This window comes from Clostridium senegalense (assembly GCF_018916625.1).
GTDB classification, from domain to species: Bacteria; Bacillota; Clostridia; order Clostridiales; family Clostridiaceae; genus Clostridium_J; species Clostridium_J senegalense.
On the sequence record NZ_JAHLNC010000002.1, the window covers coordinates 230,687 to 288,357 of the forward strand.

Here is a 57,671-nt window from a genome sequence, read left to right on the forward strand (position 1 = left end):
ACTTTACCTAGTGACTTTTGTCTATTACTATCATCTGAATTTTCTCCAACTAGAGCCATTGTCACAGGAAAAATTCCAGCCCCAAATGCTCCATTCATAGCTCTTAAGAAAATAAGTGAAGGTAAACTAAAAGCAAATGCACCTAACATACTAAATATTGCTGTACCAAAAGATGCAATATTTATTACTCTAGTTTTGCCATACTTATCTCCTAAGGGCCCAATAATTATTGTAAAAACTCCGAATGTCAACATATATGCTGTAACAGACATTGCAGCTTGGCTTAACGATATATTTAAATCAGTAGCTATACTTCCTAACAATGGTGATACTGCATAGTTATCACCATTTGCAAAAAAAGCCATAATTCCTAATATTAAAATCATTTTGTTTCTTTCTTTTTTATCCATACCATTCATCCTTTGTTAAAATTAATTTTTATAAATCTTCTATTTTAAATACTTTTTAATTTCTTCTGAATCTAAAACTCTTCCATAAAATTTAACTTTTTCATTTACAACTAAAGCTGGTGTCTTCATAATACCATATTTCATAAATTCTTTTATATCAGTTACTTTTATAATTTCTGTCTCTATTCCTAGTTCTTCTACTGCTTTTTTTGTATTAGCCTCTAACTTTTTACAATTCATACATCCTGGTCCTAAAACTTTAATTATCATAATATAACAACTCCTTTAATTTAAATTATTTATATGAATAAATATCCAAATGCATTAAATGAATATCCTATTATCAGTATTCCAACTGCTACAATGCCTATAAATATAGCTAATAGCTTTGGTTTTACTACTTTACTTAGCATTATCATAGATGGTAATGAAAGTGCTGTAACTGCCATCATAAATGATAAGATAGTTCCAACGCCTACACCTTTTAAGAATAATGCTTCTGCTATTGGTAACGTTCCAAATATATCTGCATACATTGGTATTCCAACACCTGTTGCCATTAATACAGCAAATGGATTATTATCCCCTAAAATATTTTCTATTATATTTTGTGGTATCCAATTGTGTATTACTGCCCCAATTCCAACTCCAACTAATATATATATCCATACTTTTTTTACTATATCTAAAACTTGTCCTTTAGAATAAAGTATTCTATCTCTTCTAGTCATTTCTTCTAGCTCTATATCCGTATCTTCTATTTCTCTTACATAATCTTGAATATGACTTTCTAATCCTAATTTGTCTATAAGAGTACCTCCAATTACAGCTAAAATTAATCCTACAACGACATATGATGTTGCAATTTTCCATCCAAAGAATGACATAAGCATTAAAAATGATGCTAAATCAACCATAGGTGAAGATATCAAGAATGAAAATGTAACTCCAAGTGGTAATCCTGCTGATGTAAATCCAATAAATATTGGAATACTAGAACAACTACAAAATGGTGTTATTGTTCCAAGTAATGCCCCTAAGATATTACCCTTCACCCCTTTAATTCTACCAAGTATCTTTTTAGTTCTTTCTGGGGGAAAATAACTTTGAATATATGAAATCATAAAAATAAGTATAGATAATAATATAAATATTTTTATAGTATCATATATAAAGAAATGAATGCTTCCACCTAACTGTTCATCAATAGATAATCCAAATATATTATCAACTATATATTTTATAATATCAGATAGCCAATTCATCTTTAGTATTTGATTATTTAAAAATTCAAAAAAACTAGAAATAATATTCATTTTCTATTCCTCCTCTCAATTCATTTCTACTTATAACATATCAACTTTTTTTGATATGTTGCGTAAAATTTTTTCTTGTTATCTAACATAAAAAATAGTATAAATTTATACTTTCTAAACCTATTATATACTAATTCAAACAACATATCAACTTTTTTTGATATGTTGTTTGAACTTTATTCTATTATCTATTGATGTTCTTAATTTACAATTAAATTAAGAACATCAATAGATACATATTCTTTTAATTTGTCTTTATTAATACTATAATGATTCCATTTTCCACATCTCTCCATGGTAATAAGGTTAGAATCTAGTAACATCTTCAAATGATATGATAATTTTGATTGTGATATATCAAAATGTTCAACAAGAGAACATACACACATACTATCTTTTTTACTTAATTCTTTTAATATATTCAATCTTGTTATATCAGACAAGGCCTTAAAAACACTTTCACAATTACTCATTTGTATTTTCACTTTATTACACCTCACAAATATTATATAATTTATATTATATTGTAATAGCTCTATGATATAAAGTAAATACTATTTATATATTATGACTTCTTAACTACTAAATATTTACTTATTTGTACTTTGATATTTTTTCAACTTATTATTTAAATCATTTGTATCTACTAAATTCATAACATAAATACTATATCTCATAGCTATAATTGCACATTGAAGTATAATAAATAGTAGAACACCTAACCAAGGTTCTATTATAGGAAACCATTTAAATATTACTGCTGCTCCAACTATTAATATATTAGTTACTACAGTCCATAAAATTGTATTTTTTCTTTTCTTATCTTTTGAAAGAATATCATAATTTTTAAAAGAAAAATGTTCTATTAATGCAACTATAAAGGCTACAATACAAGTTTCCAGTAGAGTAAATATACTAATTGTAGTTACTCCTTTAATTAAATTTACTACTGAAATAAAAAATACTATACCTAACGAATATAAAGCCATTTTGGGTTTTACTTGTGATCCAAATTTATAAAATTTATTAAAAGCATTCATTATTAACTACCTCACTTAAATTATTTTCTTTCAAGTTTTTGTCTTAAAATAGGTGCATAATGCCTTGATACAATTACTTTTTCATTACTTTTCAAATAAACTTCAATTCTTCCTGAAGTGTAACTTTTAAGACTTTTTATTTTATGAAGATTTATTATAATAGATTTACTTATCCTTAAAAATCCAACATCTGAATAGCTACTTTCTATTTCAGCTAAATTTAATCCAGTTTGAAATACATCTTCCTTTGTATATACAAATACTTTTTCATCTACAGATTCACAATAAAAAACTGAATCTGGTGATAATAGTATTAATTCACTTTTTTCTTTAAACACACATAACTTTTGTGTTCGTGATTTTAATAAAGATAATATATGAAGCATTTCTTCATCTATGCTTTTGCATCTTAATATAATTTCATTTTCTTCTACATCTGTATGCTCAACAGTAATTTTCATTATTACCTCCAAAAACTTTAATAAGAATTCTTATATTTTTAGTATATATAGATTAATTTTAATTGGCAATTTTATGTTTCTAAGTTGTATTAAATATCCGGTAAGATACATTTCCACTATCAATTATTACTTTCTTAAGAATAAGAAAAACTACTAGAATTTAATATATCCTAGTAATTTTTTATACTGTTTATTAATGACTTGTAACAATATCAAATCCACTTTATTTATTGTGTACTGCTATTCTAAATTGTTATTATAATAATTGCTACTCTTTCACGGATTAAATTTAAAAGCAATTTTCAAAAATTCTCTTAAAAAAAATAAGGAATTCCTTTATACTAAATAATATAAAAATATTGACGCGTATAATTGTTCAGCGTGAAATCAAGTAATTGGTTTCACGCTTTATTTTTTGCGTAAAATATTTTAATTCACATATCATTATAAATATTTTATGTACGGTATTTTTAATGTCAATATTTTTGACTGTAATTGGTACATGGATAGGAAATAGGCAAGTGAGGTTTTTTATTTCTTCTTAAAAGTTTTCCAATATAAAATTACTATTATTAAAATAGCACTTATACCACTAATACAAATCTCTTCCCATCCATACTTTTGATATATCTTATATATAATTGGTGAAATACTAATCACCCCAATTATAGGAGCTACGATATTAATTATAAATAGATTTTTATTTAATCTACTTACATTATTCTCTTTCCTAGTAGAACCAATAGCTTCTACGATTTGAATAGTATAGTCATAGTGATTTTGAACTTGTTCTATTAGTCTATTAATTGTATATATTCTATCAACCTTTTTTATTATTTCCTAAAGTTAGATTTCCATATTTATTAACAATCTTTCTGAAATCCTTAATACTATCCTTACTTGTATTACTACATATAATTTCATAATTTATTATTTTATCTTCATCTATACTTCTTATCAAAGATTGTTTAATATTATCTTTATCTCTCATAATAACATAACTAAAGTTATCTAGTTTATAAACTTTAATTAGATTTTCATTGAATTCCCTTCTTTTAGTTCTTATAAATTTAAGTAATTCCACAATCAACTCTTGAATTTCACCACTTAACTTTATACTTTCTACTATAACCCTATATAATACTTCAAATCTTTCACTAAACTAATTAATAGATAATTTATTTCATAGAGTGCTAATTGCAATTTTAATTTATTAAGAATAAAACACTATTAATCGTGTGGTTTTTTATGATGAAAGTGAAGTTTACCTTAACATTATATCTTAATTAAATCTTAGTAAAAACTTTATTTACTTATGGTATAGTTCTCCTTGCATTACTTTAAATATATTAATTTTAAACTATTAAAAATGTAATATTATTTAATGTTGTTAAATTTTAATAATAACAAGAAAAAAATTAATCATATATTTCCTTTACTAATCAATTCTCTATTATAATAAAGTAGTTAAGCAAAGTCATATAAAAGTACGCTTGGTTCATTTACATATATTTTTTCTTTCATAGTATATCTCCTTGCAATGTCTAATACTACAACTAAGTAATGACTAGAATACTACCCTTTAATTCACCTAAACTTTTCTATTAATATTTAATTTTTAAGTATAACTCCATACATATCTCTTATAATCCTTACAGAATCTTGATTAATTTGTGATTTTATCTCAGTACCGGAAGAATATAAATCAAATATATCTAATGCAAACATTCTCCCTATTGCTTCTGCCATTTGTGACCTACAAGAATTATGTACACATATAAATGCTACCTTTGGTTTCATAAAATGTTCCTCCATATAAATTATTTTAAATATCTAAAAATCCACTACAAAAATCTATTATTCTGTAGTGGATTTTCTTTAGTTAATCAAATCATTAAGCTTTTCACCTTTAACTTCTTCTGGTATCCATTCTATAACTACAAAATTTTCATTAGATATTTCATTTACTTTATTGATCCATTGAATTTCATTACTTGCTTTTACTCTTAATATTTCATTAGTTGTATTTGTTGCATAAAAACTTGAGTTAATAACCCACCACTTGCTATGAATACCAGCCCTGTTTAGGTCGCATTGAAGTCTCATAGCTTCATATACTGGCGTAGTTTCAGCAAGCGTTATTATTATAACTTCTGTATGATTTTTATCTTTAAGCTTAGGTAAAAGTTTTTTAACAGACTCTGGAACATCACCCTGTGAGCGTTCAATTTCTTTATTATAACTTTGAGTTGATTCTAAAAGAAGTAAAGTATGACCTGTTGGTGCAGTATCAATAACTACAACTTCATTTTCTGATTTTTCAACAATGTCAGCAAAAGCTCTAAACACAGCTATTTCTTGAGTACAAGGAGATCTTAAATCCTCCTCAACATAAGCAATATCATCTTCACTCATAGTCTCTCTAGCTTTAGTCAATACCTCTTCTTTGTATTTTTCAAGCTCTTCCTTTTCATCTATATGACTTAATGTAATTCCATATCTTTCATCTAATACAAATTTTAAATGTGCTGCTGGGTCAGTAGTAGTCAAATGTACTTTTTTTCCTTTTTGGGCTAATCCTACTGCTATTGCAGCTGCTACTGTAGTTTTACCTACTCCACCTTTTCCCATTGTAAATATTACTTTCTTATTAGTACTATATAAATCTTCTATTATAGTGTTTAATCTATTCATATTATTAACATTTAACTTTTCATCATTATATTTAATGTTATTATTTTTTAAAAATGCTCTTACATTTTCTAGTCCTGTTACATTATAAGGCCTTAGTGGAATTTGAAATGTTTCAATATTTTTGAGATCTTCTGGCGCATCCATTATTGCCTTTTGTTGTTTTTCATAAATAGCATTAGAAAGGTAGTCATTATGACCCTCAAGTACACCATTTATGACTAAAATTTGATTGTTTATTCCTAGATCTTTAAGTTCTTTGCATGCTCTTTCAGCTTCCTTTAAAGGAGATGCCTCTGGACGTGATACAACTATAAGCGTAGTTTTTTCTTTATCAGCTAATGTTTTTACTGCTTTTTTATAAACTTCCCTTTTGCTTTCAAGTCCTGAAAGCTGACCTAAACATGATGCTCCATGAGTGCTTTCACTAATAAAATTGCTCCATGCTGATGGAAGTTGTAACATTCTTAATGTATGACCTGTTGGTGCTGTATCAAATATAATGTAATCATAAAATTTCGATGTTTCTTTATCAGTTATAAAAGTAGTAAATTCATTAAATGCAGCAATCTCAACCGTACATGATCCCGATAATTGCTCCTCCATATTTTTCAAAACTTCTTCTGGAAGTTTACCTCTATAAGGAGCTAATACACTTTCTCTATATTCAGCAGCAGCTTTTTCTGGTTCAAAATTTGCCACAGTAAGATTTGGAACCGATTTTATTTCAGTTCCTTTATTATTTAATTTTGTATTAAAAACATCTTGAAGATTTGAAGCAGGATCTGTACTTACTAAAATTACTTTCTTACCACTATCAGCTAAAGATATAGCTGTTGCACAAGCTGTTGAAGTTTTTCCAACACCTCCTTTTCCTGTAAAAAACAAATATTTAGTTAAATTTAGCTCTTCCGGATTGAAAAGTTTATTCATCTTAAATTCCTTCTTTCTAAAAAGTTTTATATACAATTACTTAACAACATCCACCCTTGCAGCAACATCCGCCTTCCTTTTTATCCTTGTTTAAAACTATTTCAGATATAACCTCCTTTGAAAGCCCTGAATATTTCGCAAATTCAGCATTAGTTAAATAATCATTAGTCTTAATTATTTCTCCATCAACAAGCGTTATTGGTAGTACATCCGTTCCCTTTGAATTTAAAAGTTTATTTACCTTTTGATTATCAATAAAAGCTTGAGGGTCTGAAGTTAAATTATGCCTAACTATATCTGCACCTTTTTTAGTAAGACTATTTATAGTTGTAGCAACTCTTAAAAGTTCCTTATTAACTGATGGACCACACACACCTGTTGAACAGCACATTGCTGGGTCAAAAATTTCAATTTTACTCATACACATTCACTCCTAATCATTTTTTTTACAATTACATTTTGATTTATCTTTACAAATACAATTATCTGTATCTGTTGTAAGATTCATAAGAAATAAAACAAGCTTATTACAATTAGAATTGTTAAGAGAATAGTAGTTCCATAATCCCTCTTTTTTACATTCTACTAAACCACACTCTATTAACACTTTCATATGATGCGATAATGTTGGTTGACTAAAATCAAAATGCTCCAATATATCACATGCACATCTCTCACCACAAGATAATATATCTATTATTTTTAATCTACTTGCATCAGATAATGCTTTAATAATTTTAGCATTTTCATCATAATTTAACTTCATATAGCCCCCTCCTTATATAGATATTCATCTATATAAACAATATAGAACTTTATCTATACATTGTCAATAAAAATATATATTTTACACATATTTAATACAAATAATATATATAATCATCTATATATACATATAAATTATGCAATTAAACTTAAATATGTGAATAAAAAAATAATTAATGAGAAATATATAAAATATACAACTTATGACGTAAAAAATAAATTTGAATTTATGCTAGCAACAGTTATTATATTCACAAGAATAATTTATATTCAAGTTTTAATTATTTTTTATAAACTTTACAAATCAGTACTTTTAGATAATTATAAAATCATATAACTGATCATTTTCTTTGTAAATATATTGATATAAATACACTAAAATATTTTTATATAAATAATAATAAATATTAAAACTTGTCACACATTAATTAGAAAATTATACATTGACATTATATAGATAATAGTCTATATGTATAATATAAGCTATTATTTATATAAAAATACTATTATAAATTTTAATTTTCTTGCCACATAATATTTTACATATGTTTTATCTATGATTTTGACATATGAATTATTTAATAATAAGGAGTGATAAATATGAGCAAAGAAAAAGCATCTGGCATAGGATTTTTTGAGAGATATTTAACAATTTGGGTTATAATATGTATGGTAGTAGGGGTATTAATTGGTAAGTTTATTCCATCTATTCCTAATTTTTTAGAAAGATTTCAATATGCAAATGTTTCTATTCCAATAGCAATACTTATTTGGTTAATGATTTACCCTATGATGATGAAGGTAGATTTTCAAAGTATTAAAAATGTTGGAAAAAACCCCAAAGGGCTTTTTGTTACATGGATTACTAATTGGCTTATTAAACCCTTCACTATGTTTGGTATAGCAACATTATTTTTTTATGTTATTTTTAAGGGGTTAATTCCAACAGATTTAGCAAAAGATTATCTTGCAGGAGCAGTATTGCTTGGAGCAGCACCCTGCACTGCTATGGTTTTTGTATGGAGTCATCTTACTAAAGGAGACCCTGCATACACAGTTGTTCAAGTTGCAACAAATGACCTTATCATTCTGGTTGCATTTATACCTATTGTTAAATTTTTATTAGGTGTAAGTAATGTTTCTGTTCCTTGGGATACACTTATTTTATCTGTTGTTTTATTTGTAGTAATACCATTAGTTGGTGGAATTTTAACAAGAATATTTATTATTAAAAACAAAGGGCAAGAATACTTTGAAAAAAAATTCATTTCAAAATTTAATAATGTAACAATTATAGGATTGCTAGTAACTTTAATAATTATATTTTCGTTCCAAGGTGATGTAATTATTGAAAATCCACTACACATTATTTTAATTGCTATACCATTAATTATACAAACTTTTTTAATTTTCTTTATTGCATATATAACAAGTAAAGTGTTAAAGTTACCTCATAATGTTGCTGCACCCGCAGGTATGATTGGAGCATCTAACTTTTTCGAACTATCTGTAGCGGTAGCAATTGCTTTATTTGGTACTTCTTCTCCCGTTGCACTTGCAACTATTGTAGGAGTTCTTGTTGAAGTACCTGTTATGCTAATACTTGTTAAAATTGCAAACAATACAACTCACTGGTTTTCAAAATAGAAACTAGGATAATTTAATAGACCCCACTATAAGTAATTAGTGGGGTCCTTTCCTTAATATATATAATTCTATTTTTTTAATTACTTTTCTTAATGTATCAAATCTATCTGAACCCTTTAAATACATATTAATCCTTATATCATCTACTTCTTCATCGACCTCATAAATACTCCTATCCATTCCAGTTTTATAATCTTTTCTATGGACTAAAATAGCATCTTTATTCTTTATATTTAACCAATCAAGAATTTAATATTACACAATCATTTATCAAAAAAAGATGTCCTTATGATAAGGTTTATATAGAGTGCTCCCATTATTCAATAAAAAAGCAATTTGTAGAAATACACACCGTACCTTCGAAGAAGCTAATATTACCATACTTAAATATATTGAAGGTTAGTACAACAGAAAAAAAAGCACACTCCGCTCTTAATTATATAACTCTAGCTCAGTGTGAATTATTAGCTAGAAGTGTATCTTAAAAAATTCTGACTCTTTATATCCAAGATATCAATATAATACCATGTTTTGATATTATTTTTCATAAAATAAATCACACTATAAAATACAGGTTTCGGGTAATCTGTCTCTTATTATTAAAAAGCATTATTAATATTTCTGAATTCAAAATATGGTAAGAAAATTACATGTAAAAAAGGAGCTATTGCTCCTCTAACCTTTAGTCAGTTTTGCAATATCCCCTTCTTAATGTATCATTATATTAATTTTAATTTTGTAATTTAATTATATCATTATAGTTGAATCCAGTATCTTTGTTTAACTTTTCCATCATCAATAACTTCATTTTCTAAGACTCCACCATTTTTTATAATGGTATTCGCTGATGCATGATTATTTTTAAAACAAGTAATTAAAACCTTTTGCATTTTTCTTTTTTTGCACTCTTCTAACGCCAAAGCTAACATTTCTGTTGCGTATCCTTTTTGACGTTCACTTGGTCTTATTCCATAACCAATATTGCCACCATATTGTAATAAGTATTCATTTAAATAATGTCTAATATCTATTGCACCTAACAAATATTTTGAATTATTATCAACTAAGAAATAAACATCCGAAGGAACAAACCCATATGGCAACTTTATACCTTTTGAGTTGTTATCAGATTCAATTAAAAATTCCTCAAAAGTATTAGAATTCCCTTTCATAGCTAGTGGAGTTAACTTTTCCTTATTATCTTTAAATTCATTAATCAAATCTTCCCATTCACATTTATACTCCTTTGTTAATTTAATAAGCTTCATTTCTTTCACCCCTCGCACTTATACTCTGCTTTATAAATTCCTATTTATTTGTCTTTTATTTTAAATCCATTTTCTTTTTTATTGTAACATATTCTGTAAATACGTTATTGCTTATGATACATTATTTTCAAATATAAAAACAACTTTAGATAACTTTTAACTTTAAGCATTCTCAAATTTTTAACATGTTAAAACAATAATAAAATAAAACTTAAAGAAACTAATCTTTAAGTTTTATTTTAGGTTCAACAGGTATTTCTATATTAATTGTAATAATTCTATTTGTATACTCAGCCCATATTTTCCCATTATGTAATTCAATAATTTTTTTAGCAATAGCAAGTCCAAGACCTGAACCTCCATCTTCTGTTCTTGCTTTATCAATTCTATAAAACTTATCAAAAATTTTATTTAAATCATCAAGAGGCATAACCTCAGTCTCATTTGATATAGAAACCGCTACTTTTCTATTATCTATATTAAGTTTTACATATATATTAGACGGTTTAGTACTGTATTTTTTTGCATTAATTAAAATATTATCAAATACCCTAACTATTCTTTCTATATCAATAGAAACAGTAGCATCCTTATCCGGAATGTCCAGTTTAATTATCATGCCTTCCTTTTCAAAGATAGGTATATATTCTCCTATTAACTGTTCCAGTAAACTACCTAAATCAACTTTATTGTAATTTAAGTCTATTTTAGGACTTGATAGTTTAGTGTATTCAAATAGTTCATTTATTAATTTCTTTAGGTTTTGAGATTTATTATAAATTATTTCAATATAATTATCGAACTGCTCTTTATTCTTATAATTTCCCATTCTTAGTAAATCAATATATCCAACTATAGAGGTTAATGGCGTTCTAAGGTCATGAGAAACACTTGAAACAAGTTCATTTTTTATATTTTCACTTTCTCTTTCAACATCAAACTTATGTTTTAGTTCTAATGACATAGAATTTATGTTTACAAAAAGTTCAGCCAACTCATCATTTCCTTTAATTTTAATACGCTCGTCTAAATTTCCACTTGCAATATTCTTAACCTTTTCTGACGCATACTTTATGTATTTTATTTTCTTATTAATAAGCAATAAAAAAGTAATAATAAATACACAAATGGTAATAAAAAATATCAATAAGTAAGAAATATTAAAGTATAATACATTTATATTTTCAGGATTAGCCATATAAAAGAGAATAACATATTGTGAAATAACTATAAATATTATTAAAGATATAATAAAGCTTATTGCTACTGCTAATATTAACTGAGTACCTATTCTACCGGTAATTTTATTTTTAATCATATCTTATAACCTACTCCCCATATAGTCTTTATATAAATAGGATTTTTAGGATCATCTTCAATCTTTTCTCTTATATTTGTTATATGCACCATTACAGTATTGTTAGATTTCAAAAAATCCTCTTTCCATACTGCCTCGTATATTTTACTAATACTTAAAACTATACCCTTATTTCTTCCAAGGAGTTCAAGTATATCAAATTCTTTAGGTGTAAGTCTTATATCCTTATTTCTAACTAAAACCTGTCTTGTATCTGTATTTATTATTAAATCTCCTACCTCTATTATATTAGCATTGATATTTTCTTCTTTGTTGTATTTTTTATACCTTCTTAGTTGAGATTTTACTCTTGCCATTAGTTCCATTGGATTAAATGGCTTTATCATATAGTCATCAGCACCGGCAGCTAAACCATGGATTTTATTCATGTCTTCTGATTTTGCTGAAAGCATAATTATAGGCATATTTTCTAAATTCCTTATCTTAATACAAGCTTCTATTCCATCCATTTCAGGCATCATTATATCTAATAAAATTAAAGATATAGTCTCTGTTTTGAGGATACTCAATGCTTCTATAGCATTTCCTACTCTTACCGTTTGATAACCTTCATTTTCTAAATATACAGAAATAAGATTTCTGATTTCTTCATCATCATCCACAATTAATATTTTATCATTCATAATTTAATTCACTCCTCTTATCATAAAAATTTATGTTATTATTCTTGCTACAACACAAAATATATGCAGGTGGAATATTTATAAATTCTTTTTGTATGCTGATTAATTCAAAGTATTTATTTATAAACTCTTTCTTTAATAAAGTATATTGAAATGTAATAAAATTGCCCTCTTCTTTTAAAATATTTCTTGTTTTATTTAATATATTTGAGGATACATTCTTAGGTAAACTCGCAAAAGGAAGACCTGATACAACATAATCAACATAAGGTATGTTATATTTTTTTAAGTATTTATCTACATATTCAGCAGAATCATTAATAATGTATAAGTTTATTTCTTTTTTATATTTCTCCTTTAATAAATTATAAAATTCATAATTATGCTCTATAATCAGGATTATGGTATCTTTATTTCTATACTTTAATAATTTATCAGTAAACACACCAGTACCAGGTCCATACTCAACAATGTATTGTGCTTTTGAAAAATCTATATTATCAATCATTTTTTCTGCAAGGTTATGTGAACTTGGAAAAACAGCTCCAACAGTTCTGGGATTTAATATATATTGCATTATAAACTTTAGTCTTCTCATAAATACTACCTCCTATTAATTAAGTTCTTCAATGATAATAATTATAGTAAAAAAATCTAAAGAAAAAGTTATGAAAAACCTTAAGATTTCTTAATTTTTATTATAAATGATTTATAAATTTTTGATACAACATAAACTCATACCTTAATTAAAGAATAGGTATGGTTTCAAAGTTCAAAATGCAAAAATCTTAATCTGCTATAAAGTTAACTAAGATAGCTTTTAAATATTGTAACTATATTCCTATAAAGAAATTTCAATCTATAATTTTAAATTCAACTTCTTAAATTTGAAAAGTTATTTTATAATTAATATAAAAAAGAATCTAATTCTAAATATTTAATAACACTAAATACTTGAAAATAGATTCTTTTACACATTTTTATTCTAAATTAATGACTATATATGAACCATATCATCCATAATAAATTAACCTATACATCACAAAATACGGTTACTTCTAACCTAAAACAACTATTTTTGTATATTATCTACTTTATTCGCCTATGGAATTTAATTCATTGCATATATCATCTATTTCGTTATAACTACTTGTTACATCTGTTATGCTACTATTAAGCTCATCAATAGCCGCAAAAATTTCTTCCATAGCAGTTGCAGTGGATTCTACAGCTTCACTAATATCATTTACTAAATTTAATGTATTTTTCATAGTACTTTCAAGCAATATAGACTGCGATCCAACACTTCCTGAATAGCTTAATACATTAGAAGTATTCTTATTAACATCTTTAAATAGTTTTTTAACATCATTTGTATGTTCATTACATAATTCAATTGACTTTCCTTCTTTTAATATTTCTTGTGCAACTACCTTTGTTTTATTAGATATATTATTCAATATTACTTCTATTTGATTTGTAGATATTTTCGAATCCTTAGCAAGTTTTCTTACTTCTTCTGCAACCACAGCAAAACCTTTTCCATATTCTCCAGCTCTAGCTGCTTCTATTGATGCATTAAGAGCTAATAGATTGGTTTGCTCTGATATTTCTGTAATACTGTTAATAATATTAACTATTTTTAAGTTTTCATCACTTAACTCATTTATCATGGATACAACACTTAGAACATTTGTATTTACCTTATTCATTTCCAAGGATAATATATCTACTTTATTATTGCCTTCTAATACAACATTTTCAGTTGATTTAGATAATTCCTCCATGGTTTTAATAGCATTCGTAACTTCTTCTACTTTTTTTACTCCACCCTCTATTGAGGACTTCATTCCACTCATTACATCCACTTCTTTAGTTGCACTATTAGCAACGTCACTTGTAGAGCTGGTTATTTCTTCTGCTATTTGTCCTGCTACAGAAATTCCACTTTTTATTTTTTCATTAGTTGTTGTTAAAACTTTTATAGTATTATATATTTTTTCTAACAATAACTCTGCTTTAGATTTAGCTTCTTTAGTAGCTTTATGAGTTTCTTCTAAATCTTTATAAATACTTTTAGTAGTAATGGCATTAATTGATAATATAGCTGATCCTGCTATTATGTATGCTATATAAAATACTAATTCATGGTATTCCACTGAAGCAAATAAGGTTGTCTTATAACCTAAGAAGAAATATACCACAAGTATTATAGCCAAAACTGCCTCAATAATTAATATTCTTAAATCTTGATATACACTCATTAATATAACACCATAATAGATCAAAATAAAGTTAGCCCAATTTGGGTCTGATATAAACATTACACATATGACAGCAGTGTACATCATTACTGTATAATACATTGTTTGAATAATGTATTTCTTTTTTATTAATATGAAATCGATTATAACTAAAGGTATAGATATTCCAACTAATATTAGTATGGCATTCCTATCTACATTTAAAATTTTATCAACAATTGCCCTCAATACTACAGATGCTATAAATCCCACCAACATAATTTTATTCTTTAATTCTGCGTTTTTTTTATAATCCACTAATACGCCTCCTTACTCAATATACCCTTATTATTATTCGTAATATTGTTATATAGCTTTACCTTATACAATACTTTTCTGCATAATTTTGTTAATTTACACAAATATTCTTCGATAATTATAAGTGAACATATTTAACAATAAAGATAAGGCGGAGATAAAATGAATATAAAAATTAAAAACATAGAATATTATCATCCTAAAACAAGTTATTCTAATGAATACTTTTTAAATCATTTTTCAAAACAGGATGTTGATATTTCTGGATTATTAAATGTTACTGGAAGAAATCAGAGATATGTTTCTGAAGATTTTCACGAAAATTCTTTAACTATGGCTATAGAAGCTTGCAATAAAGTAATAAGTACTGTGAATATAGATGTACAAGATATAGGTTTAGTTGTATTTGTATCCTCTACGCCAGAATATCTATCTCCTACAAATGCTGTTAAAATTCATGAAGCTTTAGGTTTATCTAGAAGTTCAAATGCATATGATATGAATGGTAATTGTTGCGGAATGATTATTGCAATGGATCAAGTCTGTAGAACAATGAAGAGCAATAATAGAATTAAATATAGCTTACTTGTAGGCTCTGACTTAGTAATTAGATATTCAAGAAAATCAGAACCTATTACTTATGCTAATTTTGGAGAATCTGCATGTGCTGTATTACTAGAAAACACAGAAGATAGCATATCAGATTTCATAGATAGTTCATCTTACGTAGATAGTTCATTAAGCGGCTATATAAAATTTCCTCCTGTGGGCTTTTCCAATGTATTGCCAGTAGATGGAAATATATCAAAAGATAATAGAATCATAGAATGGGCAGATTTTAATACAGATGAGGCCTTTGCAAGTTCTGTTGACTCAATAAATGAAATATTAAATCGAAATAATTTAACTAAAGATGATGTGAAATTATATTGTCTATCTCAATTTTCAAAGAAAAATATTGATATAATAAGAGATACTTTAGAAGAGCCAGAGAAAAAATTTCCATTCGTAGGTGACAGATTTGGATATACAGGTGTTACAAGCCCATTTATGGCCTTATCCGACTCTGTTTCAAATGGTAACATTAAACCTGGAGATCATGTTATTTTATGGACGGTTGGAGCTGGTGTAGTTGCTTCATGCATACTACTTAGATATTAATATGGGGAAACAAGCTGCAATTTAAATTTATTCATCAAATTTTTGTTATCAGTTGAGAAAAATAAGTGCAAATATATTTAGTTTAAAATTATGAATTAAGAATTTAGGATGAAAGTAATAACCACAACTGGTCACTCTTAACTCTTAACTTTTAACTAAAATAATCTGTTAGTTATATACTAGCCATCTATAAACTAAAAAAGCTGTAGTTTTATCTACAGCTTTTTAACATCTATTATTTAAATACTATTTATGTAAATCCCTATAGTATTTAGGATATTTATCACTCTTATTTTTATTACAAATACTTATTGATTTTTCCTTATTAAGTGGAAGTATACCTTCTGATTGCTTAAATACTTCTTTATTTACCTTCTGAGCAAAGCATCCTATTTTAGGCTTACCAATATAATTTTTCATTTCAATCCAAAGATTTTTTATAGATTCTTCTTTTACATTTCCAAACCTCATAGGTACAAAATCACAAGGATACAATTCTCCTGAAGCACTTATATAGGAATGTTGATTTCCTGCACCACAACCAAATTTTGCTTCGCTTTCTGTATACACAAAAGTTGTTATCTTAGGTAAATCACTTCTTTTATTTGCCTTATGTTGTATCTTTATAAGTTTTTCCCTATCACTTTTATTATAAAATACATTTTCTAATTGCTTTTCAGTTAAAAGGTTTCCACTTAGTATAGGTTCCAATATTTTCACTTCATGAGCACCATTATCTTTTGCAAGTTTAAACAATCTAAACAGTTTTTCTTCATCAAGATTCTCCTTTAATATAACTGTTTGTGCCATGGTATATAATCCTGACTTATTTGCATTTCTAAGTGCCTCAAGTGCATAATCAAAAGCATTTTCACTGTTTCTATTCTTATTATGTTGCTCTTTATTATAAGAATCTAAGCTTATTCCTATACCAAACAACCCACTATCTTTTAATTTTTTTGCTCTCTCATAGCTTAAATTAAAACCGCTAGTAAATAAAATTGATGTGCTTCTATTATCTATAGCTCTTATAATATCAAATATATCCTCACGTACTAAGGGCTCTCCTCCCGTTATTCCAATAATAGGCACATTCATATCTTGAAGTTCTCTAATAACTTTAATCCATTCTTCCTTTGTTAATTCCTTTTCTGCTTCTCTATTTTTTGCACTGCAATAAAGACAATTATTAGGACATTTATTCGTTATACATAAATACATAGATATCGGCGCAGTTCTTTCAGCATACATTTGCTTTGTAAATATATTTATAGGTTCATCTACTGCTAAGATATTTTGTATAAATGATTTAGTTGGAAAAGGTGGAAAAAAGGTGCTCAATATGTATTTATCCTCATGCTTCACTAGCTTCTCTCCCTTTAAAATACCATTCATCATCTTTATGTATTTGAATAAGGTGAAATTCTCATCTTCTTTTAAAATATTATAAATTTCTAATATGCCCTTTAGAACATTTTTATCTATAGACATTTTTGTCATGATTTTTAAATTATTAATGCTCATTTATTTCTATTCCTTTCTAAAGATACCATATGCAAATTTATGATTTATCTCATAAGCTCCATTTTTATATTTTTCTTTTTTTATTTTTTCAATTATCAAAGGTTTAACTTCATTGTAGTTGTTAAAGATTTTCCTAGTTCCTGCTGCTGCCCCAGTTATATTTAGCCACTGTAAAAGTTCTTCTGGCTCTTTAAAACTAAAGAATACCTCACCTTCTTCTACCTTTAAAGCTTTAAATCCATATTGATTGCACCATTTAACTAATCCCATCTTTCCCTTAGGTAAATTCAATTTTATATCCATAGGTTTGATTACTTCCTTTTGCTTCTCACTCATAACCTTCAAAAAAATATTTTCTATTTTATCTAAGGTTCCTTCAACATTTGTGATTATTGCTAATATACCTTCTTGTTTTAAAACCTTATTAAAAAGTTTTAATAGTTCATTATGATCAAAATAAGAAAGTGCCCAACCAAAAAATATAACATCATATTTTTCATTAGTATTTTTTAAAAATTCAATACCATCACTCTGAATAGCTGTCATCCTAGGATTATTGGTTTTCAAAAGCTTTTCAAGCATTTTATTTGACTGATCTACAGAAGTAATTTTATATTTTATAGATTTATTTAATAAGCTTTTTGTTATGTAGCCTGTCCCACAAGCAAAATCAAGTATTTTTAATTCTTTATCTGTTTCTATGTGCTTTGAATGAATAATATTGTCCGTATATCTACTCATCTCTTTAAGCCAAAAATGATATGTATCTGAAACTTTATCATACTCATCCTTATAATCATCTCTGCTTACAACTTCCTTTTTTATAAGTTTATATCCAATCTTTGAGTAGAACCATATTTTATTTATCATCTTTTCTCTCCTACAAATATAAAATAATACCCCTTATCATAAACCCTTTGTATGTAAAAACATTCTTCTAGTAAACTCCTAACTTCATCTTTAGTTCTAAAAAACAATCGTCCAAATAGAGTAAATTCAAATGCTCTCAATAATTTTGTTTTTATGTGCTTTCTATTAAAGTCCATCATAACTATCTTTCCACCATACTTTAATATTCTATTTATTTCAACTATAAGATCTTTTTGTTCTTTAATATGATGGAAAACATCACTTAATATTACTATATCAATAGAATTGTCCTCAAATGGAGTTTTCAAAGCATTTCCCCTTATGCATACCAAATTTCCCCTTTGATTTACCATTGAAAGCATCTTCTCACTTTCATCAAGTACGTATACAGTCTTACAACTATTACAAATATACTTAGCTAACCTTCCAGTTCCTCCGCCTATATCTACAACTACTTCATGTTCATCAATATTTGCAACAGACCTTATTTCTTCATGTTTATATAGATTAAACATAACCATAAATTTATCATAATATTTGTAAACCTTATCAAAATCTTTTATTTCTTTCATAAACACCTTTCCTTAGTAATTAATACTATAAATCATTATCAGTGAATCTTTTAGACTTCTATTTCATACCTGCATTTTAAGTAAATTATTTAAATATTTTTCTACTTTTTTTCATTTTAATAACTTTAGGCTGTGCCAAAGATATAGTATTTTTATATGTACTATACCCATCTCTTGAAACTATTTTTAGATTTAAATATATTTTTAACCCTTCTACAACATCATTAAGTTCTCTAGAAAAGATTATATCAATAATTTGATGTGTATCTATATCAACCATCATAGTTCCATATCTTGTCTCCTTTTTACAGCAAAATCATAGATGAAAGGTTTCATTATATTTTCTTTATTTGTAATTATTTCTTTTTTCAAAAAATTATAAATAGTACTTTTGCATACATTTGCAATAATCCTTTTTAAATATCATCAATAATCACATAACTAATAAATTCAAAATTTTCATCTAAAAATTTAATAGATTTATAGATTATAAAATCTACTTTCAAAATATAGAATATCTATAATAATATATTAAAATAAGTCTAAGTTCAACCAACTATGGAAAAAACAACAAAATATTTACATTATTAACTACTACTAACACTTTTTAAGGACTTTTCCACTTAAGATTATGCCCATGCTGGGCGCACAACACGAAAAAGAAGTACCATCTACAGGCACTCCTTATTCTTTACTTTCACAATAACTAAAGTATATTAAATTACACTATACTAAGCAAACATTACTCTGTCTGAAAGTTCTTCTTTAAAAGTAATTTTATTAAATTCTTCTATAAGATCATTTTTAGTTAAATTACTTTTTTCTATTTTCCCTATATCAAGGATTGTTTCTCCTCTATGCATCATAAGTAACCTATTTCCAAATTCTATAGCATGATTTAAATTATGAGTTATCATAATTGTGGTAATGTTTTTCTCTTTAACTATATCATTTGTAAGGTTTATAATTGTCTCTGATGTTTTTGGATCTAAGGCTGCTGTATGCTCATCTAAAAGCAAAATCTTTGGTGTATTTAGAGTTGCCATTAGTAACGAAAGGGCCTGCCTTTGTCCTCCTGATAACATTCCTACCTTTGTATTTATCTTATCTTCAAGCCCTAAATTTAATATAGAAAGATGATTTTTAAATTCCTCTATCTTTTTTTTATTAACGCCTAAAGAAAGTCCAAATTTTTTCCCCTTATTATCTGCCAAAGATAAATTTTCTAAGATAGTCATAGATGGTGACGTTCCTTTAGTCGGGTCTTGAAACACTCTACTTATAATTTTTGATTTTTTATGTTCTTTTAAATTAGTAATATCTCTTTCTTCTAAAAATATATTACCTGAGTCTAATTCTAAAGCACCAGATATTATATTTAAAAGAGTAGATTTTCCTGCTCCATTACTTCCAACAATAGTTATATATTCACCTTTATTTATTTCTAAATTAAAGTTATTAAAAATACTAGTTTCATTTATTGTTCCTTTATTAAAACCTTTATTTATAGATTTTAGCTTAAGCATCTAAATCACCCCTTTTTCTTAAAGAAAATTTATTTAGCATATTACTATTATTCATAACTATGGCAATAACCACTATTATTGATGTTATTAATTTCAAATCTGTTGGTGGCAAACCTAAATTTAAAGCAATTCCTACACTTAATTTGTACAAAAACGCTCCTATTATAACTATTGTAGTTCCTTTTATAAATTTACAATTATTAAAAACAGATTGACCAAGTATGATAGAAGCTAAAGCAATAACTATAAAGCCAGTTCCCATAGATATATCCGAAAACCTTTGATACTGTGCCATTATAGCTCCACTTAAAGCTACAAAACCATTAGATAACATAAGTCCAATTATTTTCATTGTTCCTTTATTTACTCCTAGTGAAGTAACTAATGTATCATTATCTCCTGTGGCCCTTAATATAAAACCAAACTTAGTTTTAAATAAAACATCCATTAAGAATTTAGAAACTAAAACTATTAATACTAAAATCATTACCATTGGTATATCACTAGAAAATATATTGTCTTTATTCATCATGGGAAGATTTGCCTTACCCATTACCCTTAAATTTATAGAATATAATCCTATCATAACTAAAATTCCTGATAAAAGATTAGTTATTTTTAATTTTACATGAAGTATTCCTGTAACTAGACCTCCTATAGCACCTCCTATAAATGCTACTACTAATGCCAAAATAGGATTAGTTCCTTTTAGTATAAGTGATGCGGTAATTGCAGCACCCAAACTAAATGTTCCATCTACAGATAAGTCTGGAAAGTCTAATATTGTATAAGTTATATATACACCTAATGCTCCTATAGCAAAAATAAGTCCTTGCTCTAAAGTTCCCATAAAGAAGGTCATGTTATTCCCCTCCCTTTATAAGTTTAGCTTTTTTCATTATATCTTCATCAATATTTATAGAAAGCTTTTTTAGCGTATCTTCATTTATAACAAGTTCTGTATCTTCCAAGGTTTTCATAGGTAACTCTTTTATATCTTTTCCTTCCAATACTTCAGCTGCCATAATTCCAGCTTCAAATCCAAGTTTTTTGTAATTAATTCCTTCTGTAATTAATGCTCCACCTTTAACATGAGCTTCTTCTGCTCCTACTATTGGTATTTTTTTATCTATTGCTTTAGAAGATATTATTGGCATAGACGAAGCTATCATATTATCTGCTGGTGTGTATAAAACATCAATTTTATCTAATATAGAATCTAAACCTTGACTTATATCATTTACACTATTTACACCTTTTACAATTACATCTATATTATTTTTCTTAGCTATCTCTTTCAAATTATTTATTTGAATTTCCGAGTTTACTTCACTAGTATTGTATAAAACTCCTATTGTTTTTACATCCTTAACTATTTGTTGTATAAGCTTTAATTGTTTTTCTATAGGTATTGCATCACTTGTTCCTGCAACATTTGTTCCTGACTTGTCCTTTGATTTTACAAGTCCTGCACTTACAGCATCTGTTACCGCTGTAGTTATAATTGGGATATCTTGTGTTGAATTAAAGGCTGATTGGGCTGCGGGGGTTCCAATAGCAAATATTAAATCTTTACTACTTGAAACAAAATTATTAGCTATCATATTAGATGTTGCAATATCACCTTCTGCATTTTGTAACTCTAAATTAAGATTCTCTTTGTCTTTAAACCCTTTAGAATCTAAGGCTTCTACAAATCCTTCTCTAGCTAAATCTAAAGCTGGGTGAGATGCTATTTGAGATATACCTATATTCACATTTTTTTCTTGTGATAAAGAATCTCCTGCACCATTTGAACATGCTGAAAATAAAAACATGCTTGTTAAAACTGAACTTAATAAAACTAATTTTTTTCCTACCATACTACCGTCCTCCTAATATTTTGTTTTGTATTTGTGTATGATTATAGGGTTCCAAATTAAATCTTAAACTTATTCATTTATCAATTGAGAAAACTCAAATTAATATTTCTATCAATAACTGACAGATTATTTTAGTTAAAAGTTAAGAGTGAATAGTGAACAGTTGTGGTTATTACTACTCACTTTGCTCCTAGTAATTCTCAACGTATCTTTTTATAAATTTGCAAAGCAAATTACATTAATAGATTTTAAAAAATCATTTTCAAAAAGTGGTTTCCACTTTTATCCTAAATTTTTAATTCATAATTAATAATTCTTAACTAACTATATTTGTACTTATTTTTCCAACTGATAACAAAAATTTAATGAATAAATTTAAAATATTTTCATACAAGGTGTAGTGTTAAATTCTAAATGATTCAGAGTATGTCTCACTATTTTAGGTATCCAAGTTTTGGAACGGATAATTTTTAAAGTCACCTTGGAACTCTATAAATATAATACAATTTTAAATATTATTATTTGTGCATTTATAAGATATAGACATTTAAATATAAAAATCCTCTCCATAAAAGTATATGGAGAGGACTATTTAAATTCCTAATTAACTCACTATTAATCTATATCTCCTACTTATTCTACCATGCTACTATTTAATATTTATGTATTACAAATATAAAAAACTATATTTTTAATATCTATACTTCTATCCTTCTATAATGTTAGTGAATTTATGTTTTCCATTCTACATTTATTTACTATACTTCTAATTCACTATAACATCTCTACTACTGTTCTACCATTCTACATACTACTGTTCTACTATTCTACCTACCAAGATAATCTAAATCTTCCATTCTAGATTATCGCTACTTTCTTGTTAAAAGGAATTATATATAAATTTTTCATTTATGTCAACTATATAAATTATATATTTGCTATAGATCTATGTCCAAGTCCTATTACTACTTCATTTAAATGAAGTACACCTATGCTAAGGAAAATACATACACTTATATGCTCTCCTTGCCTTGCAACGCCAATTTTACCACCTACATTAAGACCATTTGCCTTATCTGAAACCTGCATTATTGCCTCTCTAGTAGCTCCTGCAATTGCACCTTCATGAATATGACAATCTTTAATTATTCCAGTTCTCTTAGACGCAACTAAAGCCCTTTCTATAATTTTTAGAATAGATGTATTTAAATTTCCACCAATATCTACTGCTACAGCTAAAACATTATCTTTTTTAAACTCCTCTATAAGTCTTTCCTCTTCTGCTCTTGAGGATATTGCCATTTTTACAGAAGCTTTTGCTATATCTACACTATTTTTTTCTTTCATGAAAGAACCTCCTAAATAAGTTATTATATTACATACTTTTATTTTAATAATTCTACAACTCAAAAATAAACTTTTATATTTTACAAACTATTATATCACTAATCTTATATTCTCAATTAAAAAATATGTAATTATAATAGTTAATATTAAGAAGAATATACTCCTTCTATAAAAAATAATGTACTTTTCTACTACTTTTTATGTATAACATCAAAATTTTTTTGATATTATATACAGTATTAAGCCTATAAAAAATAACCCATATATTATAAAAAATATTTTTGAAAACTTATTTGCAACTTTCTCCATCTCTTTATGTTCTTCTCTATTTAATTTTTTCTTCGGATAAAGTCCTATAATTAATGAGATAGTTATAAAATTAATCATCATTAATAAAGTATCCAATCTAATGAAACTTGACTCATTTGTAAAAATTTTAACTTTTAAAAATCCTGTAATAATAAAAATAATACTTGCTGCTGTTGATAAATAACATATACCATTTAAAATTTTAATATTTTTAACCTTTAATTGTATTCTCATACCTTTCATATAAAGAAAATATAATATTAAATATAATACACAAAGAATGTTAATAAAAATCATTACTACATGTAAATTTAAATTAATACTTCCTACTGTAGCCTTATAATATATATATGCCATTAGCAATACAATGATTGATATATTTGAACCTTTCAAAGCATAACTTTGGGCTTCTTGCTCCAATTCATCCTTATCCATAACCATACAGATAATATAAATAGCTACAAACATTGTAGATAAAAGCACATGCAGTTGAAAATGAACCAGTTGTAATTTATCCATTATTATCTCCCCCTAAAAACTCAAAAACTTCATCAACTGTTTTATCAAAATAATTAGCGATTGAAAAAGCAAGTTTTAATGAAGGATTAAAAGTACCCCTTTCAATTTCTGATATTGTACTTCTATTAACCCCTAAATCAATAGCTAAATCTTCTTGTGTAATGTTACGTTCAATTCTTAATAATTTTATTTTTGTATTAAAAATTTTTCCTCTTCTAACCATAAAACCCCTCCTTCAATTGGTATTATATACTATTTGTTGTATATATACAACATTGTTATGTTTATACACGTTATTTTTCAGCATATATACAACATTTTTCTAAATATATTTAACTTTTAATAATAACTTTCTACAAACTTTTATATCTGTTTTTAAAAAATATATACATACTTCCTGCTTTGATATACGTGAAAAATAAAGAAATATTATTTTTTATAAAAGTATAGAAATAGGTAATGGCAATAAAATATTTTATTGCCATTACCTATTCCTCAAATATAAAAATTATTTTTATTGGTATTCTTATTAATTTTTATGCATTATTCTCATCACATTTCTTGCGATAGGTGATACAATAAGTAGTTCCAAAAATAGAACTACACAAAAATTACGTGGCCAGCAAATTGGAAACTCTTTAATCACTTCCATATTAAACCCTAATGCTAAGATTCCACCTACAATCGTCATAATAATAGACATTCCAATTACAGTAAAAAATGTTCTAAATAAAATGTTAGCATTTAAACTATCTGTTGGAGAAGCAAAAATCTTCACTAATTTATCAGCTATATTTCCAACTATAAAATTTTCAAACATCATAGCAATTATAAAAACTACTGGAAATATTTTCAAAGATGTAGCTACAGATGTTACAGATACTCCACCCATGTTAATAGAAATATTCATAGTTGCCATAAAAAATGCTGTCAATGCACATATAATACCTCCATAAATTAATCCTTCTTTCCCATTCCTAGGCATACATTGTTCCATAATATCCTCCTTTATTTTTTAATAAAAAATGCATTGTACGACGACAAATGGTATGACCGTCGGTACAACGCATTGACTTTTATAAGTATAACATAATTATTTTTTCTGATGTAATACCCTAATTTCATTTTTTTATTTATTTTTTATACATTTAACAAGCAACAATTTCTTTAATCATAAATTCTCTTCCACATAGCAAATCCCAATCATTTTCTCCACAGTATGAACATTTCCCTTTGCTTTGAAGGATATTAAAAACTTTATTACATTTTTTACAAATCCCATTACCAGGTAGTATCTCAATTTCTAATTTTGTATTTTGTAATAAAGTTCCATCTACTGCTGCTGGGTAACATGCTTTAACATATCTTGGAATCATTGATGAAAGTTCACCAATTTGAATAACTAATTTATCTATTTGGGTTAATCCATTTTTTTGTGCAAAATTTTCAACAGTCTTAACTACTTGTAGCAAAACTCCAACTTCATGCAAATTACCCCACCCCCTATGTCAACGTTTATCGGGAGCATTTTCACTAAGGAAAATAGATTTTAATTTTCTTACTGGTTTTTTCACAGCAATTCTCACCTTACGTTTAAGTGCATGTTTAATAATTATAGGCTTAAGCTCAGAAAGATCTACACTAGCACTATCATAAACTCTTTCCAACTTAATTGCATCATATTTGCATTTTGTAGTACAAACACCACATCCTACACATTGATATTCATCTACAACTGTAGCACCACAACCAAGACAACGTTCAGTTTCTTTTTTCAATTGTTCTTCTGTAAAAGTACCACGTAAATCCTTAAATGTTTCTTTTGATCTATTTTCACCTATATGCTCTGCTCTTTGTCTTGGCATCCTATCATATCCTCCAAGATCAAGATTATTTTTATCTAAAGGACGATAATCTCTCTTTGTACGTCCTAAAATTAGACTTTGTCCAGGATGAACATAACGATGAATTGAAATCGCACCTTCTTTACCTAAAGCAATTGCATCTATAGCAAACCTAGGTCCTGTGACAGCATCTCCACCAGCAAATATATCTGCTTCATCTGTTTGTAAGGTAACTTGATTGACTTTTATTGTATTGTTAGGATTTAATTGTACCTTAGTATCTTCTAGCAATTCGCCCCAATCTATTCCTTGACCTACTGAAATTATTACATTTTCTGCTTCAACTACTTTTGTTTCACTTTCATCGAATTTTGGACTAAACCTTCTGTTTTCATCAAATACTGAAATACATTTTTTAAATTCTACGCCAACTACTTTTCCATTTTCCTGAAGAACTCGTTTTGGTCCCCATGAATTATTAATGGAAATTCCCTCTGACAATGCTTCTTCAATTTCTTCTTCAAGTGCCGGCATTTCATCTCTACTTTCTAAACAATACATACTTATATCAGAAGTATCAATTCTTGTGACAGTTCTTGCAACATCAATAGCAACATTACCTCCACCAATCACAATAACTTTTCCTTCCATTTTTAAATCTTCACCTAAATTTATTTCTCGTAAAAATTCTACTCCGGTTATTACACCTTCAGCCTCTTCTCCTTCAATACCTAAACTTCTTCCCTTTTGAGCACCAATTGCAAAATAAAATGCTTCAAATCCTTCATTTCTTAAATCATTAAGTGTTACATCCTTTCCCACTTCAATATTAGTCTTAAATTCAACACCTAATTCTTTTAAAATATCAATTTCTGCATTAACTACATCTTTTTCTAATCTAAAAGATGGAATTCCAAATTTCAACATACCACCAAGTGATTTTTGTCTTTCAAATACAGTTACTTTATAGCCATCAATAGCCAAATAAAAAGCACATGAAAGCCCTGAAGGACCTGCACCTATTATAGCAATTTTATTTTTATATTGATTTTTAACCTCTGGTACATATCGAAACTCTTTATTCAAATCTTGTTGTGCAATAAATTTCTTAATATCATCTATAGCTATAGGATCATCCACATCTCCCCTTGTGCAAGCAGATTCACATTTTCTTGGACATATACGACCACACACTGCTGGGAACGGATTTTCATGCTTTATAAGTTCTAGTGCCTCTGTATATCTACCTTGAGAAGCCAATTTTATATATCCTTGAATACCGATATGTGCAGGACATTCTGCTTTACAAGGGCTTGTGCCAGTATCTACAACTACTTTTCTATTAATACGATAGTCTATATTCCACTTATCTGGTCCCCATTCTGTATCATAAGGTAATTCACGTTTTTTTTCTATAATAGGAGTTTTCATGCACAGCTTTTGTCCTAATTTTAATGCATTCACTTGGCAATTTTCAACACATTCTCCACAAGCTACACATTTATCTTTATCTACTTTTGCAACGTAATTTGAACGTATCATATCTGTATTTAAAAACATTTCTGCAGTTCTTAAGGACAAACATGAACATCCACAGCAATTGCAAATAGCATGAGTTACCCCTGGTCCTTCTGTATTTGGTATTTGATGCACTAACCCATTAGCTTCTGCCTTTTTTATAATTTCAAAGGCTTCCTCACGAGAAATTTTTCTTCCTCTACCTGTTCGAATGTAATATTCTGCTGCATGTCCCATTTGAATGCACATGTCTTCCTTTAAATGTCCACAGCCTTCCCCCATAACTTCTCTTGCTGTACGACAAGCACAGTCCGAAACAGAAAAAATTTCATTTTCATTAAGATATTTAGATACTTCCTCATATGATGCTCTTCTTGTTTCTGCTTCAATAGATTGTTCAATAGGAATAACTCTCATAAGACCTTTACCTACTGGAAAATTTCCTGCTGTTTTTGGTCCTCTTACTCTTCCATATGCCTCAAAAGCTTCAGCAATTTGAGGGTGTTTTTTTACATTTTCCTTATTATTGACCATCATTTCCATAACACCAGGAATCCAAGTTTCAAGCCAATATTTATCAACACCATCTATTTCATTAACAAAGCATACCCCAACAACTGCTAAGTCCCATAAAAGTTTTGATGTTTCCTCTACAGATTTTCCACATAATTTAGCCACTTCTTCTGCACTTTTAGGTTTTCGTAATTCTAAATAAATTCCTACCTCGGCCATTTCATCTGAAACAACAGGTTCTAAAATAATATATTCAGGATCTTTAGGCTTAATTTCTGATTTTGAACCACGTTTTGATCTGTTTATGTGATTTGCAAGATCCAATACCTTTTCCTTTACCATATATATCCCCCTATCTCAAAGCTCAATATATTCTTATTTTTCTTTCCAATTTTTCACTTCAGTACGTATCCAATCAACCCACTTATCAATTCCTTCTCCTGTTTTAGCAGATATAGGAATAATTTTTATATTTGGATTTAATTTCAATGCACATTTTTTAACTTTTTCTAAATCAAAATCAAAATAATCCATAGCATCAATTTTATTGATTAACAAAACATCAACAATTGAAAACATAAGTGGATATTTTAATGGTTTATCATCACCTTCAGGAATACTTAAAATCATAGCGTTTTTTGATGCACCAGTATCAAATTCTGCTGGACATACTAAATTTCCTACATTCTCTAATATTGCAAAATCAATATCTTCAGTTCCTAATCCTTCTAATCCTTGTTTAGTCATATCTGCATCTAAATGGCACATTCCACCAGTGTGTAATTGAATCACTTTTGCGCCAGTCTTAGATACTGTGTTAGCATCTACATCTGAATCAATATCTGCTTCCAAAATACCAATTTTCATCTCATCTTTTAAAGCATCAATAGTCTTTACAACAGTTGTAGTTTTTCCTGAACCTGGTGATGACATTAAATTTAATAAGAAAGTTTTATCTTTTTTTAATTCCTTTCTAAGTAACTCGGCCTGTTTGTCATTGTCTTCAAAAACACTTTGTTTAATTTCAATAATCTTATAAGTATCCATAATTCTTTTTACCCCCAATTTTATACCATTTTTACTTGTTATTTTTTATATTTAAGTAATAAATAAACATTACTGTATAAAAATTGTACCATTAAATACATATTAACGAAACAAGCTTTATATACTTTTAATTTATAATAAAAACACAGAATAGAAGTATTCTGTGTTTTGCTTATTTATATTAGGATTTATAAATCACTATAAATATTACTAATAAAATTAGTATTTTAAATAAAACTCCTATAAACTCAATTCTGACTTAAATGTAATAACAGCATTTCCTGAAATTTTAACTTCTACTGGATTTTTATCTTCTATTTTTACTTCAACCTCTATAACGCCAGGTCGACCTATTGCTTCACCCTGCTTTGCTTTAAATTTAAATACCCTATTATTATGTTTAACAAAATTATTATAAACAAGATATGCTCCTAGTGGACCATTTGCATTTCCTGTTACTGGATCCTCATTAATTCCTATTGCTGGTGCAAACATCCTACCATGTATCAAAATATCTTTTTCTTCAGGATTAATTGTAAAAACATAATATCCATTACATTTTATAATGTTACTTAATTTAACTAACTCATCATAATTAGGTTGCATATTATTTAATGTGTGAATACCTTTTATTCCAATCATAACTTTTGAATGTCCTGTTGAAACAATTTGTATTGGGTAAGATTCTATTAAATCATAATCATTGATATTAAGTGCTTTTATAAGCTTTTTCTTATTTTCTCCATTAATAATATCCCCAAATTCAATTTTTCCTTGTGTCATAATAACTTTATAATCATCATTTTCACTTACTATATCAACTGGTAAAATACCAGCACCAGTTTTTTGATAAACCCTTGAAGAAACAAGTTTATTTTCAATAGCACGTGCATAATGGGCTGCTATAGTTGCATGTCCGCATATTGGAACTTCATTTGTTGGCGTAAAAAATCTTATGTGAACATCAAAATCATTATCACTTGAAGAAAATATAAATGCTGTCTCAGAATTGTTAAGTTCCCTAGCTATTTTTTTCATCTCATTTTCTGTTAATCCATCAGCATTGGTTATGACTCCAGCTGGATTTCCTGCAAACCTTTCTTTTGTAAATGAATCAATTTGATATAAATTATATTTTTTATCCATAAACTTCCCTCCAATTGTAACTACTATTAAAACCACTGTGTTCTATTTTTTATTTTTCTTTAAAATTGATATATCTTTTTTAATTGTAAATGGATTGATAAAAATCCATGTAAAACTTAACCCAAGCAGCAATGAACTTTCAAAATCACTTAATATTAAAAAACACACTATTGCTATTCCTAATATTAAAAGTATTATATTTAATATTAGCCTCTTTTTTATATTCTCCATAAATTCCACCTATTTCACCCATATTTATACTTAAATTATGACTTGCTTTATAATTTAAATCAATACAATAGGTTTATTATATATACTTTCACTGTTTTAAACTAAAAATAAAAAAACTATATTAAAAAATATTTTTTAATATAGTCTTAATTAAATTTCTACATCATCAATTTACTTGTTTAATCTATCTATGGTATTAATTAAAGTTTCTGTGTTAGCTGCAAAAACATTATTAATAAATAATACTTGATTTATACCATTATCCTTAACTAACTGATTTAAACTTCCATCATAATAACGAGAATCTATAACTATTACTTCTTTATAATCTGGAACCAAAAATGGTACAAATGCATTACCATAAGACTCTTTTACTACTACTATTTTTTTATCACTTTTTGCATTTTTATTTTCAATTTTTATTTTTGGAAAATCACCATGCAAAAATACTGAATATGCATTTACTCCTTCTGCATAATCTGCATATAGACTACTTTTTAACGGGTTGTCCATATCATTTTCTTCATATCTATAAACTTGATAATCATAAGGTATTTTATAATAATCTACAGTATCTGGATTATTTTTTAGTTTATTATCTTTAGTTTGAGTGTATAACGTTCCTAAAAATCCACCTACTGTAAATTTTTCATATTCTTTCAGGTTTATTGGAGTAAATCCTGCTTCCTTAGCAAAGGCTGTATACGCATAATATGCTCCTAAAGATGTCCAATGATGATCTGTGTTAAAATATATGTACTCATCTTTATGTTTTTCTAATTCACTATAAGCGTCTATAGTTTTTACATTTTTGTCCATGCCCTTATAAATATTATCTATAGACTCTTTTTCGGAATTACTCATATCCTTATATTTACTTGGAAGTGCAAACTCAACATGAGTTGGAACAACCATATTATATACTTGTACATCATTCCCTAAATTCTTAGCATGTTTTGAAATTGTATTTATATATTTTTCACTTTCTTCCTTACTACCACCAAAAATCTCTAAGGCCATGTCACCTAAAGTCACAATTGAACCAGATTTTTCTGCAATTTCATCTCCTTTTTGTGAATCATCCTTTGAAGTATTTTTTGTATCTTCCTTTTTTGAATCTGCTATTTTATTACTTTGTCCTGTTTTTTCTACCTTTTCTTTATTTCCACAAGCTACTAATGAAGTAACTGATATAGCCACCAATGTAACAGCTATTATTTTTCTTATATTTTTACTCATAATTTATTCTCCTATCTTTTTCATTTTATTTATATAATTTTATTTCTTCTTCACCTTCTCTAAGTCCCTTTAAACTATCAACATAGGAATCAATTGATAATAACTTATCCCTAAATGGAAAAGTATCATTATAAAAACTCTCTATCTGTGAAAAATATTTTCCTTTCATAACTTCCTCTAAAGAAAACTTTGGGTATTTTGTTAAAGCTCTTTTTTCATCTTCTGATATAGTTTTTTTAGGCATTATTATTGAACATAAGGATAATGTTAATATTATTAATGCAAATACAGAAATATTTATTAATTGCATCTTTTTTATTGTTTTATTTTTTCTTTTATTTTCTTTTTCACAATCAAATTTCATTTTTTCCTCCTTAAAACCTAAAATATAAGAAAGGATTATAACTATCTCCAATTAGCATAGCTGTTGATAAAATTAGTATCATTACATTAATTATTACAACTAATATTGTTAGGATATATTCTCTATCTTTTTCTAATAGTTTTCTTTTTATATAGGGAAGTATAGGAGTTGTTCCTATTAACGCTAATATAATCCAAAATATATTATTAACAATTTCTAGTTTTGTCTCAGTATTAACAATTGAATTATTGCTTAATCCAAACATTATTTTTAAATACTTAATGCTATCTGTTAAGTTTGTAAAATAAAATATTGTCCACCCACTAACAACAACTATCAAAAGATATATGTGACTAACTATTTTAGGTATTCTATTTAGTATTTTTAATATGAATTTTTTCTCAAAATATATTATTATTCCAAAATATAATCCCCAAACGATAAAATTCCAACTTGCGCCATGCCATATACCTGTTAAAAGCCAAACAATAAATAAATTAGCAACCATATTTTTCTTGTTTCCACCTAAGGGAATATAAACATAATCCCTAAAGAAGCTACCTAAAGAAATATGCCATCTTCGCCAAAATTCTGTTGCTGACTTTGATATATATGGATAATTAAAATTTTCTAAATATTTAAAACCAAATATTTTTCCAAGACCTATTGCCATATCTGAATATCCTGAAAAATCAAAGTACATTTGAATAGTAAACATTACAATTCCAAGCCAAGCTCCTACTACTGTTAAATCATATAAATTTGAATTCATATATTGCTCTACTAACTTACCTGCTACATTTGCAATCAAAACTTTTTTTCCAAGTCCTACTATAAATCTATTTATACCATCATTTATGTTGTCTATAGAGCTTTCTCTATAGTCTATTTCATCCTCTACTTGAGAATATCTAACTATTGGACCTGCTACTAATTGCGGATATAATGATATATATAGTAAAAATTTATAGTAACTTTTTTGAGCCTTTACATGACCTTTATACACATCTACTGTATAGGAAATAACATGAAATGTATAAAAAGATATTCCTAAAGGAAAGGGTATGTCAGGTATTTTTATTGCAAGATTAAATAATTCATTTATATTTTCAAAAATAAATGCAGTATATTTAAAAATTAATAATGAACATAAGTTTATTATTATAGAGTATATTAACCATTTTTTAGATTTCTTTGTATCCTTATTTTTTTCAATAAAAATTCCTGCGTAATAATTTATTATAGATGTGAATAAAAGTAATATTATCCATTTAGGTTCACCCCACGAATAAAAGATAAGAGAAAATACTAATAATGTTATATTTTTAGCTTTTATATCCTTTACCAAAAAATAAATTAATAGATTTAGTGGTAAAAATAGATAAATGAATAATGTATTTGAAAATACCATGTTTCACCTCCTAATTTTATGTAACAAAATATTTTTATCATTGTTTTGTTACATAAATATTACGTAAATATAATTTTTTATATTTTAAAACAATGTTTATAAAAATAAAAAACCCTTACTTGCATATTTAACACAAGTAAGAGTTTCATTAAATTTTAAAATTAATTCTTAATATCTTTATTGATTTAAAACTACTTTTATAAAACCTATTAAATCATTTAGAAACATTCTTATCTTATTGACTGTGGAAAATTAAATATATTACAAGGATCATACTTTCTTTTTATACCCCTTAATTCACATGCATTTCCACCATAATATTCTTTTTCATAATTTTTTAATGGACTATATGGGAAATTAACAAAAAAACCTTCCGTTATAGTTTTTATATAACTTAGTCTAGAGTCAACCCATATTTCATTTTCTTTCGCATAAATTGGGTTTTCCCAAACTGATTGTATTCCCATAATATAATTAGCATCCCTATAGTAGAAAGCTGTCTCATGTTTTCCTTTATCTTTAACAGCCCCTCCTAACCCATAAAAAGTAATTGCAGCATAAACTGAACCCTGTGGCCTTTCTTGAAGAGATAATGCTAATTTTAATAATTCTTCTTTTGAATACAACCTATTTACAAATCTACCTGTAGATTTAAATTTCTCACTATCAGGATAATTATCCTGAACTTTTCTTATAGCTTCTATAAATGTTATATATTCAAAATTAGCTATAGCCTTTGGTAAAACTAAAAATGGCTTTAATATTATTTTTAATTCTTCCTCTGTTCCATAAAATAGCCCAAAGAAATATGATGCTATCCCTTCTTCAGAAGAATTATAAAAACTAGCCCTCATGTTTACCCGTCTATCTAAAGTTTGATATACCTTTTGAAATACATCCATAATATTTGCCTGTTCTAATGCCGTATTTTGGGGATAATATATTGTAAATAACGTAACCTTATTTGTTTTAGGTGGTAATTTAAAGGTTAATGATGTTACTACCCCAAAATTTCCATCACCGGCACCTCTTAATGCCCAAAATAAATCCCTATTGCAATTCTTGTTAGCAACAATTACTTTTCCTTTATAGTCTACAAGTTCCACTTCCACTAAACTATCAGTACCTAATCCAAATAATCTACAGGATAATCCCCATCCTCCACCTAATGCATAACCAGCTACCCCAACAGTGGGACAGGTTCCTCCTGGAAATGGGTAACCCCTTAATCCTAAGAATTCATAAAGCTCTCTATTTTGTACACCTGCTTCTATTGTCACAGTATTATCGTATTCATTTATACTTATTTTTTTCATTCTACTAATATCAATTACTATTGCACAATCACCAATTGAAAATCCTTCATAATTGTGTCCACCAGATCTAATTCTAAATTTAAAATTATTTTTAACACAAAATTTTAAAGCAAATATAACATCATTTCTATTTATACAATATAATATAGCTATTGGATATCTTTGTATTGCTCTATTCCAAACTTGTCTATCTTCATTATAATTAATATTGTTTGGAGTTACTATTTCACCATTAAAGCATAAATCCTTAGCTAAATTCATTATACCCATCCTTTATAGTAGAATATTTTGATTTAGGCATATGAAAAGAATAAAAGACCAAAGATTCGAAGCATATTTGGTCTATTATTTATTTGATTATGCCTTATATATAAATCCATCTACTACTATTATAATATATGATTATTTTTTAAATTAGTTTCAAAATCAACATACATGGTATTTAACATATTATTTTTTATAATTTCCTTATTTAAATTAATCCAACTATTACACTTATCTAAAATAATAGCATCACTAGTTATAACACAATCTGATGATTCTAATACAGTATCTACATTATTGATTGTTTTTGCTTCAACCTGAAAATTATAATCCTTTAGTAATTCTAATATTTTAAGTTTTAATCTTCCTGAATTTGAAACTGGTGAGTCTAAATAGAAAATAGCTTCTTTTATTTTATATTTCTCTAATATATTTCCAATAAGTTTAATTGCTAATTCACTTTTATCTATAATTTTATATGTACCACGAAGCCCAGCTAAATCTCTTATTGTGCCATCCATACAATTTAATATTACTGAATTAGATAATGCTACCTCTAAGGTAATTACTGTATTAAAACCATCAATATTTACAGTTTCATTTTCTAATTTATTAATAGGTATTTCTTTTGCTTTTCTATTTTCTACTGATTTATCTGAAGAAATTCCCCTAACTATTGAAAGTCTTTGCCTTTCAGATAACAGATAATGATTTCCTATAAACGTAGAGCTTCCTTTTATATTGTAACTTCTATTAAGAAGATATCTTAAGTCTTCACCTGCTTTATATAATTTATTAATACTCTTTTTACTAAATTCTTCTTCATCTTTTAGTACATATCCTCTTCTAACACTTTTACTCATAACCTATAATGCTCCATCCTGTAAATAATTTATTTGTTATTAAATATTATAGGAAATAAATTTTATATAATACATAATTAATTTAAAGAAATATAAATATGTATTTCTTGATTTTCTATATCATTGCTATTATTTTGATATTCCTCAAAATCACAAGAATACCTTCTATCTAGATTCATTTTCCACAGTTCACTCCAAAATTCCTGTACTGATTTTTTGACATCACCTTTTATAACAAATTTAGCATATCTCCCACCTGGAATTTTTCTACTTACTAATGGTGATTCTAAATTATCACTTTTAATAACTTCAGAACAAATTAAAAAATTATAAGGGTCTGTAAAATCCCCTTGGTAATCTGTATATACTGCAATAAATTTTTTATTATTTCTATTTTTTATTTTTTCATAATATGCTTTTGCTAAAAATTCTCCCCACATTTCCCCTATATCTTTAATGGCTCTACCATTTTCATTAGTGGTTTCCTTTATTAAACCTACTACCTGTTTTTCAACTAAGTTAACAATTTCATAATTCATAAATAATTCTCCTTAACTACTTTTTATTAGAGTATAATTTATGAAATATGACAGCATCATGTCATATTCAAAATAAAAATACTCCATAATATAGATTTTTTAATCATCTATAGCGTTCCAAGTTGACTTTTAAAATTATTTGCTCCAAAACTTGGATACTCTAAATAGTGAGATATACTGGGAAACACTTCAAATTCAACACTATATTTTGTATGAAAATATTTTAAAGGTATTCAATAAATATAAATGTGAGCTTATTTTCCTATATCTTACAGAGTATTTTTTCTTTTTAAATGTAATCTATTTATTCATAAATCCATTTATATTTGTATTTGAAATTGTAATACAATACTTTAATCTATTTAAAATACAAATATCATTTTACATTTTATTGAATTAATTGTATTATTTTCTCGAAAAGTAATTTTATTTATATATTAATTGGGGGTTTAAATATGAAAAAAGGGACAATCGTTGCATTATTATGTATTTCTTTAATAGGTTCTTCAATTGTAATCATTCCAACTAAAGCAGTTGCAAAAACTAACACTTCTTATAACGTATCTTTACCTACTAAAGATACATTTATAAATGCAAAGGAAGATTTTAAAATATTTTCCAATTCAGTTGATGCACTAACTGGAGAAACTAATTTAAATATAAAATTTAGTAAAGAAGAATTTAATTCTACATTAATTATATTAGATAATAACCGTGAAATATTTAGGAGTAAAATACTTCCTAATACCTCTGAATTAAATTTACCTATTAAACTTAATTCTTATGGAAATCACAATATAAAAGCTTTTATTGGAATATGTGCACCAAATTTCGATGCATATTCTATGAGTAATGAAATAGATTTAGGTTTTTTTAATCCTAAAATAGAAAAATCAATAAATTTACAATATAATTACTCAAATAATCAATTTACAGCAAAACTACCTACTGCTGAATATAATTGTCAATTATATGTATATGACAATGGAGTTTTGTCATATAAGACTAAACTTAATAGACCAACTGATAATATTTCTTTTTCTTTACCATCAGAAACTTATGGTAAGCATGAAATAACTGCTTATCTTGGTATTGTTGCAGGTTCATATGATTATAATCCTATCTTAGCTAGCAATACTACTACTTTTTATAAATAATATTTTTAAATTTTAAATAGCTACTTCAACATATAAGTAAATTATATATTGAGGTAGCTATTTATTTTTTATTTATTAATATACACTTTTAATAATATGTATTTATTTTATTTAAATATTCTATTAATCTACTTATTATTAGTATATTGGTATTATTACTCATATCTAGTCTATTTGGATCTATTTTTATGTTTATAGTATCACCTATCCCCTTATCTTCTAGTATATTTTTATGTTTTTTATATATTATTTCAGTTAATTCAATTATGTATTCTCGTTCATTTTCTTTACTATGTAAATTTTCTTTATTAAATTTAAAAAGAGTGTTTAAATAATTATCTGCAGCCATATCTACCTGATATAAATAATTATATTTTTTCAATTTAGTACTATATTTTTTTAAGTGAAATCCACCTGATATTACATCAATGTCTTTTTCTAAGGTTTTTAAATTCACACTTAACTCTTGTAAATTTGTTTTAAAGTTATCATATTTTTGTTCAAATACTCCTTTAGAGTTTATTAAAGACTCTATATTTAACAACAAATCTTGGGATATATTCATCAAAGAACTTTCTACTATATCACCTAAATTTATTGGTAAAATCAGTTCATTTACAATTATTGCAATTATACCCCCTATCAATATAGAAACAAATCTACCCACTATTCCAACTATATCACTACTAATATAAAGTATTAATGCACCAGCTGCGCAACTTACTACACTAATTTTCCCATTCAAATTAAACTTATCATATGTAACAATTATTACAAAAAATACAATAGGCAATCCATATAAACTTCCTTTAAATATTGGATGCATTATAGCAGTTAATAAAAATGCATATACATTTGCTAAAAACCTTTTTTTAAAGTACCCTCTTGAACTAGATGCTGATGGATAAGATGCCAAAAGCAGAAAAATTGTAAGTGCCATAGTAGATGCCTCTGCATACCACACTATGTTACTAAGATATACAGCTATTAATCCTGCAATACAAATTTTAATGGCCTTTATTACTTCTCCATTCAAATTTTTTCTTAACTTCATATTAAAAATTCACCTACCTTTTTAATAAAAAAATAATTTTTAGCATTAACCATACTTTCCTCTTTTAATATATTCTCTGCATTTAATATAACTAATATTTATTTTTCTCTCGAAAGTTAATATTGTCTATTAAAAAATTTTAAATCCATAAACAGGCTAAGATTTCAATTTGTTTCACTACATTATACCACTAAGTTATTTTTCAATATTAATATTCTTAATTTTCTAACACTCTATAACTTTTTAAATTTTAACACTCACTAATCTACCAAAAAAATTATGTAAGAATTTTTATAACCCTAAAATATAAAAATAAGCTTATATAAGCTATATTTTGTATCCTAGAGTATAGCTACATTTACTTTAAAACTTATTTGTTTGCCAAACAAAAAAATCTAAGATTAATATTTTACAAAACAAAAACTATCTTAATATAAAGCTTTAATACTTAATACTAAGATAGTTTTTTAGTTATTTATTTTACTATATCCATATCATTTATATTTCTTTTAAACGTATAATAAGTTGATAAAAAATAACTTGCATATATTATAATTATTATAAAAAATGCTATTCCTATATTAAAAATAAAAGCTTCATCTCCTATATATACATTCATTTGATTTAAAAATATATTCATATAATAATATATAAATATTATAAATTCTACAGTAGATACTATTATAGGAAGTAAAAAGTAAAATAATATTTGTTTAAATATTATTTTATTTACTTCTTTTTCTTCTATTCCAAGCTTCTTTAAAATATTAAATCTACTTTTATGCTCTATTGAGTCTATCAATTGCTGCAATGCAAGTACTGTAAAACTTATCATAAGTAATACTGTTCCAAGATATACTCCTAAAATTTTCATGGCCAATGTTACATTTAATATTTCACTTACCTCTGCAACCTTTATTCTTGTCATCGATATATTAGGTAACACCTCTACATTATTATAATCTTGTAATATATCTTTATATTCATTTTTACTCCAATTTGGAATATATTTATTTTCTAAATTCAATGCCTCTTCATAACTAATCTTTTTATTAGTGTTTACAAAGAAATCTACACTAGCTAAAGTTAATTTTTCACAATAATTATCTGGTAATATAAACAGCATATCATTATAATAACTATATATTCCTTCTCCTATTGAATCCTTATAATAACCATTGCTACTTATTTTTAAATTATTTCCATGTGCATTAATTACATTGTTCTCTTGTATATATTTTTCTATATCTAGATCATTAATCATTTTAGCACATTGTATAGTAAATTCATTGTCTTTAATAGTAATTTTTTCATATCCCAACATAGTTCTTAACTTATTAAAATCACTTAATTTAATAGCTAATATAGGCATTTTTGTTTTATCTTTTATATAAAAATCTTCTTTTTTTAAAAAATATTTTTCAACTTCACAAAACTCTTTAACTCCATAGTTCTGTTTTTCTAAATATAACTCTAAAGATTTATAATTGGGAATCTTAATATCATTAATATCTCTTAATTTAACATAATTACTGTTTATAATTATATCAAAGGGAATTCTATATTCTAAATACCCTAAACTCCATTGAGATAATAATAATGTTAATGTAAAACTTAGTGCTGCACCTAAAAATGTTATAGATGTTGTTGCCATTAACATAGGTGATGTTTTAATTTTTGATACTAAAGATCCTATTAAAAATAAATTTGTTCCTTCATATTTAAAATTTATCCATCTATTTTTGACTATTATAATAATATATGCTATTGAATAAAACAAAGCGTATGTCGCTAATATAAAAGTAATTAATCCTACCAACATATATATTTTTTCATATCCATTTATATTATTGGGATTCTGTATAACTTTTAAAATTTTATATACTGAATATCCACAAATAACATAAAATACACAAGCTAGTATAAATAACAATATATAAACTGTTTTTCCTCTTTTAAATTGAAATTCAATTCTTTTTTCAGCATTTATCATATCAATAAGTTTAACTTTACTTAAACTTCGTATATTTAAAATACCAATTATACAAAACATCGCTAAAAAGAATATAACTGTAATCAATACAGTGTCTGTATATAATCTAAGCGAAAATGTAAGTTGTTGTTTAGCTGTTATTAATATTAATGCAGTAACTACCTGAGAAAATAACATACCAATAAAAATTCCTATGCCAACTGATATAAGTCCTATAAATAATGTTTCTATAAAAAACATTATTGAAACATTTCTCTGTTCTGCTCCTAATAATATATATGTTGCAAACTCTTTTTGCCTTCTTTTTATCATATATTTATTTACATATCCTATAAGCAATATAAGTAGTGCTGTAATTATATATGTAACATATTTTAATATTACTGTCAGCATTTCAAAATTATAAGAATCCTCAGTTATAAATTCATAGTCACTACTGGATAATGACATAAACGCATAGAATAAACTTACGCATAATGTTATTGTTATAAAATATATTAAGTAATCTTTTATTGAGCGTTTCCCATTATTTATTGCAAGCTTAGCGTACATCTCTTATATCTCCTCCAAGTAATGCCACAACATCAAGTATTTGATTGAAAAATTGTTTTCTATTACTTTCCCCTTTTATTAATTCAGTAAAAATTTTTCCATCTTTAATAAATAAAATTCTATCACAATAACTTGCAGTAAAAGAATCATGAGTTACCATCAAAATCGTTGACCCTAAATTTTTATTTAAACTTGAAATCATTTCTATTAACAGTTGTGCTGATCTTGAATCTAATGCTCCAGTAGGTTCGTCAGCCAAAATTAATTTAGGATTAGTTATTAATGCCCTGGCACATGCACAGCGTTGTTTTTGTCCACCAGACACTTCATAAGGATATTTTAAAAGTATATCTTCTATTCCTAATTTTGTAGCAATATCTCTCACTTTTTCATCAATTTTATCTTTTTTACATCTATTAATCGTTAAAGCTAATGCTATATTTTCATGAATATTCAATGTGTCTAATAAATTAAACTCTTGAAATATAAATCCTAAATTTTCTCTTCTAAATTTTGCTATATTTTTTTGATTTATTGTAGTAATGTCATCACCATTTATATAAATATGGCCTGAACTAACCTCGTCAATTGTTGATATAGTATTTAACAATGTAGTTTTTCCTGATCCTGAAGGACCCATAACTCCAATAAATTCACCCTTTGAAATATCAAAGCTTATGTCATCAATAGCCTTAACAACATTACCACTTTTTCCATAATATTTTTCTATATGTTTCACTTCTAGTATTTTTCCCATTATTTTCACCTCTATATTATTTTAACTAAAATTCTACTATCATAAATAAATTTAACATTACTTATATATGACAATTTTGTAACATAAAAACTCCTATACTATTAGTATAGGAGTAATTCATTACAGCTAAAATTTCCTCGTGGAAATACTATAATTACTCTTGTATATTCATTTACTTTTGATTCTATTGATATATGTAAACCTAATTTATAGGCTAGCTTTTTACACAAGTATAATCCAATGCCTGTAGAGTTATTACCTTTTCTTCCCTTTTCTCCTGTGAACCCTTTTTCCCAAACACGATTTATCTCATTTTGAGGAATACCTATACCATTATCCTCTATAATTAATTTAAGTCCATGACTTATATCTTTTGTATATACTTTTATTATTGGTAAATTTTTATTTCTATATTTAATGGCGTTTACTATTACTTGATTTATTATAAATTCCAACCATTTACTATCACAATAAACGCTCTCATTCACACCACTTATTTCAACTTCTATGTTATTTAATATAAACATTTGCTTATTTCTTATAATAACTTGATTTATGCATTTTTGTAATGATATTTCCCTTATTAGATAATCTTTATCTACCTCTTCACTTCTTGCATAAAATAAAGTTTGTTCTACAAATCTATCTATATTATCTAATTCATGCAATACTAGTGAAGAATTTTTAGTTCTATTATTTTCTTCAATAAGCTTTATTGCAGAAATATGTGTTTTAACTTCATGAATCCATTTTTCAATATATTCTTTATACTCCTTTTGAACACACTTGCTCAAATTTATTTCTTCAAGCATAGATTTACTAGATTGTCTCATTAAATTATAATAAAATTTTCCTACTGTATCGCAAGGCTCATCTATAATCTCACCAATTAAATATTTTTTATCTAAACTATTAATTACCTTTAATATAGTATTAAAATATGACTTTTTTCTTTTATAATCATATAAAAATAAAAAAATACATATAAGTACCCACATAGTAATTATTACTTTTATGACTTCAAAAGTATTTCCTACGCTAAATAAAAATATTATTAAAACTATAAGCAATACAATATTTAAAAGCAGTATACCTATTCGTTCTTTTAAATAATCATTTAAATTCATACCATATATCCTTGTCCCCTCTTAGTTTTGATAAAATCTTTCACTCCTATACTTTGAAGCTTATTTCTTATTCTTGTCATATTAACAGTTAATGTGTTGTCACTTATAAATAAAGCACTCTCCCACAAATATTCCATAATTTCTATCCTAGATACTATCTTTCCTTTACTATTTAATAAACAATGTATTATTTTAAACTCATTTTTAGTAAGTTCAATGCTACTCCCTTCATTTTCTATAGTACTAGCTAATATATTAAGTTTTAAACCTTTGTACTCTATAACTTCTATATTTCTTTCATTAGGATATGCTCTTTTTAAAATTGAATTTATTCGTGCTAATAAAATTTGAGTATTATATGGTTTTGTTATAAAATCATCCCCGCCTAAAGTAATACTCATAAGTTCATCAACATCAGTGTTTCTACTTGTTACAAATATAATTGGTACTTTTGAAAAATTACGTATTTCGGTACATATTTTAAAACCATCATTATAAGGTAAACCGATATCCAATAAAATTAAATGTGGATCTTTCTCTTTAACTGCTTTAGGAATTTCATCAAAATCTCTTTCTTTAATTGCTTTATACCCATTAATATTTAAAATATTTGCTATTTCATTTTGTATTTGTTCATTATCTTCAACTATCATTATATTAAACATATTCTATACCCTTAAACCTTAATTAAAATATTAATAATAATTATACATTAAATATATGAATTTATAAAATTTTACAAAACAAAAACTATCTTAATATAAAGCTTTAATACTTAATACTAAGATAGTTTTTTAGTTATTTATTTATTATGCTTTTTTAACAAACTCAGATTTTAGTTCCATAGCTCCAAAACCATCTATTTTACAATCAATGTTATGATCTCCATCAACTAAACGTATGTTTTTTACTTTTGTACCTATTTTTATAGATGATGAAGCTCCTTTTACTTTAAGGTCTTTAATTACAGTTACAGTATCACCATCATTTAAGATATTTCCATTTGCATCTTTTACAACTTTTATATCTTCATTATTTTCTTTTTCTGATTCTAAATTCCACTCATGAGCACATTCTGGACAAACAAAAAGACTTCCATCCTCATAAGTGTATTCTGAATTACATTTTGGACAATTTGGTAAATTAGACATAATTTATTTCCTCCGTTCGTTATTTCAAATCTTAATATATAAAATTTCCCTTAGTTTTTTCAAAAGTTTAATTTATTATAGTGTTCCAATTTATCTTTTTTTGACTATTCATTTCAAAACTTGAATAATCTAAAAGTCATGCAAGCTCCTAATTAATTAAATTCAAATTATAGCTTGTTTCCCTATAAATTTGTATTAATTTGAAATTTAGAAAAAACATATATCATTTTATCATATGTTTATATATATTAGCATAATATTAGCATATTTACAAACAACTTTAGAAAAGGTTACAAGCTATGATTTAATCAAATACCACTATAATAATCTTTAATTTTATAATGTTATAGACTTCCAAATTAAATCTTAAACTTATTCATTTATCAAATGAGAAAACTCAAATTAATATTTTTTCAATAACTAACAGATTATTTTAGTTAAAAGTTAAGAGTGAATAGTGAACAGTTGAGGTTATTACTACTCACTTCGTTCCTAGTAATTCTCAACGTATCTTTTTATAATTTGCAAAGCAAATTATATTTATAGATTTTCTTAATCATTTTCAGAAAGTGGTTGTCACTTTAATCCTAAATTCTTAATTCATAATTCTTAACTAATTATATTTGTACTTATTTTTCTCAACTGATAACAAAAATTTGATGTATAAATTTAAGTTGTATGTTATTTTTCCGTATAATTTATCCATTTCATTATATAAAATGTATACTTAGTCTATTTCTATTTTCATTATTGATACCTAATTAGTTTCAGCATTACTAGTAGTGTCTATAAATATCAATCCATCATACCTTTCACTTAAAACTTGAGATTTTAAGCTAGCTTTTTCATTTACAAAGTTTGCACCAATATCATGATACATTTGTGATGCTAATAATATGTTTAATAGATATTTATCTTTACTACAAGATTGAAAATCTATAAAGAACATAGGTGAAGTTCTCGAAAAAATATATGCTCCTGAACCTTTCTTAGATGATGGAAGTGTACATTTTTTAACTGTACGGTTTCCAGTTTCCTTATTGCATACTACAGCATTAAAATCTCCTTTATTAAATTCAAATCCAATAATATATATTTTATCTTTATACATGTTATATAAATTAGATCCTATTCTTTTTATATTTTCTGTCTCATATTCTTTATCTAAATTACTAAAATTGTCTATTTGCTTTGATACATGTGTATTATGAGCCCATATCATAATTTTACTATCTTCTTTTTCATGATTTAAAATCCATTTTATATTTTCTGCCATATATTTATCTCTTTTATTTTCTTTTTCAAAATCACTACTTTTTTCACCAAAAACATCATAAAACTCACACATAATTTTTAAATTTTGATTATTTACTTCATATTTTTCTTTGGAAGATCTTTTAATATATTCATCCTTTTTTTTATCACAATTATTTATTATTTCTTTGATATCATTAATAGGCAGTTCTTTGTCTACAACATAATCTAGTTTTTTATCATTAAATTCCTCAAGTTTAGAGTGAACTTTGATTTCATAATCTGGATCTATATTTTTTAAATAATCTATAACATTTGTAGCTGCCAAACTACTTGATTGCATATCGAAACCATAAAATTTAATTTTATTGTCATGAGATTTATTATATTCTCTCATCCACTCTACCATATCTAAAACTTCTTTAGTGTTCCATGTCCAAAACCCCATTGCTTCTACGGCATCTTTTGCATCTCCTTTTCCATATAAAATATAATCATTTATCCTCGCACAATCAGGCATAGATGCTTCTATAGCAAAAATATTATAATTCATCTCTTCAACGAGAAACTGAAACATTCTATGCTTCATTTGGAAAAATTCTTTTGTCCCATGAGTCGCTTCTCCCATAGCAACAATTTTTTTATCTTTTAATATATTTTTTAAAGGCATTAAATCTTCAAAACCATTATTATATTTTACAGTCTTTAATTCTATTTTCTTACTTTTCAAGGCTTGTATAGCTTTGTTTTCTTTATATTTTTCATGTTTAATATTTAATACCGTTCCTAGTGTTATAATCATAAATGCACAAATTAATATACCTATAATTTTTTTCAATGATGTATCCCCCTTTAATAAAGGTAATCTTTTCTTATCCATAAAAATATACTTATAATTAAACTTATTGTTAAAAACATTCCTAAGCTAATATAAAAACTTATAGATACACTATCCCCTAAAACATAGAAACCATATGTCGTTGTGTAATTAATAAATTCAAAAATTTTAGTGTGAAATCCTAATGCTATTGTTGAAGCAATAATAGCGAAAATGGAAATTACAAAATTGTTTATTATAGTACCAATAACTACTGATAAACCTAAGACACATAAACATATAACAAACTGTATAATGTAAAATTTTATAGTATATAAAAAAGCCTGCATCATTGAAAATTCATGTTGAATATTATAAAACTTAACTTTTGATACTTTAGGCATAAATAAATATCCAAAAATTGTACTTATTGCAAACACTATAAATACAAATATAAAAGTTATTAAAGCTAATGCTATTATCTTACTTATTATAAATTCATGTTTTTTATATGGTCTTGTTGCATATATTCTAAAAGCTCCCATATATATTTCATGACTAATTGAGTTTATATACATAATAGGAAATATTATATACATTAATTCTAATCTTACTTCATAAAATATAAATGGCGCAAAATTGAGTCTGTTTAATTCTACATTATAATTTACTGCATCATATGAACCAGCTGGATATGCATATCTCCATATACAAAATACAATTGTAATAACTATGCAAAATACAAGTAATAATATAGTTTGCCTATTTTTCCATATTCTCTGAAATTCTGAAGCTATTAATCTATTCATTTTAATTTCTCCTTAAATATAATAATCTCTGTCATTAAATGAACTCAGTCCAATTAAATAAAATACTATTCCGTGAAAAGCAATAGAAGTTATCATAATTCCAATTCCTTTTTGAGATTCTGAAAGCAAATGATCTATACCTAAATATTGAATTCTTGTTAGACAAGAAAAGTTTAAAATTTCATATATATTTGATCCTTTACTTGTAAAAATTAAAGACAACTCTGGTAACATCACTGATATAAACATGAATATCAAACTTAATGTTATCGCTTCTATAGTAGTTTTAGATATTAATGATATATACATAATAACTGATATAAAAGCAACTAAAACTATACCTGTAACAATATAATATTTAATATTGTAAGAAATACTTTCACTTATCGTAAAAGTTCTTAAACAATATGGAAACTTAACATTTTCATGTGGCAAAGCTAAATATCCTAAAAAAGTACTTAAAAGAAAATTTACAGTTAAAAATAAAAACATAGTACTTACTATAACTAGATATTTTGTTTTGAAAATTTCATCAAAACAAATATTTCTTGTCATTACCATCCTTAACTGACCAGTTCTATATTCATTTGTTACAGCCATGACAATAAAGATAATTACCATAATATCAAAAATGCTTACTATTTGATTTTTAAGTAAGTTACTTGGAAAGTTTAATGCTGAAATATATTTAAGATTGTCTGGTGTAATACCAATATTATTTTTAATAGAAAATTTAATAAAATATATTAAATTTAATACTGTCGTTATAAATAAAATCCATGTAACCTTTCTTCTCCACAACTTTTGCCATTCACTAATAAATAATTTTTTCATAATCATATCCACCGCCTAATATTTGCTTACCAATTTTATAAATGCATCTTCTAATCTGCCATTATCACTAACACTCTCTAGTTCTTTTTTACTACCCTCCCATATAAGGTTTCCTTCATTTATTACAATAAATCTATTACAAACTTGTTGTAATTCGTCTAAAAGATGACTGGATATTAAAAAACTTATTTTCTTTTCTCTTTGAAGTTTAAATATAAGGTTTCTTAAATCTCTCATACCTATAGGATCTAATCCATTAGCCGGTTCATCTAAAATAATTATTTCTGGATTATTTAAAAGTGCTTGCGCAATTCCTAACCTTTGTTTCATTCCTAAAGAATAAGTTTTAACTTTATCATCACCTCTACTTTGAAGGTCTACTATTTTTAAAACTTCTTCCACTTTTTCTTTTTGTTCAACCTTTGACATATCTGGGTTCAGGATAGCTAAATTTTGTAGATTTTTTCTTCCTGACATAAATGGGAAAAATACAGGTTCTTCTACTATTGCGCCAAGATTCAATAATGCACTTTTTCTTTGTTTAACAACATCTATGCCATTTATTTTCACTTCCCCTTTTGTTGGAGAAATTAAATTTGTAATAATTCTAATTAAAGTAGTTTTTCCCGCACCATTAGGACCTAAAAAACCACAAATGTCACCTTTATAAATATCAAAGGAAATATCACTTAATATAGTTCTATTTTTTATTTTTTTACTTACACCTTTTATTTCTATTTTTTTCTCTAACATAAACTCTCCCCCTAATGTTGTTATTTTTGTAAACAATAAGAATTATAAAGGGAATTTTTAAAGGTTTTATAAAGTTTTTAATTTTTCCATAAAAATAAGCCCAGTATTTTACTGAGCTTATTACACTATTTAAAGTTTAAGTTAGCATCTCCATTATTTAACTTAACCTTTAAAATATTACTAGAGCCTTCATTTCTTTCGGCCTGTTTTTCATATTGTTTATCATTTATTTTAATTTTTCCAAAGTCACTTTTAATATCATAATCATAATCTTCCTTATTTAAAGAGGTGTTAATTAACACATTTCCATACTTTGAATTTATTTCTGATGTACCTTTAAACTCACCATTAATTTCTGCATTTCCATTAGTTAAATTCATTTTTAAATCATTTGTTTGTAACGCATTTGCATACACTTTTCCATAATTATTAACTATATTAGCATTTCCACCATTCATGCTATCAATATTTAATTCACCATTTTTAATGTCAATATTTAATATTTCACTTTTGCTATTAGAAAGGTCATTATTACCATAACTATTTCTTAAAGTATAATTCTTAGTAGATACATTATTTCCAATATACTTACCATTATTTAAAGTTACATCCAACCCATTACAATTAACATTTTCAAGTTTAACTCCACCGTATTTATTAGAAACATTAATATTTTGAGCTTTAATATTACTAGCATTTAACTTACCATTACTCATATTCATATTAATAGTACCACTGGCCTCTAAACCATCTACTGTTATATTTCCAAATCTAGATGTTATTTTTAACTCTTTAGATTTCATTTCCTTTGGAGCATATATTTTAATGTAACCTTTCTCTGAATTATTCTTTTCAACGCCTAAATCAAAATTAAAATTTACTCCCCTTTCTATGTCTTGCTTTAAAAATAATTTACCCTCTTTAATATAATAGGAAATCTTTCCACTGTTTTGTGGAACATCAAATTCTAACTCATATTTATCTGATTTTAAAAATTCTATATTAGTGTTGCATTCAACATCAATACTATTAAACTCATCTAAAGAAATAGTTTCTTTATATCTTTCCTTTGAACTATTTATAATTAATCCATCTTTTATATTTAAACTTATGTCTTTTGAACCACCTAACAAATATCCAATATAAGTCATTATGCTTCCTACACATATCATACCAATAGCTATAATTGCTATTCTTTTTCTAACTCTTTTATTCATAATTTCCTTTAACCCCCCTTCTCTTTTTAGCTTTATTTAATATCTTATTTGTTGTATTAGCTATAAATCTGAAACCTTTGTTTGCTAAATATGTTATAGGTAGAAAAATTAAAGCATCAATTCCAACTACTACAATTCCTCCACCGATAAATATAAGTGCTGTTGGTATATCTTTAAAAATCACAACAATTCCTGAAATAACTGCAACTATTCCTGCTCCGCCCATAGCTATCATAGTTAATAAAAATGCAATGATAATAGCTATTACTGCAACCCCAATAGCTCCTACAGTTAAAAAGATTGCTATTGTTAATGGTAGTGCTATTGGTGCTGCAAAAACTGCCAATATAGCAAACCAAACTGCTGAAATCCCTTTTTTAGTAGAGTTAGGCTTTAAAGACATATCTTTAAGTGAATAATCCGCTAATATTTGTGATGCTATATCACATGGAGAACCTAGAGATTCCATAACTTGCTGCTCATCCTCTATACCAGCTTCATCAAAATATTCATTATAGTAATTTAAAGCATCTTCAATTTCATCTTTAGGCAATCTTTTTAATTTAGACCTCAATTCACTAATAAATTCTACTCTATTCATCAATTATCCCTCCCTTTAAAACTTTATCAACTTTACTTTTATAATCATTCCACTCATTAAAATACTCTTTAAATTTTATTTTGCCTTCTTCTGTTACTTTATAATAACGTCTATTTCTACCTTGAAAAGGTTGATCATAGGTTTGTAAGCATCCTTCCTTTTGTAGTCTCCTAAGTACTGGATATAATGTAGATTCAGAAATATTCATAATTTCTCTAACTTGCTGAGTTAGCACATATCCATACGTATCTTCTTTCATTAGGATGGCTAATACGCATGCATCTAATAAAGCAGCTCCTAACTGAAAAGCCATTTTTTGTCCTCCTTATTTCATTAATATAGGGATAACTTTAAATACTAAAAATATCTTTTTATTTATAATAAAATTTTATAAATTAATTTAACCTTATTATTTTTACCTATAATATTATATCTTTATGTATATTATACGTCGTATAATATTAGAGTGTCAATAATATACTTTTTATAAAAATAAAAGGTAGCTTAGTAAGCTACCTTTTTTCTTTATATTTTAACTGTATTATCTTTATCTAAAGCATTATTTTCACTTAATATATTTCCTATTGGTTTGCTTGAATCTAATGGTTTTAATGCTATACCTGTATAACCATAAAATGCTGAAACTAATGGATTAATAAATCCTAAAAAGTGGAATGGTGCATAAGCAAAAGCACTTACCCCTAAGGTTGTAAAGTAAATTGCACCACAGGTTGACCATGGTACTAACCCAGAAGTTAAAGTTCCTGCATCTTCTAAAACTCTTGATAAATTTGTAGGATGTAAGTTTAATTTTTCATATACAGGCTTGTACATTTGACCTGGAATAACTATTGACATATATTGATCTGCTGCCATAAAATTCATGGCTATACAACTTACTATATTGGATAGAATAATACTTCCTCTGCTATGACAGTGTTTAAGTATTACGGATATTATAGTATCTAAACAACCTATTCTCTTAACTAGTCCACCAAAAGCTAATGCACACATAACAAGAGAAATTGTTTCCATCATTGAAAGTAATCCACCTCTATTTAAAAGAGAATCTACCATTGTATTTCCAGTACTTAGTTGAACTCCATAAAATAATGCATGTAAAACTTCTGGTATACTATTTCCTTGTGAAAACGCAAATATTGTTCCAATTGTAGCGCCGCCTATCATTCCTGGTATAGCAGGAACTTTAAATATTATCATTAATATTACTGATAAAGGTGCAATGAAAATTAATGGACTTATATGAAATGTTGCCAATATAGTCTTGGATATAGCATCAATTTGAGTTGTGTCTACAATAGCTCCTTTATATTTAAGACCAATAAGACCAAACAAACTTACTGCTATGGTAAAACTTGGTATTGTTGTATAAAGCATATGCCTTATATGATCAAAAACATTTGTTCCAACTACTCCAGCAGCTAAATTTGTACTGTCTGATAATGGTGATAATTTATCTCCAAAAGATGCTCCACTTACAACTGCTCCTGCTACTATAGGTGCTGGTATACCAAGTCCAGCTCCAATTCCCATTGCTGCTGTTCCCATAGTTCCTGCTGTAGTCCACGCACTACCAGTTGACACTGATACTATGGCACATATCACTGGTAGTAAAAATAAAAACATTGTTGGTGTAAACATTTTCAAGCCATAGTATATCATACCTGGAACTACTCCACCTGCAATCCAAGTTCCAACCAAACATCCAACTATCATAATAATAAAGTTAGCTTGCATAGCCATAGAATTAGTTTCTATCATTGCCTTTTCCATGTCATCCCAACTTATTCCTAAAACTTTACCTATAAAAGCTGTTATTACACAACATATAATTAAAGGAATTTGCGGTGCAGAATCAAATACAATTACACCTAATAACATAAATATTATTAACGAAATAAATGGTATTAAAGATACCATAAGTGATGGTTTTTTACACATTTTGTCACTTCCCATGAAAGTCTCCCCCTTTTATAAATTAAAATTATATTTATATTACTTATAAATTTATCTAAAAGTTTATATAGAATAATATTTATGCGATTTTATTTTCTTTTAGTATAAATATACCACAATAATTGTAAAATTCATAGAATATTCTAAATATTTTATAAATATTGTCTTATTACTTTTATAAATCTTCAATCTTAGCGATTATCTAAAAATATTTTTTAACTTCTCAATGTTTATATTCATGTTTTCTAATATATCATTGCATAATTATACACTTTAGTTTTAACTGTATTATTATTAGATTTATATTATATTTTTTTATTACAATTCTAAGTTTTCCATTATATGATTTTGACATTAAATTTTAATATATTTATTTATGAACTAAGAAATTTTAAAATTTACTATCTTTATCTTTTAATATTATAAATCTAGGGTTATAATATTAGGTACTCTATTGTTATAAGTTTTCATAATTTGTTTAAACTTATAAATAGTGTCATAGAAAAATTTTGTTTTTACAGCCTTTGAAGGGAGGATTTTTTATGAACGATGAATTAAAAAAAGAACTAGAATTCGGTATAGAAAAAGAAAAATTATCAGAGGTAATTGAGTTAATTAATGATGAAATATTGATATACTTAGATAAAAGAAAAGAAATCGTTGATTACATAGTTGAATATAGAAAGAATATATTAGATGACTATAAAGATGATGAAGATAAATTAATTGATTACTTTGACCATGAAAGGTATGTAAAAGAAGAAGCCTTTAAATCTATTGATACAAAACTTAAGGAACTTAATATCCTTAAAACTTCTCCTTACTTTGGAAATGTTGAATTTAGAGAAGAAGATTTTGGAATAGATAAGATATATGTAGGTAGGTTTGGTGTTACTCCTCATAACACCTTTGAACCAGTTGTTGTTGACTGGAGAGCCCCTGTATCATCATTATTCTATCATGGTTCTTTAGGAGAAAGTCACTATAATGCTCCTATGGGAAAAGTTGATGTAAATATATTAGGCAGACGTCAATTCATAATAAAAAAAGGCATACTTGAAGGAATGTTTGATTCTGCAGTGAATGTAAATGATGATATACTTCAAATGGTATTAAGTAAGAATTCATCACAAAAATTAAAAGATATTATAATGACAATACAAAGTGAACAAGATGAAATTATAAGAGAAGATAAATATAAAGCACTTGTTGTTGATGGTGTAGCTGGTAGTGGTAAAACTACCATTGCTCTTCATAGAGTGGCATACCTTTTATATAACAACAGAGAATCTTTAGAAAACAAAGTTCTTATCCTAGGCCCTAATCACATATTTATGGATTATATATCTGATGTGCTTCCTAGCCTTGGAGAAAGTGGAGTAAAACAATCTACATTTATAGATTTTGCTCTTGAAATTTTAGATTTAGAAGAAGCTTTTTCATTAAAAGATGTTATGGAAAAAGTATTAAACGGTGATAAAACATTTATAGAAGAAATTGCTTATAAATCTTCCATAGATTTCAAAATATCACTAGATACATATATAGAGTCTCTTAATGCTAACTTATTTAAATATGAGGATATATCCCTTAGAGGTAATTTAATTATAAGCAAAGAGGATATTCAAAATATGTTTGAAGAAGATTTTAAATACATGCCTCTATTCAAACGAAGCAAAAGAATTAAAAAAATAATTTTTTCTAAGCTAAAAGATGCTAGAGATACAGAATTTAGAGCTATTGAAAATAATTTCAAGGTTATTAAATCAAAACTTTCTAAAGATGAATTAATTTTAGAAATAAATGATTTAGACTTCAAAAGAAAACTTGCAATACAAGAACTTATACAAGATATAATAGAACTAAAAAAATCTTTATCTTATTTAAATGCACCATCTATTATGGATCTTTATACTGAGTTTAATACTAACTTAGATTTAACAGAATTAGATTTAGCTGCAATTCTATATCTTAAAGTTAAATTAGAAGGATTTAAATTAAAAGATGAGATAAAACATGTGGTAATAGATGAAGCACAAGATTATTCTCCAGTTCAATTTGCTACAATAAAAGAAATTACTAAGTGTAATTCATTTACAATTGTTGGTGATAGTAATCAACGTCTATTACCTTTAAATGGTGAACCAGCTATGTTAACCTTAGGTAATTATTTAAATGACTTAGAAGTTTCTAACTATAAACTAGATAAAAGCTATCGTTCTACTAAAGAAATAATGGACTATGCTAATAATTTTCTAGATGAAGATAAAATAGTTCCATTAGTCCGTTCTGGTGAACAAGTTGAAAAGACTATCTCTAATTCTAAGTCTGAGTTAGAATCACAAATAATATCTATTGCTCAAAAAATGAGAGATGAAAATTTAGAAAATATAGCTATAGTAACCTATGATGAAAATGAAGCTTTAGAATTGAACTCTATGTTGCAAAATAAATTGAACTTTAAATTAATTAATAAAGACTATATAAAATATACTCATGGAATTACAATAATACCTTCATATTTTGCAAAAGGATTAGAATTTGATGGTGTTATACTAATTGAGAGTAATAAATATAAAAATAATTACTACGATAATATAAAAAAATTAAGATATGTAATGGCAACTAGAGCCCTTCATAAATTAGCTATAATATCTACAAAATAATAAGGACACCTATGGTGTCCTTTATTTTATTTCTTTCCATCCTTTTATTTCTTTAATTCCAAGACCTGGCTCATCATTTAATATTATTTTATTTTTCTCAAAAGTTGCTCCACCTACTATAGGATCTTCTTCAAATATAAGCATAGTATCTAAATCTGAGGTTATCATATTATCTTTAGCCATCGCCATGCTAGCAGCAGCAGTTATACCTATTTTACTTTCTATCATGCATCCCATCATGCACTTTATATCCATAGTCTCTGCCATATTATATATTTTTATTGCATTATGGATTCCTCCACTTTTCATAAGTTTTAAATTTATATAATCGCAAGTTCTATTCTTTATTACTCTAAAAGCTTCTGCACTAGAATATCCAAATACAGATTCATCAGCTAAAATCATAGTATCCACACTATCTTTAACTTTCTTTAAACCTTCTATATCCCAATATTTAACTGGTTGCTCTACAAAATCTATATCAAGTCCTATTTCTTCACATTTTTTTATTATTTTTATTGCTTCCTTTGCACTCCATGCACCACTACCATCTATTCTTATTCTTGCAGATTTTCTTATTGACTTTTTAATAACCTGAAGAATTTCAATATCCCTTTCAAAACTCCCATACCCTAACTTAATTTTCAAATCTGTATAACCATTAAGCATAGCTTCTAATGAATTTTTGGCCATATTTTCAATAGAATCATTCATTATAGTTGTATCTGTTATAGTAACATTTGTACTTCCTCCTAAAAACTTATATAAAGGCTCATTATACTTCTTTCCTGCTAAATCATAAAGTGCTATATCTATGGCAGCCTTAGCACTTGGATTTCTTCTAATAACTTTTTCCATAGTAGTTATTATAGATTCTAAAGAGCTAATTTCCATACCCTTTATATAATCTTCTATATATCTTATAGCCCCAATTATAGAATTCTCTGTCTCTCCAGTAACCATTGGTGCTGGAGCTGCACTACCATAACCAATTTCTCCAGTATCAGTTATAATTTTTATAACAACTTCTTCTGAAGTTGTTATTTCTCTTGTTGGAAGCTTATACTTTCTTTTTAACGGTATATCTATTTTACCTATTTTTATTTCTTTTATTTTCATAATAAAAAACCTCACAATGAAATTTAATTTTTACTGTATAATACTATTTAAAATAGAGTCATATTATTCCAATTAAATGCTCATTATAAAGTTATTTTTAATTAATAAAATTAAATAAAAATAACTGAGTATACATATTAAGTATATCAGTATATTTATTTAACATTTTAAATTTTCAGACTCAAAAATCTATATTAAGTTATTTTTTGTAAAAAGAAAATTAAAATTAATGAACTTACAATAAATACATTCAAAATTAAAATTGCAGAACAAATACTAATTGATTTATTACTTATTATTTTAAATTCTTTATTTTTTAAAGCACCTTCAACATTATTGGATAGTTTTTTTAAACTGCTTAAAGAACTTATAAAGCTTATAGATATAAGACCAAAAGCTAATATTATTGAAGGGTTTTCCATAAACACTAATAAAATTATAGCAGTAATTAAAGATACCATAGATAAAAAAATCATAATACGCTCCTAAATAATTATTAAATTTCTTTTAACTTATTAACAATATATTTATATTATAACATCACCTTCCTATTTTATCCATATATTTTATAATATTTTTAAAAAATATTGAATTTTATAAAGATTTTATTTGTTTGCAAATTTATATTTTTATTTTTCTAATTAAAAATAAACACCTAAGAAAAATTCTTAGGTGTTTTCTATTATTTTATTAATTATTTTGCTAATTCATATAATGCATGTGCATATATTTTTGAAATTCTTATTAATTCTTCT

58 protein-coding genes and 1 pseudogene (2 of these 59 running past the window's edge) are annotated in these 57,671 nt (G+C 26.2%); 4 read left to right on the forward strand and 55 right to left on the reverse strand.

Annotation, left to right across the window (positions count from 1 at the left end; translation table 11 throughout):
• From KQI36_RS06265 to KQI36_RS06315, 11 genes and pseudogenes are all read right to left on the reverse strand, one after another.
• A protein-coding gene (locus tag KQI36_RS06265; RefSeq protein ID WP_216450148.1) for an MFS transporter crosses the window boundary here: on the reverse strand, positions 1–410 show its 5' portion. 742 nt of this gene lie to the left of the window's left edge; only the first 410 of its 1,152 coding nucleotides appear in the window; it begins with the start codon at positions 408–410; its stop codon lies off the left edge, out of view.
• 39 nt (positions 411–449) lie between these two features.
• Positions 450–680, reverse strand: coding sequence for a thioredoxin family protein (locus KQI36_RS06270; protein ID WP_216450150.1), 231 nt, complete (start codon positions 678–680; stop codon positions 450–452).
• A gap of 29 nt (positions 681–709) precedes the next feature.
• Entirely contained in the window at positions 710–1,726 is a 1,017-nt protein-coding gene (locus KQI36_RS06275; protein ID WP_216450152.1) for a permease, read from the reverse strand.
• Between the two features lie 200 nt (positions 1,727–1,926).
• Entirely contained in the window at positions 1,927–2,211 is a 285-nt protein-coding gene (locus KQI36_RS06280; RefSeq protein WP_342357376.1) for an ArsR/SmtB family transcription factor, read from the reverse strand.
• 105 nt (positions 2,212–2,316) lie between these two features.
• Entirely contained in the window at positions 2,317–2,766 is a 450-nt protein-coding gene (locus KQI36_RS06285; protein ID WP_216450154.1) for a hypothetical protein, read from the reverse strand.
• A gap of 20 nt (positions 2,767–2,786) precedes the next feature.
• Positions 2,787–3,227 carry a LytTR family DNA-binding domain-containing protein gene (locus KQI36_RS06290; protein ID WP_061994162.1) on the reverse strand — a complete coding sequence of 147 codons (441 nt, stop codon included), beginning with the start codon at positions 3,225–3,227 and terminating at the stop codon, positions 2,787–2,789.
• Positions 3,228–4,047: 820 nt separating this feature from the next.
• The gene (locus KQI36_RS06295) at positions 4,048–4,311 is read right to left on the reverse strand and encodes a hypothetical protein (RefSeq protein WP_216450156.1); all 264 of its coding nucleotides are present in this window, start codon (positions 4,309–4,311) and stop codon (positions 4,048–4,050) included.
• Positions 4,312–4,853: 542 nt separating this feature from the next.
• Positions 4,854–5,027: pseudogene (locus tag KQI36_RS06300) on the reverse strand (arsenate reductase/protein-tyrosine-phosphatase family protein); the annotation flags it as partial.
• A gap of 78 nt (positions 5,028–5,105) precedes the next feature.
• Positions 5,106–6,851 carry an arsenical pump-driving ATPase gene (gene arsA / locus KQI36_RS06305; protein WP_216450157.1) on the reverse strand — a complete coding sequence of 582 codons (1,746 nt, stop codon included), beginning with the start codon at positions 6,849–6,851 and terminating at the stop codon, positions 5,106–5,108.
• A gap of 40 nt (positions 6,852–6,891) precedes the next feature.
• Positions 6,892–7,272 carry an arsenite efflux transporter metallochaperone ArsD gene (arsD, locus tag KQI36_RS06310; RefSeq protein ID WP_216450159.1) on the reverse strand — a complete coding sequence of 127 codons (381 nt, stop codon included), beginning with the start codon at positions 7,270–7,272 and terminating at the stop codon, positions 6,892–6,894.
• Between the two features lie 12 nt (positions 7,273–7,284).
• Positions 7,285–7,617 carry an ArsR/SmtB family transcription factor gene (locus KQI36_RS06315; RefSeq protein WP_216450160.1) on the reverse strand — a complete coding sequence of 111 codons (333 nt, stop codon included), beginning with the start codon at positions 7,615–7,617 and terminating at the stop codon, positions 7,285–7,287.
• A gap of 599 nt (positions 7,618–8,216) precedes the next feature.
• Between KQI36_RS06315 and arsB the strand changes: the two genes are divergently transcribed.
• Positions 8,217–9,263 (forward strand): ACR3 family arsenite efflux transporter, encoded by a 1,047-nt coding sequence (gene arsB / locus KQI36_RS06320; protein ID WP_216450162.1) that lies wholly within the window; start codon positions 8,217–8,219, stop codon positions 9,261–9,263.
• Positions 9,264–10,018: 755 nt separating this feature from the next.
• On the opposite strand, the gene KQI36_RS06325 is transcribed toward arsB, so the two are convergent.
• The 5 genes from KQI36_RS06325 to KQI36_RS06345 form a co-directional block, all read right to left on the reverse strand.
• The gene (locus KQI36_RS06325) at positions 10,019–10,531 is read right to left on the reverse strand and encodes a GNAT family N-acetyltransferase (RefSeq protein ID WP_216450164.1); all 513 of its coding nucleotides are present in this window, start codon (positions 10,529–10,531) and stop codon (positions 10,019–10,021) included.
• A 220-nt stretch (positions 10,532–10,751) separates the two neighbouring features.
• Positions 10,752–11,849, reverse strand: a complete 1,098-nt coding sequence (locus tag KQI36_RS06330; protein WP_216450165.1) for a sensor histidine kinase — start codon at positions 11,847–11,849, stop codon at positions 10,752–10,754.
• The gene (locus KQI36_RS06335; RefSeq protein WP_216450166.1) at positions 11,846–12,532 is read right to left on the reverse strand and encodes a response regulator transcription factor; all 687 of its coding nucleotides are present in this window, start codon (positions 12,530–12,532) and stop codon (positions 11,846–11,848) included. Before KQI36_RS06335 ends, KQI36_RS06330 begins: the two co-directional genes overlap by 4 nt.
• Positions 12,525–13,130, reverse strand: coding sequence for a class I SAM-dependent methyltransferase (locus tag KQI36_RS06340; RefSeq protein WP_216450168.1), 606 nt, complete (start codon positions 13,128–13,130; stop codon positions 12,525–12,527). The genes KQI36_RS06335 and KQI36_RS06340 overlap by 8 nt, the downstream gene beginning before the upstream one ends.
• 496 nt (positions 13,131–13,626) lie before the next feature.
• Positions 13,627–15,093 (reverse strand): methyl-accepting chemotaxis protein, encoded by a 1,467-nt coding sequence (locus KQI36_RS06345; RefSeq protein ID WP_216450170.1) that lies wholly within the window; start codon positions 15,091–15,093, stop codon positions 13,627–13,629.
• Positions 15,094–15,255: 162 nt separating this feature from the next.
• On the opposite strand from KQI36_RS06345, the gene KQI36_RS06350 reads away from it, so the two are divergent.
• Positions 15,256–16,254: a 3-oxoacyl-[acyl-carrier-protein] synthase III C-terminal domain-containing protein gene (locus KQI36_RS06350; protein WP_216450172.1), complete on the forward strand. Its 999-nt coding sequence runs from the start codon at positions 15,256–15,258 to the stop codon at positions 16,252–16,254.
• Positions 16,255–16,500: 246 nt separating this feature from the next.
• Here the strand turns inward: KQI36_RS06350 and KQI36_RS06355 are convergent, their stop codons facing one another.
• The 22 genes from KQI36_RS06355 to KQI36_RS06460 form a co-directional block, all read right to left on the reverse strand.
• The gene (locus tag KQI36_RS06355; protein ID WP_216450174.1) at positions 16,501–17,778 is read right to left on the reverse strand and encodes a radical SAM/SPASM domain-containing protein; all 1,278 of its coding nucleotides are present in this window, start codon (positions 17,776–17,778) and stop codon (positions 16,501–16,503) included.
• A gap of 6 nt (positions 17,779–17,784) precedes the next feature.
• Positions 17,785–18,648 carry a class I SAM-dependent methyltransferase gene (locus KQI36_RS06360; protein ID WP_216450175.1) on the reverse strand — a complete coding sequence of 288 codons (864 nt, stop codon included), beginning with the start codon at positions 18,646–18,648 and terminating at the stop codon, positions 17,785–17,787.
• Positions 18,645–19,220 carry a class I SAM-dependent methyltransferase gene (locus KQI36_RS06365; protein ID WP_216450177.1) on the reverse strand — a complete coding sequence of 192 codons (576 nt, stop codon included), beginning with the start codon at positions 19,218–19,220 and terminating at the stop codon, positions 18,645–18,647. The genes KQI36_RS06360 and KQI36_RS06365 overlap by 4 nt, the downstream gene beginning before the upstream one ends.
• 85 nt (positions 19,221–19,305) lie before the next feature.
• A complete protein-coding gene (locus KQI36_RS06370; RefSeq protein ID WP_216450179.1) occupies positions 19,306–19,503 on the reverse strand; it encodes a hypothetical protein in 198 nt (65 codons plus the stop codon).
• Positions 19,504–19,951: 448 nt separating this feature from the next.
• Positions 19,952–20,746, reverse strand: a complete 795-nt coding sequence (locus tag KQI36_RS06375) for an ABC transporter ATP-binding protein (RefSeq protein ID WP_216450180.1) — start codon at positions 20,744–20,746, stop codon at positions 19,952–19,954.
• On the reverse strand, positions 20,739–21,608 hold the full coding sequence (locus KQI36_RS06380) for an ABC transporter permease (protein WP_216450181.1): 870 nt from the start codon (positions 21,606–21,608) through the stop codon (positions 20,739–20,741). The genes KQI36_RS06375 and KQI36_RS06380 overlap by 8 nt, the downstream gene beginning before the upstream one ends.
• A gap of 1 nt (position 21,609) precedes the next feature.
• Positions 21,610–22,608: an ABC transporter substrate-binding protein gene (locus KQI36_RS06385; RefSeq protein WP_216450182.1), complete on the reverse strand. Its 999-nt coding sequence runs from the start codon at positions 22,606–22,608 to the stop codon at positions 21,610–21,612.
• Between the two features lie 927 nt (positions 22,609–23,535).
• Positions 23,536–23,955: a HutP family protein gene (locus tag KQI36_RS06390; protein WP_010294400.1), complete on the reverse strand. Its 420-nt coding sequence runs from the start codon at positions 23,953–23,955 to the stop codon at positions 23,536–23,538.
• A 210-nt stretch (positions 23,956–24,165) separates the two neighbouring features.
• The gene (locus KQI36_RS06395; RefSeq protein ID WP_216450183.1) at positions 24,166–24,783 is read right to left on the reverse strand and encodes a hypothetical protein; all 618 of its coding nucleotides are present in this window, start codon (positions 24,781–24,783) and stop codon (positions 24,166–24,168) included.
• Positions 24,776–25,006: a helix-turn-helix transcriptional regulator gene (locus KQI36_RS06400; protein ID WP_061994174.1), complete on the reverse strand. Its 231-nt coding sequence runs from the start codon at positions 25,004–25,006 to the stop codon at positions 24,776–24,778. Before KQI36_RS06400 ends, KQI36_RS06395 begins: the two co-directional genes overlap by 8 nt.
• A gap of 306 nt (positions 25,007–25,312) precedes the next feature.
• Positions 25,313–25,780, reverse strand: a complete 468-nt coding sequence (locus tag KQI36_RS06405; protein ID WP_216450184.1) for a DUF2798 domain-containing protein — start codon at positions 25,778–25,780, stop codon at positions 25,313–25,315.
• Between the two features lie 151 nt (positions 25,781–25,931).
• Positions 25,932–26,273, reverse strand: a complete 342-nt coding sequence (locus KQI36_RS06410; protein WP_216450185.1) for a hydrogenase maturation nickel metallochaperone HypA/HybF — start codon at positions 26,271–26,273, stop codon at positions 25,932–25,934.
• Positions 26,274–26,291: 18 nt separating this feature from the next.
• Positions 26,292–29,000, reverse strand: a complete 2,709-nt coding sequence (locus KQI36_RS06415; protein WP_216450186.1) for an FAD-dependent oxidoreductase — start codon at positions 28,998–29,000, stop codon at positions 26,292–26,294.
• Between the two features lie 33 nt (positions 29,001–29,033).
• Entirely contained in the window at positions 29,034–29,705 is a 672-nt protein-coding gene (hypB, locus tag KQI36_RS06420) for a hydrogenase nickel incorporation protein HypB (RefSeq protein ID WP_061994178.1), read from the reverse strand.
• Between the two features lie 240 nt (positions 29,706–29,945).
• Positions 29,946–30,851: a PhzF family isomerase gene (locus KQI36_RS06425; protein ID WP_216450187.1), complete on the reverse strand. Its 906-nt coding sequence runs from the start codon at positions 30,849–30,851 to the stop codon at positions 29,946–29,948.
• 42 nt (positions 30,852–30,893) lie between these two features.
• Complete coding sequence (locus tag KQI36_RS06430) at positions 30,894–31,082, reverse strand: hypothetical protein (protein ID WP_216450188.1); 189 nt, start codon at positions 31,080–31,082, stop codon at positions 30,894–30,896.
• Positions 31,083–31,253: 171 nt separating this feature from the next.
• On the reverse strand, positions 31,254–32,321 hold the full coding sequence (locus KQI36_RS06435; protein ID WP_216450189.1) for a DHHW family protein: 1,068 nt from the start codon (positions 32,319–32,321) through the stop codon (positions 31,254–31,256).
• Positions 32,322–32,346: 25 nt separating this feature from the next.
• Positions 32,347–32,685 (reverse strand): DHHW family protein, encoded by a 339-nt coding sequence (locus KQI36_RS17835; RefSeq protein WP_216450190.1) that lies wholly within the window; start codon positions 32,683–32,685, stop codon positions 32,347–32,349.
• Between the two features lie 10 nt (positions 32,686–32,695).
• On the reverse strand, positions 32,696–34,096 hold the full coding sequence (locus KQI36_RS06445; protein ID WP_216450191.1) for an MBOAT family O-acyltransferase: 1,401 nt from the start codon (positions 34,094–34,096) through the stop codon (positions 32,696–32,698).
• Positions 34,097–34,326: 230 nt separating this feature from the next.
• Positions 34,327–35,673, reverse strand: a complete 1,347-nt coding sequence (locus KQI36_RS06450) for an FAD-binding oxidoreductase (RefSeq protein ID WP_216450192.1) — start codon at positions 35,671–35,673, stop codon at positions 34,327–34,329.
• A gap of 128 nt (positions 35,674–35,801) precedes the next feature.
• Entirely contained in the window at positions 35,802–36,539 is a 738-nt protein-coding gene (locus KQI36_RS06455; RefSeq protein WP_216450193.1) for a DUF434 domain-containing protein, read from the reverse strand.
• A 77-nt stretch (positions 36,540–36,616) separates the two neighbouring features.
• A complete protein-coding gene (locus KQI36_RS06460) occupies positions 36,617–37,078 on the reverse strand; it encodes a GyrI-like domain-containing protein (RefSeq protein ID WP_216450194.1) in 462 nt (153 codons plus the stop codon).
• A 455-nt stretch (positions 37,079–37,533) separates the two neighbouring features.
• Here KQI36_RS06460 and KQI36_RS06465 point away from each other — a divergent pair, with 455 nt between their 5' ends.
• Positions 37,534–38,235, forward strand: coding sequence for a hypothetical protein (locus tag KQI36_RS06465; RefSeq protein ID WP_216450195.1), 702 nt, complete (start codon positions 37,534–37,536; stop codon positions 38,233–38,235).
• Between the two features lie 88 nt (positions 38,236–38,323).
• Here the strand turns inward: KQI36_RS06465 and KQI36_RS06470 are convergent, their stop codons facing one another.
• The 14 genes from KQI36_RS06470 to nhaC form a co-directional block, all read right to left on the reverse strand.
• Positions 38,324–39,289: an aromatic acid exporter family protein gene (locus KQI36_RS06470; protein WP_216450196.1), complete on the reverse strand. Its 966-nt coding sequence runs from the start codon at positions 39,287–39,289 to the stop codon at positions 38,324–38,326.
• Positions 39,290–39,764: 475 nt separating this feature from the next.
• Positions 39,765–41,834, reverse strand: coding sequence for an FtsX-like permease family protein (locus KQI36_RS06475; protein ID WP_216450197.1), 2,070 nt, complete (start codon positions 41,832–41,834; stop codon positions 39,765–39,767).
• Complete coding sequence (locus KQI36_RS06480; RefSeq protein WP_216450198.1) at positions 41,824–42,591, reverse strand: ABC transporter ATP-binding protein; 768 nt, start codon at positions 42,589–42,591, stop codon at positions 41,824–41,826. The genes KQI36_RS06475 and KQI36_RS06480 overlap by 11 nt, the downstream gene beginning before the upstream one ends.
• 101 nt (positions 42,592–42,692) lie before the next feature.
• Positions 42,693–43,718, reverse strand: coding sequence for a sensor histidine kinase (locus tag KQI36_RS06485; RefSeq protein WP_216450199.1), 1,026 nt, complete (start codon positions 43,716–43,718; stop codon positions 42,693–42,695).
• Positions 43,715–44,383 carry a response regulator transcription factor gene (locus KQI36_RS06490; protein WP_216450200.1) on the reverse strand — a complete coding sequence of 223 codons (669 nt, stop codon included), beginning with the start codon at positions 44,381–44,383 and terminating at the stop codon, positions 43,715–43,717. Before KQI36_RS06490 ends, KQI36_RS06485 begins: the two co-directional genes overlap by 4 nt.
• A 144-nt stretch (positions 44,384–44,527) precedes the next feature.
• On the reverse strand, positions 44,528–44,869 hold the full coding sequence (locus KQI36_RS06495; RefSeq protein WP_199869004.1) for a zinc ribbon domain-containing protein YjdM: 342 nt from the start codon (positions 44,867–44,869) through the stop codon (positions 44,528–44,530).
• Positions 44,870–45,626: 757 nt separating this feature from the next.
• Positions 45,627–46,961, reverse strand: coding sequence for an erythromycin esterase family protein (locus KQI36_RS06500; protein ID WP_216450201.1), 1,335 nt, complete (start codon positions 46,959–46,961; stop codon positions 45,627–45,629).
• Positions 46,962–46,975: 14 nt separating this feature from the next.
• Complete coding sequence (locus tag KQI36_RS06505; protein ID WP_216450202.1) at positions 46,976–47,749, reverse strand: ABC transporter permease; 774 nt, start codon at positions 47,747–47,749, stop codon at positions 46,976–46,978.
• A gap of 12 nt (positions 47,750–47,761) precedes the next feature.
• Positions 47,762–48,583, reverse strand: a complete 822-nt coding sequence (locus KQI36_RS06510) for an ABC transporter permease (protein ID WP_216450203.1) — start codon at positions 48,581–48,583, stop codon at positions 47,762–47,764.
• Positions 48,584–48,598: 15 nt separating this feature from the next.
• A complete protein-coding gene (locus KQI36_RS06515) occupies positions 48,599–49,336 on the reverse strand; it encodes an ABC transporter ATP-binding protein (RefSeq protein ID WP_216450204.1) in 738 nt (245 codons plus the stop codon).
• A gap of 125 nt (positions 49,337–49,461) precedes the next feature.
• The gene (locus tag KQI36_RS06520) at positions 49,462–50,553 is read right to left on the reverse strand and encodes a DUF4097 family beta strand repeat-containing protein (RefSeq protein ID WP_216450205.1); all 1,092 of its coding nucleotides are present in this window, start codon (positions 50,551–50,553) and stop codon (positions 49,462–49,464) included.
• On the reverse strand, positions 50,546–51,154 hold the full coding sequence (locus tag KQI36_RS06525) for a DUF1700 domain-containing protein (protein WP_216450206.1): 609 nt from the start codon (positions 51,152–51,154) through the stop codon (positions 50,546–50,548). The genes KQI36_RS06520 and KQI36_RS06525 overlap by 8 nt, the downstream gene beginning before the upstream one ends.
• A complete protein-coding gene (locus KQI36_RS06530) occupies positions 51,147–51,467 on the reverse strand; it encodes a PadR family transcriptional regulator (protein ID WP_216450207.1) in 321 nt (106 codons plus the stop codon). Before KQI36_RS06530 ends, KQI36_RS06525 begins: the two co-directional genes overlap by 8 nt.
• Positions 51,468–51,679: 212 nt before the next feature.
• Positions 51,680–53,131: a Na+/H+ antiporter NhaC gene (gene nhaC, locus KQI36_RS06535; protein WP_216450208.1), complete on the reverse strand. Its 1,452-nt coding sequence runs from the start codon at positions 53,129–53,131 to the stop codon at positions 51,680–51,682.
• Between the two features lie 542 nt (positions 53,132–53,673).
• Here nhaC and KQI36_RS06540 point away from each other — a divergent pair.
• Positions 53,674–55,797 carry a HelD family protein gene (locus KQI36_RS06540; RefSeq protein WP_216450209.1) on the forward strand — a complete coding sequence of 708 codons (2,124 nt, stop codon included), beginning with the start codon at positions 53,674–53,676 and terminating at the stop codon, positions 55,795–55,797.
• Between the two features lie 21 nt (positions 55,798–55,818).
• Here KQI36_RS06540 and KQI36_RS06545 read toward each other — a convergent pair whose 3' ends face one another.
• The 3 genes from KQI36_RS06545 to pepV form a co-directional block, all read right to left on the reverse strand.
• On the reverse strand, positions 55,819–56,916 hold the full coding sequence (locus KQI36_RS06545) for a mandelate racemase/muconate lactonizing enzyme family protein (RefSeq protein ID WP_216450210.1): 1,098 nt from the start codon (positions 56,914–56,916) through the stop codon (positions 55,819–55,821).
• 194 nt (positions 56,917–57,110) lie between these two features.
• On the reverse strand, positions 57,111–57,392 hold the full coding sequence (locus KQI36_RS06550) for a hypothetical protein (protein ID WP_216450211.1): 282 nt from the start codon (positions 57,390–57,392) through the stop codon (positions 57,111–57,113).
• A gap of 218 nt (positions 57,393–57,610) precedes the next feature.
• Positions 57,611–57,671: the 3' portion of a dipeptidase PepV gene (pepV, locus tag KQI36_RS06555; RefSeq protein ID WP_010294447.1), read on the reverse strand. 1,334 nt of this gene lie beyond the right edge of the window; 61 of the gene's 1,395 nt are visible here — the last part of the coding sequence; its start codon lies off the right edge, out of view; its stop codon occupies positions 57,611–57,613.

Excerpts from the sequence above, each read along its gene's own strand:
- KQI36_RS06490 (WP_216450200.1), bottom strand. The coding sequence starts at position 44,383 with ATGTTTAATATAATGATAGTTGAAGATAATGAACAAATACAAAATGAA.
- KQI36_RS06315 (WP_216450160.1), bottom strand. The coding sequence starts at position 7,617 with ATGAAGTTAAATTATGATGAAAATGCTAAAATTATTAAAGCATTATCT.
- KQI36_RS06340 (WP_216450168.1), bottom strand. The coding sequence starts at position 13,130 with ATGAGAAGACTAAAGTTTATAATGCAATATATATTAAATCCCAGAACT.
- KQI36_RS06335 (WP_216450166.1), bottom strand. The coding sequence starts at position 12,532 with ATGAATGATAAAATATTAATTGTGGATGATGATGAAGAAATCAGAAAT.
- KQI36_RS06495 (WP_199869004.1), bottom strand. The coding sequence starts at position 44,869 with ATGTCTAATTTACCAAATTGTCCAAAATGTAATTCAGAATACACTTAT.
- KQI36_RS06285 (WP_216450154.1), bottom strand. The coding sequence starts at position 2,766 with ATGAATGCTTTTAATAAATTTTATAAATTTGGATCACAAGTAAAACCC.
- KQI36_RS06475 (WP_216450197.1), bottom strand. The coding sequence starts at position 41,834 with ATGTACGCTAAGCTTGCAATAAATAATGGGAAACGCTCAATAAAAGAT.
- arsA (WP_216450157.1), bottom strand. The coding sequence starts at position 6,851 with ATGAATAAACTTTTCAATCCGGAAGAGCTAAATTTAACTAAATATTTG.
- KQI36_RS06510 (WP_216450203.1), bottom strand. The coding sequence starts at position 48,583 with ATGAAAAAATTATTTATTAGTGAATGGCAAAAGTTGTGGAGAAGAAAG.
- KQI36_RS06425 (WP_216450187.1), bottom strand. The coding sequence starts at position 30,851 with ATGGATAAAAAATATAATTTATATCAAATTGATTCATTTACAAAAGAA.
- nhaC (WP_216450208.1), bottom strand. The coding sequence starts at position 53,131 with ATGGGAAGTGACAAAATGTGTAAAAAACCATCACTTATGGTATCTTTA.
- KQI36_RS06470 (WP_216450196.1), bottom strand. The coding sequence starts at position 39,289 with ATGAAGTTAAGAAAAAATTTGAATGGAGAAGTAATAAAGGCCATTAAA.
- KQI36_RS06355 (WP_216450174.1), bottom strand. The coding sequence starts at position 17,778 with ATGAGCATTAATAATTTAAAAATCATGACAAAAATGTCTATAGATAAA.
- arsB (WP_216450162.1), top strand. The coding sequence starts at position 8,217 with ATGAGCAAAGAAAAAGCATCTGGCATAGGATTTTTTGAGAGATATTTA.
- KQI36_RS06405 (WP_216450184.1), bottom strand. The coding sequence starts at position 25,780 with ATGGAACAATGTATGCCTAGGAATGGGAAAGAAGGATTAATTTATGGA.
- KQI36_RS06515 (WP_216450204.1), bottom strand. The coding sequence starts at position 49,336 with ATGTTAGAGAAAAAAATAGAAATAAAAGGTGTAAGTAAAAAAATAAAA.
- KQI36_RS06390 (WP_010294400.1), bottom strand. The coding sequence starts at position 23,955 with ATGAAAGAAAAAAATAGTGTAGATATAGCAAAAGCTTCTGTAAAAATG.
- KQI36_RS06455 (WP_216450193.1), bottom strand. The coding sequence starts at position 36,539 with ATGAGTAAAAGTGTTAGAAGAGGATATGTACTAAAAGATGAAGAAGAA.
- KQI36_RS06480 (WP_216450198.1), bottom strand. The coding sequence starts at position 42,591 with ATGGGAAAAATACTAGAAGTGAAACATATAGAAAAATATTATGGAAAA.
- KQI36_RS06330 (WP_216450165.1), bottom strand. The coding sequence starts at position 11,849 with ATGATTAAAAATAAAATTACCGGTAGAATAGGTACTCAGTTAATATTA.
- KQI36_RS06375 (WP_216450180.1), bottom strand. The coding sequence starts at position 20,746 with ATGCTTAAGCTAAAATCTATAAATAAAGGTTTTAATAAAGGAACAATA.
- KQI36_RS06540 (WP_216450209.1), top strand. The coding sequence starts at position 53,674 with ATGAACGATGAATTAAAAAAAGAACTAGAATTCGGTATAGAAAAAGAA.
- KQI36_RS06385 (WP_216450182.1), bottom strand. The coding sequence starts at position 22,608 with ATGGTAGGAAAAAAATTAGTTTTATTAAGTTCAGTTTTAACAAGCATG.
- KQI36_RS06400 (WP_061994174.1), bottom strand. The coding sequence starts at position 25,006 with ATGGTTAGAAGAGGAAAAATTTTTAATACAAAAATAAAATTATTAAGA.
- KQI36_RS06430 (WP_216450188.1), bottom strand. The coding sequence starts at position 31,082 with ATGGAGAATATAAAAAAGAGGCTAATATTAAATATAATACTTTTAATA.
- KQI36_RS06485 (WP_216450199.1), bottom strand. The coding sequence starts at position 43,718 with ATGAATTTAAATGATTATTTAAAAGAACGAATAGGTATACTGCTTTTA.
- KQI36_RS06465 (WP_216450195.1), top strand. The coding sequence starts at position 37,534 with ATGAAAAAAGGGACAATCGTTGCATTATTATGTATTTCTTTAATAGGT.
- hypB (WP_061994178.1), bottom strand. The coding sequence starts at position 29,705 with ATGGATACTTATAAGATTATTGAAATTAAACAAAGTGTTTTTGAAGAC.
- KQI36_RS06325 (WP_216450164.1), bottom strand. The coding sequence starts at position 10,531 with ATGAAGCTTATTAAATTAACAAAGGAGTATAAATGTGAATGGGAAGAT.
- KQI36_RS06545 (WP_216450210.1), bottom strand. The coding sequence starts at position 56,916 with ATGAAAATAAAAGAAATAAAAATAGGTAAAATAGATATACCGTTAAAA.
- KQI36_RS06520 (WP_216450205.1), bottom strand. The coding sequence starts at position 50,553 with ATGAATAAAAGAGTTAGAAAAAGAATAGCAATTATAGCTATTGGTATG.
- KQI36_RS06525 (WP_216450206.1), bottom strand. The coding sequence starts at position 51,154 with ATGAATAGAGTAGAATTTATTAGTGAATTGAGGTCTAAATTAAAAAGA.
- KQI36_RS06290 (WP_061994162.1), bottom strand. The coding sequence starts at position 3,227 with ATGAAAATTACTGTTGAGCATACAGATGTAGAAGAAAATGAAATTATA.
- KQI36_RS06450 (WP_216450192.1), bottom strand. The coding sequence starts at position 35,673 with ATGAATTTAGCTAAGGATTTATGCTTTAATGGTGAAATAGTAACTCCA.
- KQI36_RS17835 (WP_216450190.1), bottom strand. The coding sequence starts at position 32,685 with ATGAAATTTGATTGTGAAAAAGAAAATAAAAGAAAAAATAAAACAATA.
- KQI36_RS06350 (WP_216450172.1), top strand. The coding sequence starts at position 15,256 with ATGAATATAAAAATTAAAAACATAGAATATTATCATCCTAAAACAAGT.
- KQI36_RS06275 (WP_216450152.1), bottom strand. The coding sequence starts at position 1,726 with ATGAATATTATTTCTAGTTTTTTTGAATTTTTAAATAATCAAATACTA.
- KQI36_RS06365 (WP_216450177.1), bottom strand. The coding sequence starts at position 19,220 with ATGAAAGAAATAAAAGATTTTGATAAGGTTTACAAATATTATGATAAA.
- arsD (WP_216450159.1), bottom strand. The coding sequence starts at position 7,272 with ATGAGTAAAATTGAAATTTTTGACCCAGCAATGTGCTGTTCAACAGGT.
- KQI36_RS06530 (WP_216450207.1), bottom strand. The coding sequence starts at position 51,467 with ATGGCTTTTCAGTTAGGAGCTGCTTTATTAGATGCATGCGTATTAGCC.
- KQI36_RS06550 (WP_216450211.1), bottom strand. The coding sequence starts at position 57,392 with ATGATTTTTTTATCTATGGTATCTTTAATTACTGCTATAATTTTATTA.
- KQI36_RS06435 (WP_216450189.1), bottom strand. The coding sequence starts at position 32,321 with ATGAGTAAAAATATAAGAAAAATAATAGCTGTTACATTGGTGGCTATA.
- KQI36_RS06380 (WP_216450181.1), bottom strand. The coding sequence starts at position 21,608 with ATGACCTTCTTTATGGGAACTTTAGAGCAAGGACTTATTTTTGCTATA.
- KQI36_RS06270 (WP_216450150.1), bottom strand. The coding sequence starts at position 680 with ATGATAATTAAAGTTTTAGGACCAGGATGTATGAATTGTAAAAAGTTA.
- KQI36_RS06395 (WP_216450183.1), bottom strand. The coding sequence starts at position 24,783 with ATGGATAAATTACAACTGGTTCATTTTCAACTGCATGTGCTTTTATCT.
- KQI36_RS06370 (WP_216450179.1), bottom strand. The coding sequence starts at position 19,503 with ATGATGGTTGATATAGATACACATCAAATTATTGATATAATCTTTTCT.
- KQI36_RS06415 (WP_216450186.1), bottom strand. The coding sequence starts at position 29,000 with ATGGTAAAGGAAAAGGTATTGGATCTTGCAAATCACATAAACAGATCA.
- KQI36_RS06460 (WP_216450194.1), bottom strand. The coding sequence starts at position 37,078 with ATGAATTATGAAATTGTTAACTTAGTTGAAAAACAGGTAGTAGGTTTA.
- KQI36_RS06505 (WP_216450202.1), bottom strand. The coding sequence starts at position 47,749 with ATGAATAGATTAATAGCTTCAGAATTTCAGAGAATATGGAAAAATAGG.
- KQI36_RS06445 (WP_216450191.1), bottom strand. The coding sequence starts at position 34,096 with ATGGTATTTTCAAATACATTATTCATTTATCTATTTTTACCACTAAAT.
- KQI36_RS06360 (WP_216450175.1), bottom strand. The coding sequence starts at position 18,648 with ATGATAAATAAAATATGGTTCTACTCAAAGATTGGATATAAACTTATA.